Raw genomic sequence first — 44,965 nt, forward strand, 5'->3', positions numbered from 1 at the left:
AACTCAGAAGTGAAACGCCGTAGCGCCGATGGTAGTGTGGGGTCTCCCCATGTGAGAGTAGGGCATTGCCAGGCATCAAATAAGTGAAAAGCCCATCCTGACGGATGGGCTTTTTGCGTTTATGCGGCTGAGAAAATATCCATTTATACCAGACCTGGCAATGACAATTTGCCCATTTGATCTTATCTAAAGGATCGTTTCCCGAGCTTCAGCTGCCGGTATTGCAGTTTAAGCATTGTGGAGCTTACCTTCGGGGAAAAGCAGTGCCGGAGCTCGCTCCGGCACCTGTCATGGCAGAGAAAAGAAAGGAATTAACGAGTCAACGCCACGATGCCGAGCGTCAGGCCAGCGACGGCAGCTGCGCCCCCGGCAATCGCGCCGGCGGTTTCCCAGTTATCCTGGGTCGTTCCTTTCATACAGGTATTGGTGTGCACTAATCTGCCTTCAGAATCATAGACCGGTACACACGGAGAGTCATGTGCACAGCCGGCGAGTAGCGTTGCCAGCAATGCCACTATAATAACTTTATTCATGATATTACCTCTAAATAATCCGCTTCGCTGTATTGGAGAACCCATACCTGCGCGGAACGGTTTATTTTATCATCAGCAATATGGGGTGCCGCTAGAGTAAATAATCTCAATTTATGAGTAACGTAAATATCATGAAGAAAACCAGAGAACTATGGGGAAATAATGTGTATTGGGTACCGCAGAAATAAATATATTTAATATCATCAGGATAGTTATCGAAACGCAGACGAAAAAAAGGCACCTGAAAGGTGCCTTTAGAAAAACATATTTACTCTGCGTGTTTCGTAAAGCGGCGTCTTACCACGACGAAGAAGACAGGAACAAAGAAGATCGCCAGTAATGTTGCCGTCAGCATTCCTCCCATAACGCCGGTACCGACCGCGTTTTGGGCGCCGCTGCCGGCTCCATGGCTAATAACCAGAGGCAGAACCCCGAGGATAAAGGCCAGCGAAGTCATCAGGATAGGGCGTAAACGCATACGCGATGCTTCAAGTGTGGCTTCGATAATTCCTTTGCCTTCTTTATCCATCAGGTCTTTCGCAAACTCCACGATAAGAATCGCGTTTTTCGCAGAGAGGCCGATAGTTGTTAATAAGCCCACCTGGAAATAAACGTCATTATTAAGCCCGCGTAACGATGCTGCCAGTAATGCACCAACTACCCCTAATGGAACGACGAGCATGACGGAGAAGGGAATAGACCAACTTTCATAAAGCGCCGCAAGACACAGAAAGACAACAATAAGTGAAATGGCATAGAGCGCGGGCGCCTGGTTACCGGATAAACGTTCTTGATAGGACATTCCTGTCCAGTCGTAACCAATACCGGCAGGAAGCTTGCTGGCTAACTGCTCCATTAAAATCATCGCATCGCCGGTACTTTTCCCCGGAGCAGCTTCACCCAAAACTTCCATAGAGGGTAAGCCATTATAGCGCTCCAGGCGCGGTGAACCATAAACCCAGCGTGAGGTGACAAAGGCGGAGAACGGAACCATTTCGCCATTCGCGCTGCGGACGTACATATTATTGATATCGCTCGGCAGCATACGGAATTTTGCATCGGCCTGAACGTAGACTTTTTTCACTCGTCCATGGTCAATAAAGTCGTTGACGTAGTAACCCCCTAGCGCCGCGGAAATGGTTTCATTGATATCGGATAGTGAAATACCCAGAGCCTGAGCTTTCTCCTGATCAACATCCAGCTTGAATTGCGGCGTGTCTTCGAGCCCGTTGGGGCGAACGCGTACCAACTGGTCAGGATGCTCTCTCACCATACCCAGAAGTTGATTACGGGCCAGGGTTAACGCGCTATGGCCAAGGTTACCCTGATCGATAAGCTCAAAGTCAAAACCGGTCGCCGTACCCAGTTCGATAATTGCCGGCAGATTGAAAGGAAAGACCATAGCATCTTTAATCTGACTGAAGGCAACGGTCGCACGTTTGATGATTGCCTCAACGCCATTCTCTGCGCCACTGCGTTCTTCCCATGGCTTCAGGCTGACAAACGCCATACCGGAGTTTTGACCCTGACCGCTAAAGCTAAAGCCGTTAACGGTAAAGACGCTTTCAACATTCGCCTTCTCTTTATGCAGATAGTAATCGGTAACCGTATCAAGAACCTTTTGCGTGCGTTCCTGCGTTGCGCCTGAAGGAAGCTGGATCATGGTCATAAATACCCCCTGATCCTCATCCGGCAAGAAGGAGGTGGGCAGGCGCATAAACAGGACGGCCATACCCACAACGATCAGCAAATAGATGATCAGGTAGCGTCCGGTACAGCGCAGAATCCCGCTGACGCTGTTAGTGTAGTGGTTCACGCTACGATCGAATTTCGCATTAAACCAGCCAAAAAATCCTTTTTTCTCATGATGATCGGCTGATGCGGGTTTCAGTAATGTGGCACAAAGCGCGGGGGTCAGGATCAGCGCGACCAGTACGGACAGCGCCATGGCGGAGACGATGGTGATAGAAAATTGCCGATAGATCGCCCCCGTAGAGCCGCCAAAGAAGGCCATCGGGACAAACACTGCCGATAGCACCATGGCAATGCCGACCAGCGCCCCCTGAATTTGCGACATTGATTTTTCCGTCGCTTCTTTGGGCGGAAGCTTCTCTTCTACCATGACGCGTTCGACGTTTTCCACCACCACGATAGCATCGTCGACCAGAAGGCCTATTGCCAGCACCATACCAAACATCGTTAGCGTATTGATGGAGTAACCGAACATTGCCAGTACGGCAAAGGTCCCGAGCAGGACGACCGGAACCGCAATGGTGGGGATCAGCGTGGCCCGGATATTCTGTAAGAACAGATACATCACCAGGAAGACGAGGATAATCGCTTCAAACAGCGTCTTCACAACCTCATGAATAGAGATTTTCACAAACGGCGTAGTGTCGTAGGGATAGACGACCTTCATCCCCTGCGGGAAGTACGGCTGCAGTTCGGCAAGCTTCGCTTTAATCGCGGCGGCGGTATCGAGGGCATTGGCGCCGGTAGCGAGCTTAATTCCCAGTCCTGAAGCCGGTTTTCCATTGATTTTTGCGACAACGTTGTAGTTTTCACCTCCCAGCTCAATACGGGCCACATCTTTCAGGTGCACCACTGAGCCATCCGCGTTCACGCGCAGAGTCACTTTGCCAAACTCTGCCGGATCCTTCAGTCGCGTCTGAGCAATAATGGATGCATTTAGCTGCTGGCCTTTAAGGGCCGGCGTACCGCCAAGCTGGCCTGCTGCAATCTGATCGTTCTGTACCTGCAGTTGGTTAATGACGTCGACAGGCGTGAGGTTGTACTTATTCAGGAGGTTACCGTCCAGCCAGACGCGCATGGCATACTGCGCGCCGAAGAGCTGTACATCGCCGACGCCGTTAAGGCGGCTGATGGTATCTTTGACGTTCGATGCAACGTAGTCGGATATATCATCCTGAGTAGTGCTCGTGTTATCGGAGATGAATCCGGCAACCATCAGGAAACTACTGCTTGATTTCTCGACGCTAATCCCCTGCTGCTGTACTTCCTGAGGAAGAAGCGGCGTCGCCAGCTGCAGTTTATTCTGCACCTGAACTTGCGCAATATCCGGATCCGTACCTGATTTAAAGGTCAGGGTGATGGTAACGCCGCCTGCGGAATCGCTGGTTGAGGACATGTACATCAGATTATCGATACCGTTCATGTTCTGTTCGATAACCTGAGTCACCGTATCCTGAACGGTTTGTGCGTCCGCACCTGGATAGGTTGCGGAGATGGCCACCGCTGGCGGCGCGATAGTCGGGTATTGTGCAATCGGTAGCTGCATAATTGCGAGGCCACCGGCAATCATCATGATGATCGCCAGCACCCAGGCGAAGACCGGTCGATGGATAAAAAACTTAGACATAGGGATTCGTACCTTATTGCGCGACGGACGTCGCGGTATCCTCTTCGGCCTTCACGGTGACGCCGGGACGTACTTTCTGCAGACCGCTGACGATAACCTTTTCACCGGCTTTCAGACCGCTCGTGATTAACCACTTATCGCCAATCGCCTGTGAGGCGGTGACGGCTCGCGTTTCCACCTGGTTTTTGTCATTAACGAGCATCACGCTGGCATCGCCGCGCGGCGTCCGGGTGACTCCCTGCTGAGGAACGAGAATGGCATTCGGTGAAACGCCCTCATCAATGCGGGCGCGAACAAACATCCCTGGCAGCAGAGCGTGCTGTGGGTTGGGGAAGATGGCGCGAAGCGTAATAGAGCCGGTGCTCTCATCTACCGTGACGTCAGAGAACTGCAGCGTGCCCTGAAGCGCATAAGGTTTTCCGTTTTCCATAATCAACTGCACGCTTTTGGTGTCACTGCCGTGCTGCAGGCTTTCCTGTTTCAGGCGCATGAAATCATTACTGGATTCAGTGACATCCACATAAATGGGATCGAGCTGCTGTACCGTCGCCATCGCATCAGCCTGACCATTTGTCACCAGGGCACCTTCGGTCACGCTGGATTTGCCGATGCGGCCGCTGATTGGCGACGTCACTTTTGTGTACGCCAGGTTAATACGCGCGCTTTCCACGGCTGCTTTTGCGGCGATAACGTCGGCATCGGCCTGGCGCGCGGTCGCCACCGCCTGATCGTATTCTTGCTGGCTGATATATTTTGTGCCGAGAAGAGGCGCGTAGCGTTTGACCGTTAAGTGGGCGATAGCCGCCGCGGCTTCTGCTTTTGCTTCATCACCTTTTGTACTGTTGTAAGCCGCCTGATAGGTCGCCGGATCGATTTGATAAAGAGACTGTCCAGCGGTGACATCGCTACCTTCGACAAAGTTACGTTGCAGGATAATCCCGCTGACCTGCGGGCGGACTTCCGCGACGCGGTAGGCAGATGTGCGGCCAGGTAGCTCCGTGGTGACGGACAGCGGCGCGCTGTGTACGACATAAACGGAGACCTGAGGTATCTGCGCATGCGGTTGCCGATCGCCTGAATTATCGCAACCGCTGAGCAGGATGGCCGGGATGATAAGGCTGGATAAAAGTGTAACCCTGACATGAGGTGTCATTGCTGTTCCTTATAGATTATGAGCCAGGCATGGCCACGAATCTGTGCAAGAAATAATGAATTAAAATGCGGTTTGTTATCCTACAAATAAAAAACGATGGATGTAAGACATAGTTATTTTTTAGCCATCAGCAAGGCACGTAAAAACAAAATATCAGGAATAATGTTTTTAGAATGAACTTAAATTAAAATTTGCTTACATTGATATTTAATATATGAATGTATTTATCTTAATTATTCTTGCGGTGTATTTATTGGAGAGCGTTTGAGATTTAACTCATCTGTATTTTTGCTAAACAATATTGATTGTCAGATGTTAGGTTTATAGGTATCCAGCGATTTCCCCACACTCTCAATCTGGCGTTGAGTGGAGCACCGTATGCCCAGAAGAACGAAAGAAGATGCGTTAAAGACGCGGCAGCTTCTGATTGAGTCTGCCATTCAGCAGTTTGCCTTACGTGGCGTGACCAGCACGACCTTAGCCGATATCGCTGATGCTGCTGGCGTGACGCGCGGAGCGGTGTACTGGCACTTTGCAAGCAAAGCTGAGCTATTTAATGAAATGTGGCAACAGCAGCTGCCGCTACGCGACCTGCTTCAGCATGAATTTAACCTTAAAGACGATCAGGATCCGCTCAGCACGCTACGAGAGAAATTTATTATTGGCTTACAATATATCGCTAATAATCCCCGTCAACGTGCCTTAATGCAAATTCTGTATCAGAAGTGTGAGTTTTCCAGCGACATGATGCCGGAAGCTGAGATTCGCAAGAGAATTGGTTTTAGCTATCCGATTATTCGCAGCATTTTGCAGCTCTGTATTCGTAACGGATTATTGCCAGCGGAAACCAATGTTGAAATTTCATTAATTGTATTACACAGCGCATTTACCGGTATTATTAAAAACTGGCTGGTGGAGCCCGGGCAATTCGATCTGTACCGCCAGGCACCCGCCCTGGTTGATAATATTATGTCGATCCTTTGCGGGGCTAACGGGCGGCAGACGATAGCCAGCCATTAAAATTCATGTAATAAAAAAGGCGCTTCCCCATGCCGAAGAGCGCCTTTTATATCAAACATTTAACTGATTAGTATCAGTTCATGCCGTATTTTTTCAATTTTTTACGCAGAGTACCACGGTTGATGCCCATCATCAGGGCAGCACGGGTCTGGTTACCGCGGGTGTATTGCATCACCATGTCCAACAGGGGCTGTTCTACTTCAGCCAGTACCAGCTCATACAGGTCATTAACATCCTGACCGTTCAGTTGAGCAAAATAGTTCTTCAGTGCCTGTTTAACCGAGTCACGCAGGGGCTTTTGAGTCACCTGATCCTGAGAGTTAACGGTAGAAACGGTCAGTACGTCAGAATTTACGCGTTGTTCGAACATAGTTCTGTCAGCTCTTTATTTCTATTACGCAAAATTTTCGAAGTATGCCTCCAACGCCTCCAGCTGTTCGCTGGAATCTTCTATGGCGTTGAATGTGCGCCGAAACTGGTCATCTGGAGCGTGTTCCTGCAGATACCAGGATACGTGTTTGCGTGCGATTCGGTACCCTTTTGCCTGGCCATAAAAGCCATGCAGTTCCCGAACGTGTGCACAAAGCAAGCGCTTAACCTCTGCCAACGGCAGCGGCGGCAGCAGCTCTCCAGTGTCCAGATAGTGCTGGATTTCCCGAAAGATCCAGGGTCTTCCCTGAGCTGCACGGCCTATCATAAGGGCATCTGCCCCCGTATAGTCGAGCACAGCTCTGGCTTTAAGCGGGTCAGTAATGTCACCATTCGCGATAACCGGAATGGAAACTTTCTGCTTAACTGCCCGAATACTGTCGTACTCAGCATCTCCGTTAAACAAACAGGCGCGCGTGCGTCCGTGAATAGTCAGAGCCTGAATGCCACATTCTTCAGCCAGTTGGGCAATTTCTACACAGTTACGGTGTTCCGGTTCCCAACCGGTGCGAATCTTGAGAGTTACGGGAACGTCCACTGCTTTGACGACCGCCGTCAGGATAGACTTCACCTGCTCGGGGTACTGCAAGAGGGCTGAACCTGCAAGCTTTCGATTCACTTTTTTAGCCGGGCACCCCATATTGATATCAATAATTTGGGCGCCGCTTTCCACGTTAATACGGGCGGCTGCAGCCATCTCTTCCGGTACGCTACCGGCGATTTGCACGGTACGAATACCGGGCTCATCAACGTGCACCATCCGTAAGCGTGACTTGTCGCTCTCCCAAACCTGCGGGTTGGAGGACATCATCTCGGATACGGTCAATCCTGCTCCCATCTCGTAACACAACGTGCGGAATGGTCTGTCAGTAATGCCAGCCATAGGCGCTGCGATGAGTCGATTCCTGAGCTGGTAGTGTCCGATGCGCATGAGTTAAGAAATGACCATACTGTGACTGCAAGGCGGCGTATATTACGCATTTTTTGCACGAGATGAAAGGCCAAACTTTGAGCAATCCTCTGCGGTGGATCAAAGAATCGCCTTGCAGGTCAGTGTGCATGAATAATTAGCTATATAAATCATTGCATTAAAAACATGTGATGAATTTATCTACACATATAATTTTGTCTAACTTCTCATTTTTTCTTCCCGACGCAGGGAACGGGCAAGATAATCTGCTGAAGAAATCAGCAAATTACCTTGGCTTTATGTGAGTTGGCTCTCATTTCAGAACATGATCGTGAAGCACAGCTGATGTTTATTCTATGACCACGCGACCATTCAGCGGCTGTACCGGACGATTGTTATCGTGATGCATAGCGTGGCTAAATTTTGCCAGCTGCGCTGATGAAAGTGTCAGGGGATGTTTAAGCACAATCCAGGTTACCCCCTCGGAGCAAGGCGGCGTGGTCAGGGAGCCGCTGAAACGCCAGTATGTCTTGTCTGCGGGAAGAAGGGCGTTGAGATCCATTTGGGTGACGATTTTAGCCGTCTGATCGGCTTTCTCGGGCATGGTGGCCCACAGTTTGTTCAGTTCGCTATTTTCCGCGCCCTGGTCGAACATCACCGCCACGACGGCAACGGCGCCTTGAGCGCTTTTATGTACCAGATGCATCTCCATCGCATAGTGCTTACCGTGAACGGTGTTTTCGCTCGGGGCATGAAAATGGAACTGCTGAAGGGTAAATGGCGTACCGTCAATCGTAACGGTATCCGCTGTTGTGGTCTTTAACCCCGCCTGGATAGTGTGACCATTGTTGATGAGCGTAATGGGGCCATCGATGTAGTGCGTATCCAGCGGTGAAAGGTGTGTCTTAAACGTGGTATCGATGTTGATAGGGGATTGATTCATACCATTTTGACAGGTTTTGTACTCCTCGTTGAGCGCCCCCCAGTGTTCCGGCGAACCTTCGCCTTCATAGCTCCAGTGGGAAGCGAAAACCGTCACGGGCATCATGCTTAACGCCAGTAATGCCGCCTTGCCTAAAGTTGTTTTCATATCATTCGTCCAATGAATAAATTTATGATTTTATTGGTAACTACAATACGTTACCGCATCATCTTATTCTCATTGAGCGAATGATTTTGTGCAGAAAGCGCGAAAAGCGGTGGCCTGCGATGAGGCCACAGGGAGATTACTTTTTATAACCGGTGATCCGGCACCACTCCTCTTTCTCCACGACGGGATCGAGGTTAAAGAGATCGGCGTACGCTTCACAAACGCTTTCCGCCTGGCTGGCAAGGATGCCGGAAAGCCCCAGCAGACCGCCTGTAACCGGCAGCACGCTGATAAGCGGAGCCAGTTCGCGTAATGGGCCGGCCAGAATGTTTGCGACCACCACATCGGCTTTCATCGCCTCTGGCTGATCTTTAGGCAGATACAGTTCCAGGCGTTCAGAAACCCCGTTACGCTCGGCATTATCGCGGCTGGCCTGAATGGCCTGCGGGTCGATATCAATACCGATAGCTTTCGCGGCGCCCAGCTTTAATGCCGCAATGGCCAGAATGCCTGAGCCACAGCCAAAATCGATAATCGTTTTGCCCGCGAGATCGAGGCCATCCAGCCACTGCAGGCACATCGCCGTGGTGGGATGCGTACCGGTACCAAACGCCAGGCCCGGGTCGAGCATCACGTTAACGGCGTTTTCATCCGGCACATCGCGCCAGCTCGGGCAGATCCACAGGCGTTTACCGAAGCACATAGGGTGGAAGTTATCCATCCATTCGCGCTCCCAGTCCTTGTCTTCCAGTTGTTCGATTTTATGCACGAAACCGGCGCCCAGCAGCGGATTCTGCTCCAGCATCGCAATCACTTCTTTCATATCGGTCTCGGCGTCAAACAGGCCGATAACGTCAGTATCGCCCCACAGACGGGTTTCGCCCGGCAGAGGTTCGAATACCGGCGTGTCGTGCGTATCCTGGAAAGTAATGGAAACGGAACCCGCTTCCATTAACGCATCGCTCAGCTCTTCCGCGTTCGCGCCGGTAGTGTTCAGTTTCAGTTGGATCCATGGCATGGCAAAACTCTTTATTTATCAGTAGTCAATACGGCGGCTTGCGGGGCGGAGGTACCGAACCGGTTTCCGACCAGGAAAGCCAATAAGCTTAACAGCAACGCGGGCACTATCGGATGGAAGCCCAGGTACTGCAGATTAAAAGTGGCGAGTATGGCATAGAGTACGCCGCCGACGATCATCGCGCTCAACGCCCCTTTCGCGTTCGCGCGTTCCCAGTACAGGCCCAGCACCAGCGGCCATAAGAACACGGCCTCCAGGCCGCCGAACGCCAGCAGGTTGAGCCAGATAATCATCTCAGGCGGACGCCAGGCTGCCAGCAGCAGTAAAGCGCCCAGCAGCAAGGTGATCGTTGCCGACATCCGCTTCAACCGGGCTTCATTTGTTATCTGCGCGGGGCGCAGATTCAGATACAGATCTTTAATGATCGTAGCGGAACTTTGCAGCAGCTGGGCGTTGATCGTCGACATAATGGCGGCCATCGGCGCGGCGAGGAAGATGCCGGCGGCAAAGGGCGGCAATACTTTCACCATGAGCGTCGGGATGACCAGATCCGGCACCGTTAGATCCGGGATCACCGCCCGGCCTAACGCACCCGCAAGATGCATCCCAAACATCAGGATCGCCACCACGATGGTGCCAATGATAATTCCCCGGTGCACCGCTTTGCTGTCTTTATAGGAGATACAGCGAACGGCGGTGTGCGGGAGGCCAATTACCCCGAAGCAGACCAGCACCCAGAAGGAGGTCATAAAGGTGGGGGAAAGAATGTCATCAGCCCCCTGCGGGGAAACCAGCTTAGGATCGATGGTTTGCAGGGTTTCTACCGCATTATGTAGCCCGCCCGCCGCATGAACGACGCCAACCAGCAGGACGATAGTGCCGACCAGCATCACCATTCCCTGGAGCGTGTCGTTGAGGACGCTGGCACGAAAACCGCCGAACGCGGTATAGAGCGCGATACTCACGCCAAAAATCAGCAGACCGGTTTCGTAGGGAATACCCGCCGCGGTTTCCAGCAACCGCGCCCCGCCGATGAACTGCACCGTCATTGCCCCGACAAACGCCACCAGAAGGCTCAGGCTCGCGAGCCAGACCAGCAGACGGCTTTGGTAGCGGGCAAAGAGCATATCGTTCAGGGTTACGGCATTATAGCGGCGCGCCAGAATGGCGAATTTCTTACCCAAAATCCCCAGAGAAAGCCAGATCGCCGGCAGTTGGATCATCGCCAGCAGCACCCAGCCGAGGCCATATTTATAGGCCGCGCCGGGGCCGCCTATAAACGAACTGGCGCTGATATAGGTAGCGGTAAGCGTCATGGCTAATACAATGCCGCCCATCGAGCGGCTGCCGAGGAAATATTCGTTCAGGAAGGAACCCGTTGTGCGCTTACGCATTGCATAGATGGAGAGAGCAAACACCACCAGCAGGTAGGCGATAAGCGGCAGTATGACTTCAAGCTGCATCGTCATCCTCCAGAGGAATATCGCGATAGATAACTTTTACCATCGCCCAGCACAGCAGAATAAACACCAGCGGTACCAGCAGGCAGGCCATTTCGAACCAGTGCGGCAGGCCGGTTAGGCCAATACCGACGCCCGGCAGATAGGCGGCAGCCAGCCAGGCCGCAAGATAGAGAAGGGTTAGCCACAGCGCCCAGCGCGCCTCTTTATGGGCCTGAACAAAGCGTTTGTCCATTTTTTGTCCCTTGAGGATAAAGAAAGCGGGGATTGTACCGCATGGAAAAGAGGAGAGGAGAGAAAAAGAAAAAAGGCCGGATTATCCGGCCTTTTGCAGCGATGGGAGAATTACTTCTCCTGCAATCCGAGTTTTTTCTCCAGATAGTGGATATTGGTGCCACCATTCTGGAAATGTTCGTCGTTCATGATGCGAATCTGCAGATCAACGTTGGTTTTGATGCCATCGATAATCAGCTCCTGCAGCGCATTTTTCATGCGGGCAATCGCGACATCACGGTTTTCGCCATAGCAGATCAGCTTACCGATCATTGAGTCATAGTACGGAGGCACGGTGTAGCCCGCGTAGATATGAGACTCCCAGCGCACGCCAAAACCGCCCGGCGCGTGGAAGCGGGTAATTTTACCCGGGCTCGGCAGGAAGGTGTTCGGGTCTTCGGCATTGATACGGCATTCCACCGCATGGCCTTTAACCACAACTTCTTCCTGCTTGATGGACAGCGGCTGGCCGGCTGCGATGCGCAGCTGCTCTTTAATCAGGTCGACGCCGGTGATCATTTCGGTTACCGGGTGTTCAACCTGAATACGGGTGTTCATTTCGATGAAATAGAACTCGCCGTTTTCGAACAGGAACTCAAAAGTACCCGCGCCGCGATAGCCGATATCGACGCACGCTTTGGAACAACGCTCGCCGATATAGCGACGCAGTTCCGGCGTAATGCCCGGTGCTGGCGCCTCTTCGACCACTTTCTGGTGACGACGCTGCATGGAGCAGTCGCGCTCAGCCAGATAGATAGCGTTACCCTGACCGTCAGCCAGTACCTGGATCTCGATGTGACGAGGATTCTCCAGGTATTTCTCCATATACACCATGTCGTTGTTAAACGCGGCTTTGGCTTCCGCTTTGGTCATGGAGATGGATTGCGCCAGCTCAGCATCGCTGCGCACAACGCGCATACCGCGACCGCCGCCGCCGCCGGAGGCTTTGATAATCACCGGGTAGCCAATGCGTTTTGCATGGGCGCGGTTAACGTCCATATCTTCGCCCAGCGGGCCATCAGAGCCTGGTACGGTCGGAACGCCCGCTTTCTTCATCGCGGTGATTGCAGACACTTTGTCGCCCATCAGGCGGATTGTGTCAGCTTTCGGACCGATAAAGATAAAGCCGGAACGCTCAACCTGCTCAGCGAAGTTTGCGTTTTCGGACAAAAATCCGTAACCCGGGTGAATAGCCACCGCGCCGGTGATTTCAGCAGCGCTGATAATCGCCGGGATATTGAGGTAGCTTTTTACGGACGGAGCCGGGCCAATACAGACCGTCTCATCCGCTAACAATACGTGTTTTAAATCGCGATCCGCCGTTGAGTGCACAGCAACGGTCTTGATGCCCAGTTCTTTACAGGCACGCAGGATACGCAATGCAATCTCGCCGCGGTTGGCGATAACAATTTTATCCAGCATGTTCGCCTCGTTATTCGATGACGACCAGTGGCTCGTCAAATTCTACCGGTTGACCACTTTCGACCAGAATGGCTTTCACCACGCCGGATTTATCGGCTTCGATCTGGTTCATCATTTTCATGGCTTCAACGATGCACAGGGTATCGCCCGCGTTAACTTTCTGACCGATTTCGATGAAGGCTTTCGCGTCCGGGCTCGGGGTGCGGTAGAAAGTACCAACCATTGGGGAACGTACGATGTGGCCACTGATTTCCGCTGCCGCAGGGGCTTCCATTGCTGGCGTTGCCGCAGAGGCGACTGCGTTAGACAGCGCTGGCTGTTGCTGCATCATCGGTGCGGCGTAAGCCTGTTGCATCACCGGGAAACCTGCGTTTGGCGCGGCACGGCTGATGCGTACAGACTCTTCGCCTTCAGAAATTTCCAGTTCGGAGATGCCTGATTCTTCAACCAGCTCGATCAGTTTTTTAATCTTACGAATATCCATGAGTGGGTTCCGTACTCTTTGTTTAGTGTGATTGTGACAGGCGTGTTAGCACCGTCTGTAAAGCATATGAATTACTGCTGTTGCAAGACGCCGCGCTTCTTCAGAAGCCGACAGGTTAAGCCTCCGATGCTCGAAAGCAAAAAGCGAAACTTATCGGCCAATATGCGGCTATCTTCTGCCATTCTCGGGTAAAAAACAAAATATACCTTCGATGCGCGATTGTCACCTTTTCGGGACTCAAAAAGCCCGTCAGGAAAACCAAAGTCGCACATTATAACGATTTCGTAGCATTTGGCAGCTAAATACTGGTCTTATCAGGGAAGATTATCAACCGCTATCGTGTAAAGAGTGGCGGTTGATAAAAGAACTGCGGGAAACTGCACATATCCGGAATTAGCGCCACCACTGGCGGAACTTCTTGTATCGCCATGCTAAAAGCAGGATCGCCAGCAGCGCATAAATTAGCGGTTGGGGGGATAAAATCTTCACCGACCATAGGTAGTGAATGGGGGCGAGGATCGCGACAACATAGACGAAGTTATGCAATGTTTGCCAGCGACGACCCAATCTTCGCTGCATCACTTGCGTTGACGTCGCCGCCAGCGCCAGCAGAATCAGCCAGCTGATTAACCCCAGCGTCAGATAAGGGCGGGTGAGGACTTCTGTACCCAATAGCGCCAGATTGTTAATCCCAAGTTCGAGCAGCGTATAGCTGGTCAAATGCAGCGTAGCCCAGGCAAAGCACCATAAACCAAGTAAGCGCCGGGTGCGTATCAATAACGGCTGTTTAGCGTAGCGCGCCAGCGGCGAAACAAGCAAGGTAGCCAGCAGGAATTTAAGAGCCATCCTACCGGTAAAGTGCTGGATATCCTTTGCCGGGTCGGCGCTGAAATACCCCTGATGTCCGGCCCAGAAGAGCCAGACAAAAGGCAAAAATCCGGCCAGATGGAGAAGCACTTTCAGCCAGGTAATCTGCTTTACAGTCAGGCGCACTAGTAATTCTCCCGCAAATTCAGGCCCCGGTAGAGCGATGCTACTTCGTCAGCATAGCCGTTAAAGAGCAGTGTTGGCTGGCGTTTGACGTCGAGTACGCCGCCTGCGCCGATAAAGCGTTCAGTTGCCTGCGACCAGCGGGGGTGATCGACATGCGGATTGACGTTGGCGTAGAAGCCATACTCCTCAGGTCCGGCGAGGTTCCAGGTCGTGGGGGGACGTTCACGCGTCAGTTCGATACTGACGATAGACTTAATCCCTTTGAAACCGTACTTCCAGGGCACGGTGAGTCGGACCGGCGCACCGTTTTGCGGAGGCAGCGCTTTGCCATACACGCCTACGCTGAGCAGCGTCAGAGGATGCATGGCCTCGTCGAGCCGCAGCCCTTCGACATAGGGATACGCCAGCCCGCCGCCGATAAAACGGTCTTTTTGGCCCGGCATCTGCTCAGGCGCATAAAGCGTTTTAAACGCGACGTAGCGCGCATTGCTGGTGGGCTCGACCAGCGATAACAATTTATGCAGCGGGAAGCCGACCCAGGGAATCACCATCGACCAGGCTTCGACGCAGCGCATCCGGTAAATTCGCTCTTCCAGCGGAAATCGGCTGGTCAGGTCGTCATGATCGAGCGTAAGGGGTTTTGCCACTTCGCCGCCAATCGTCAGCGTCCAGGGGTCAGTGCGCAGGCTTCCGGCATTGGCCGCCGGATCGGCTTTATCCAGGCCGAACTCATAAAAGTTGTTGTAGCCTGATACCTTATCTTCCGGCGTGAGCGTGAGAGTGTTTTGCCATTGCGCCGGTTTATCGAACGTCAGCGCTTTACCTGCCGGCGCCGGCGGGCGGTCGTTGCCTTTAAACCAATCCAGCAGGTCAGCTTGCGCGGAGGGTGAGAGGGAAAGGGCGGTGGCGCTAATTCCCAACATTTTCAGGATCTGGCGACGCTGCAGCATAAAAACGGATTCTGCCGTTACGTCGGCTTCCGTCAGTTTTTTGGATTTCATGGCATCCTCCGTCGTGCGTTTTTCTTAGCATGACGGAGGCGGAGCGTTATTGCGAATATGTCACGAAAAATTGCAGATTAGGCGATTTTAACCAGCGTGCGCCCCTGAATCTTATTGGTCATGATCTTATCGGCAAATTCAGGGGCTTCGGCGAGGGAGATTTCCGTCGCGCTTTGCGCATAGAAGGATTCCGGCAGATCGCGCACCAGACGCTGCCAGGCCTCGGCCCGGCGCGCGGCTGGCGTCATTACCGAATCAACGCCCTGCAGGCGCACGTTACGCAGAATAAACGGCATCACGGTCGTGGGCAGGGCAAAGCCGCCTGCCAGACCGCAGGCCGCCACGCAGCCGCCGTAGTTCATCTGCGCCAGCACTTTTGCCAGCACCTTATCGCCAACGGTATCAACGGCACCGGCCCACAGCTGTTTTTCCAGCGGGCGGGTTTCGGCGAACTCATCGCGGCTAAGAATGCGCTGCGCGCCGAGGCTTTTAAGATATTCATGGGTGCTTTCGCGCCCGGAAACCGCCGCCACCTTGTACCCGAGATGATGCAGCAAAGCGACCGCGGTGCTGCCGACGCCGCCGCTGGCCCCGGTGACCACGACTTCGCCATCTTCCGGACGAACCCCGGCGTCTTCCAGCGCCATCACGCACAGCATCGCGGTGAAACCAGCGGTCCCAATGACCATGGCTTTACGACCATCCAGGCCTTGCGGCATCGCCACCAGCCAGTCGCCTTTAACGCGAGCGCGCTCCGCCAGTCCGCCCCAGTGGTTTTCCCCCACGCCCCATCCGGTCAGCAGGACTTGCTGGCCGGCGTGGAAACGCGGATCCTCGCTGCTGTGGACAAAACCGGCAAAATCGATGCCAGGAATCATCGGAAAGTTGCGGATAATTTTTCCTTTACCAGTGATGGCCAGCGCATCTTTATAGTTAAGGCTGGACCAGTGGATATCCACTGTCACATCCCCCTGCGGCAGCTGGCTGGCGTCAATGGTTTGCACCGAAGAGAGAGTTTTGCCATCCTGCTGTTCTAAGATTAAAGCCTGCATGCGCCGGTCCTCATAGGTTGGATGATTGGAATAGGTTGGATGATTGGAAAATTTTTTCTGCAGACTATACTCGCTAACGGCATTATTACACCGATGTAACGCAATAAATTGCCAGATGCGCCAGCTTTGATAGTATGCGTCGCTCTTTAGAAAGTTAGTGCTTACTTTAGTTTAGGCGCCAGCACAGGAGCCCGGACGTTTATCGGGTAGTCATTCACACGCGGAGTTAACACAGGGATGCGATTAACGACGAAATTCTCAGCGTTTGTCACGTTACTCACCAGCCTGACGATCTTTGTCACGCTGATTGGCGCTTCGCTGAGTTTTTACAACGGCATTCAGCTAAAAATGACCAACCGCGTTCAGGCGGTGGCGACCATGCTGGATAACCGTCTGGTCTCTATGTCTTTTGACCAGATTGAACCGCAGATGGATGAGCTGATGACGCCGATCGACGCGGCGCGCGTTGACTTTCAGCTGAATGGCAAATCGGTCTATAGCCATTCCCGCACCGATAACTATCGTCCTTTAGGTAGCAGCAATCAGTTTCGCGATATCACGGTACCGTCGCTCAAGCAGCCCGGTATGGCAATCCATCTGGTGTACCTGGATCCGATGGCCAATTACTTCCGTTCACTGCACATCACCGCGCCGCTCTCCATCGCCATTGGTTTTATGGTGCTGATTATCTTTTTTTCCGTGCGCTGGATCCGTCGCCAGCTGGCGGGCCAGGAGCTACTGGAACTCCGCACTGCGCGTATTCTTAATGGCGAACGCGGACCGCAGGTGCGAGGGTCGGTACACGAGTGGCCGGCGAATACCAGTAGCGCGCTGGATATGCTGCTATCCGAACTTCAGTTCGCCAGCGATCAGCGAAGCCGCATGGATACCCTGATCCGTTCCTATGTCGCGCAGGATTCAAAAACCGGGCTGAGTAACCGATTATTTTTTGATAATCAGCTGTCGACGCTGCTTGAAGATCAGGAGAAAGTGGGGTCATACGGCATCGTAATGATGATCCGCCTGCCGGATTTCGACCTGCTGCGCGATAACTGGGGACGCGCAGCGACCGAAGAGCACTACTTTACGCTGATCAACATGCTTTCCACTTTTATTATGCGCTACCCTGGCGCACTGCTGGCTCGCTACCACCGCAGCGATTTTGCCGTTCTGCTTCCGCATCGCACGTTGAAAGAGGCGGACAGCATTGCCGGGTTACTCCTGAAAGCCATGGATGCCCTGCCGCCGACGCGAATTCTCGATCGTGACGATATGATGCATATCGGGATCTGCGCTTTCCGCAGCGGACAAACGGCGGCCCAGGTAATGGAGCATGCGGAAGCGGCCACGCGTAATGCGGTGCTGCAGGGCAGCAACAGCTGGGCCGTCTATGACGATTCTCTGCCGGAGAAAGGGCGTGGCAACGTGCGCTGGCGTACGCTTATCGAGCAAATGCTTAGCCGCGGCGGCCCGCGACTTTACCAGAAACCCGCCGTCACTCGTGATGGTCGCGTACATCATCGTGAGCTAATGTGCCGTCTTTATGATGGTAAGGAAGAGGTGATTGCGGCCGAATATATGCCGATGGTGCTGCAGTTTGGCCTGGCGGAGGAGTATGACCGTTTGCAAATTACGCGATTGCTGCCGTTTTTAGGCTTTTGGCCGGAAGAAAACCTCGCGCTGCAGGTGACGGTCGAGTCCTTGATCCGCCCTCGATTCCAGCGCTGGCTGCGCGATACTTTGATGCAATGCGAAAAATCGCACCGTCGACGTATTATTTTTGAACTTGCAGAGGCGGACGTTTGTCAATATATCGGCCGCCTGCAGCCGGTTATGCGGTTGGTTAACGCTTTAGGTATTCGAATTGCCGTGGTTCAGGCCGGTTTGACGCTGGTTGGAACCAGCTGGATCAAGCAGCTCGATGTTGAAGTAATTAAGCTGCATTCGGGGTTATCGCGCAATATAGAAAAACGCAGTGAAAATCAGCTGCTGGTGCAGAGCCTGGTAGAAGCCTGTAAAGGAATGCCGGTTCAGGTTTTCGCAACCGGCGTGCTCAGCCGAAGCGAGTGGCAGGTGCTGTCTCAATGCGGTGTTACCGGTGGTCAGGGGGAATTTTTTGCCGCCTCACAGCAACTTGACACAAATGTGAAAAAATATTCGCAAAGATACTCTGTTTGATCTGCCGTTTAGCGTGATTTCACGTAGAATAATGCGCGCCATAGTGATGGGGGTGTGCTTGTCTACCTGCCGGATTGTCGCAATGTAAATGCCAGTGAATGACCTTTGACAGGTTGCAGATTCAAGCGCGGAGCGCTGCTGAAGATTTCTGCGTTGGACGGACTCAGTCAAATTTGTAACAAAGGTAACGAACTGCACTAATTTTCACCGCAGCAGATGATTTTTGCGCCTTGTCGCTGCTGCGCGTGGTTGGTAAAGTAAGCGGATTTTGTTTTCCGCCCCAGCTTTCAGGATTATCCCTTAGTATGTTAAAAAAATTTCGTGGCATGTTTTCCAATGACCTGTCCATTGACCTGGGTACCGCGAATACCCTGATTTATGTAAAAGGACAAGGCATCGTATTGAATGAGCCTTCCGTTGTGGCCATTCGTCAGGATCGTGCCGGATCGCCGAAAAGCGTCGCCGCTGTGGGTCATGAAGCGAAGCAGATGCTTGGGCGTACACCGGGCAACATTGCAGCTATTCGCCCAATGAAAGACGGCGTTATCGCCGACTTCTTCGTTACCGAAAAAATGCTCCAGCACTTTATTAAACAGGTGCACAGCAATAGCTTTATGCGTCCGAGCCCGCGCGTGCTGGTCTGCGTGCCGGTTGGTGCGACTCAGGTTGAACGTCGCGCGATTCGTGAGTCCGCACAGGGCGCTGGCGCCCGTGAAGTCTTCCTGATTGAAGAGCCGATGGCGGCTGCGATCGGCGCAGGCCTGCCGGTCTCCGAAGCAACCGGTTCAATGGTTGTGGACATCGGCGGCGGTACTACTGAAGTGGCGGTCATCTCCCTTAACGGCGTGGTTTACTCCTCTTCTGTCCGTATTGGCGGCGACCGTTTTGACGAAGCCGTCATTAATTATGTCCGTCGTAACTATGGCTCCCTGATCGGCGAAGCGACCGCAGAACGCATTAAGCATGAAATCGGCTCCGCTTATCCGGGTGATGAAGTCCGCGAAATCGAAGTTCGCGGGCGTAACCTTGCTGAAGGCGTTCCGCGCGGCTTTACTCTGAACTCCAATGAAATCCTCGAAGCGCTGCAGGAACCGTTGACCGGTATCGTCAGCGCGGTGATGGTCGCGCTGGAACAGTGCCCACCGGAGCTGGCTTCCGATATCTCCGAACGCGGGATGGTTCTGACCGGCGGCGGTGCTCTGCTACGCAACCTTGACCGTCTGTTAATGGAAGAGACAGGAATCCCTGTCGTAGTTGCAGAAGATCCACTGACCTGCGTCGCTCGTGGCGGCGGTAAGGCACTGGAAATGATCGATATGCACGGCGGCGACTTGTTCAGCGAAGAGTAGTCAGCCTGAGATCCGGGTAGCTGGCCTACGGCTGCCCCGATCTTAACTGACACGAGAATACGCATAGCCTATGAAGCCAATTTTTAGCCGTGGCCCGTCGCTACAGATTCGCCTTATTCTGGCGGTTTTGGTGGCGCTTGGCGTGATAATCGCCGACAGCCGCCTGGGTACGTTCAGCCAAATTCGAACGTACATGGATACAGCCGTCAGCCCTTTCTACTTTGTCTCTAATGGTCCCCGGGAACTGCTGGATAGCGTTTCGCAAACGCTGGCCACCCGCGATCAGCTCGAACTGGAAAATCGCGCGCTGCGTCAGGAGTTGCTGCTCAAGAACAGCGACTTACTGATGCTGGGTCAGTACAAACAGGAGAACGCGCGTCTGCGCGAGCTGCTGGGCTCTCCGCTGCGCCAGGACGAGCAAAAAATGGTGACCCAGGTCATCTCAACGGTTAACGACCCCTATAGCGATCAGGTGGTTATCGATAAAGGCAGCGTTAACGGCGTCTATGAAGGCCAGCCGGTTATCAGCGATAAAGGCGTTGTGGGTCAGGTGGTCGCGGTCGCGAAGCTGACCAGCCGCGTGCTGCTGATTTGCGATGCCACGCATGCGTTACCGATTCAGGTACTGCGTAACGATATTCGCGTTATTGCCGCAGGCAACGGTTGTACTGACGATTTACAGCTGGAACATCTGCCGGCCAATACCGATATTCGCGTCGGCGACGTGCTGGTCACTTCGGGTCTCGGCGGCCGCTTCCCTGAAGGGTATCCGGTCGGGGTGGTTTCGTCCGTTAAGCTGGATACGCAGCGTGCGTATACGGTGATTCAGGCGCGTCCGACTGCCGGTCTGCAGCGCTTGCGTTATCTGCTGCTGCTGTGGGGCGCCGATCGCAACGGCGCGAATCCGATGACGCCGGAAGAGGTTCATCGCGTAGCGAATGAACGCCTGATGCAGATGATGCCGCAGGTTCTGCCTGCACCGGATGCGATGGGGCCGCAGATGCCCGCGCCGGCAACCGGTATGCCACAGCAGCCTCTGCCAGCAGGAGGGCAATAGTGGCAAGTTACCGTAGCCAGGGACGCTGGGTTATCTGGCTCTCGTTTCTTATCGCACTATTGCTGCAGATTATGCCCTGGCCGGCGGACATTAGCGTCTACCGGCCAAACTGGGTATTGCTTATCCTGTTGTACTGGATCCTCGCGCTACCCCACCGGGTTAACGTTGGCACAGGCTTTGTGATGGGCGCGATCCTCGATCTCATCAGCGGGTCGACGCTTGGCGTTCGCGCACTATCATTAAGTATTGTGGCTTATCTGGTTGCGCTAAAGTATCAACTGTTCCGTAACCTGGCGCTTTGGCAACAGGCGCTGGTGGTAGTCATGTTATCCCTCTCCGTGGATATCATTGTTTTCTGGGCAGAGTTTTTAGTGATCAACGTCTCTTTCCGTCCGGAAGTGTTCTGGAGTAGTGTAGTAAACGGTGTGCTCTGGCCATGGATTTTTCTGCTGATGCGTAAAGTGCGCCAGCAGTTTGCGGTGCAATAAGGTTGATATGACGACTCTGTATCTTGCTTCAGGTTCTCCGCGTCGGCAGGAACTGCTGACACAGCTTGGCCTCGCTTTTGAGCGCGTGGTTCCCGGTATTGAGGAACAGCGCCGCCCGCAGGAGAGCGCCCAGCAGTATGTGGTCCGGCTGGCGCGCGAAAAGGCCCAGGCTGGCGTCGCGCTGGCACCGCGCGATCTCCCGGTTTTAGGCGCGGATACCATTGTCATCCTTAACGGTGAAGTGCTGGAAAAACCGCGCGATGGCGGGCACGCCGCCGAGATGCTACGCATGCTTTCCGGAAAGACTCATCAGGTGATGACCGCCGTGGCGCTGGCTGATAAGCGGCAGACGCTGGATTGCCTGGTGGTCACGGAGGTCACTTTCCGCGTGCTCTCAGGGCAGGATATCGCCGATTATGTCGCCAGCGGCGAACCTTTAGATAAAGCAGGTGCATACGGTATTCAGGGGTTGGGTGGCTGTTTCGTCAGGAAGATAAATGGCAGCTATCACGCCGTCGTTGGCTTACCGCTGGTGGAAACGTATGAGTTGCTAAGTAACTTTAACTCACTGCGTGAAGAAAAGGGATAAAGATGACTGCTGAATTATTAGTTAACGTAACGCCATCAGAAACGCGCGTCGCTTACATTGATGGCGGTATTCTTCAGGAAATTCATATTGAGCGTGAAGCGCGACGCGGAATAGTAGGCAATATCTACAAGGGTCGTGTCAGTCGGGTGCTGCCGGGAATGCAGGCGGCTTTTGTAGATATTGGCCTGGATAAGGCCGCGTTTCTGCACGCTTCCGATATTATGCCGCACACCGAGTGCGTGGCGGGCGAAGAGCAAAAACAGTTCGCCGTACGCGATATCTCCGAGCTGGTGCGCCAGGGGCAGGATTTAATGGTGCAGGTGGTGAAAGACCCCCTCGGTACCAAAGGCGCCCGCCTGACCACCGATATCACCATTCCCTCTCGCTATCTGGTCTTTATGCCCGGCGCTTCGCACGTCGGCGTCTCTCAGCGTATTGAAAGCGAAGCGGAACGTGAACGCCTGAAAAAAGTGGTCTCTGAATACTGTGACGAGCAGGGCGGATTCATTATCCGTACCGCGGCGGAAGGCGTTCATGAGCAGGAGATGGCTGCTGATGCCGCCTATCTCAAGCGCGTCTGGACGAAAGTGATGGAACGCAAAAAGCGCCAGCAGACCCGATATCAAATGTACGGCGAACTGGCGCTGGCGCAGCGCGTGCTGCGTGATTTCGCCGATGCGCATCTTGACCGGATTCGCGTTGACTCTCGTCTGACTTACGAATCGCTGCTGGAGTTTACCGCCGAATATATTCCGGAGATGACCAGCAAGCTGGAGCACTACAGCGGCCGTCAGCCGATTTTCGATCTCTTTGACGTGGAAAATGAAATCCAGCGCGCTCTGGAACGCAAAGTTGAGCTGAAATCAGGTGGTTATCTGATCATTGACCAAACGGAAGCCATGACCACCGTTGATATCAACACCGGGGCATTCGTTGGTCACCGTAATCTTGACGATACTATCTTTAATACCAATATTGAGGCGACCCAGGCGATTGCCCGCCAGCTGCGGCTGCGCAATCTCGGTGGGATTATCATCATCGATTTCATTGATATGAATAATGAAGATCACCGCCGTCGGGTGCTGCACTCTCTTGAGCAGGCGCTGAGCAAAGACCGGGTTAAAACCAGCATCAACGGCTTCTCCCAGCTTGGGCTGGTAGAGATGACCCGCAAGCGTACTCGCGAAAGCGTGGAGCATGTGCTGTGTAATGAGTGCCCTACCTGCCACGGTCGCGGTACGGTGAAAACGGTGGAAACGGTGTGCTATGAAATCATGCGCGAGATCGTGCGCGTGCATCATGCCTACGATTCCGACCGGTTCCTGGTCTATGCTTCTCCTGCGGTAGCGGAAACGCTGAAAGGGGAAGAGTCGCACGCGCTGGCAGAAGTCGAGATCTTTGTCGGTAAGCAGGTCAAAGTGCAAATTGAACCGCTCTATAATCAAGAGCAGTTTGATGTAGTAATGATGTAATCATCCGTTTTGCTTGCTGATGTCGGGATAAAGAGGCGGGCAAAAGGATGACGCGTAACAGGCTGACAAGGAGAGATGCGTGAGGCGACTGCCCGGGATATTACTGCTCACCGTGGCAACATTGATTGTTGTCGTCGCACTGCTGGTGAGCGGTCTGCGTCTCGTTCTGCCGCAGTTAAACAGCTGGCGTCCGCAGGTGCTGGAAAAAGTCTCCGCGATGGCCGGCGTACCGGTCGATGCTTCAAATATTGTCGCCAGCTGGCAGACTTTTGGCCCGACGCTTGATGTCCGCGATGTTAAGGCCGGCCTGAATGATGGCGGCGAGCTTTCCGCTAAACGCGTCACCCTGGCGCTCGACGTCTGGCAAAGCCTGCTGCATATGCGCTGGCAGTTTCGCGATCTGACCTTCTGGCAGCTGCAGGTTCATACCAATACCCCCATTCAAACGAATAATAGCGGTGAAGGGCTGAAAACCGACCGTATCAGCGATCTTTTCCTCCGCCAGTTCGATCACTTTATTCTTCGCGATAGCCATCTGAGCTTTCTGACCATCTCCGGCCAGCGTGCGGAGCTCGCCATTCCGCAGCTTACCTGGCTGAACGGTAAAAATCGCCATCGCGCGGAGGGGCAGCTTAGCCTCAGCAGCCTGACCGGCCAGCACGGCGTGATGCAGGTGCGAATGGACCTGCGCGATGAAGACGGCCTGCTCAATAAGGGGCGCGTCTGGCTTCAGGCGGATGATATCGACGTTAAGCCGTGGCTTGGGCGCTGGATGCAGGACAACATCGCCCTGCAGAGCGCGCGGTTTAGCCTGGAAGGCTGGATGACTATCGACAAGGGCGATGTCGCCAGCGGCGATGTATGGTTGAAAAAAGGCGGCGCTAGCTGGCAGGGCGATAAAGAGAAGCACCATCTGTCGGTTGATAATCTGACGGCGCACATCTATCGCGATAATCAAAGCTGGGGCTTTCGCATCCCTGATACGCGCATCTCAATGGATGACAAACCCTGGCCGCGCGGCGCGCTGTCGATGGCGTGGATCCCGGCTCAGGATGTGGGCGGAAAAAATGGTCAACGCAGCGATGAGCTGCGCATTCGCGCCAGCAACCTTAACCTTAGCGGTCTGACCGGGCTGCAGCCGATGGCGGATAAACTGGCTCCGTCGCTGGGCGAAATCTGGCGTACGACGCAGCCGGACGGCAAAATCAATCTTCTGGCGCTGGATATTCCGCTGCAAATGGCGGAAAAAACGCGCTTCCGGGCGGACTGGAGCGACATGTCCTGGAAGCAGTGGAAGCTGCTGCCAGGGGCTGAGCATTTCTCCGGCAACATTGCCGGGAGCGTAGAAAACGGTACTCTGCATGCCAGCATGACGCAGGCGAAAATGCCCTACGAAACGGTCTTTCGCGCGCCGCTGGAGATCGCCAAAGGCGATGCGACCCTCAGTTGGGTGAAGAATGACAAGGGTTTTATGCTCGATGGTCGCGATATTGATGTACAGGCTACCGGCGTTCGCGCTCGCGGTGGGTTCCGCTATCTGCAGCCGCAGGGCGACGAACCCTGGCTCGGTATTCTGGCCGGTATCAGTACCAACGATGGCGGACAGGCCTGGCGCTACTTCCCGGAAAATCTGATGGGCAAAGCGCTGGTGGATTACCTCAGCGGAGCCATTAAAGGCGGTCAGGCCACCGATGCGACGCTGGCTTATGGCGGTAACCCGCATCTTTTCCCGTACAAGCATAATGAGGGGCAATTCCAGGTCACGGTGCCGCTCAAGAACGCCACCTTTGCCTTTCAGCCTGACTGGCCCGCGCTTACCGGGCTTAATATCGACCTTAACTTTATCAATGATGGGCTATGGATGAAGGCCGATAAGGCGATGCTCGGCAACGTGACCGCCAGCAATCTCGATGCGGTGATTCCCGACTATTCGCGAGAAAAGCTGCTGATTGATGCCGACGTTAACGGCCCGGGTAAAGAGGTTGGCCCTTATTTTAACGAGACGCCGCTGAAAGAGACGCTGGGCGCGGCGCTGGATGAGCTCCAGCTGGACGGTAATGTTAGCGCTCGCTTACATCTTGATATCCCCCTGGATGGCGAGATGACCACCGCTAAAGGTGATGTCCGGCTGAACAATAACAGATTGTTTATCAAGCCTATCGATACCACATTGCAGAACCTGAGCGGTAAATTCAGCTTTGTAAACGGCGACCTGAAAAGCGAACCGATGAGCGCGAGCTGGTTTAATCAGCCGCTGAATCTTGATTTCTCGACCACCGAAGGCGCGAAAGCATTTCTCGTGAACGTCGGGATGAACGCCAGCTGGCAGCCTGCGCGTACCGGTTTATTGCCGAAATCCCTGGACGGCACCCTGAGCGGCAGCGTGCCCTGGGACGGAAAAGTCGCGATTGAGCTTCCGTATCGCGGTAGCGCGGCCTATAAGGTTGACCTCAACGCTGACCTGAAGAGTGTAAGTAGTCACTTACCTGCGCCGTTAGATAAGCAGGCCGGGGAGCCGTTGCCCGTAAAAATCAAGGTCGATGGCGGCTTAAGCAGTTTTAAACTGGCCGGCTCCATGGGGGCGAAGAATCATATTAATAGCCGCTGGCTGCTGGGTCATAAGCTGACCCTGGACCGCGCTATTTTAACCACGGACAGTAAAGCCGTTTCTCCGCTTCCCGAGCAGCCAGGCGTGGAGTTGAATATGCCGCCGATGGATGGCGCGCAGTGGCTGGCGCTGTTCCAGGGCGGAGCGGCGAATGACGTCAGCAGTAATCTCGTCTTCCCGGAGCAGGTCACGCTGCGAACGCCGGCGTTAACGATGGCGGGCCAGAGCTGGAATAACGTTAGCCTTGTCTCCCGGCCCGATGCCGGGGGAACGAAGATTGAAGCCCAGGGGCGTGAAGTCAACGCAACCCTGACGATGCGGAAGAACGCCCCGTGGCTGGCGGCCATTCGCTATCTCTACTACAACCCAACGGCGGCGAAAAGCCGCGGGACAGAAAAAAGCAGCGCCCCGCTGGCCGATACCAACATTGATTTCCACGGCTGGCCGGACCTTCAGCTTCGCTGCGCCGAGTGCTGGCTGTGGGGGCAAAAATATGGCCGTATCGAAGGGGATTTTGATATTCGCGGCGATACCCTGACGCTGGCGAACGGACTGGTCGATACCGGTTTTGGCCGTCTGACGACCGATGGCGTATGGGTGAGCGCGCCGGCGGGCGTACGAACCTCTTTGAAAGGTAAGCTGCACGGCAATAAAACCGACGATTTCGTGAACTTCTTCGGCGTCTCCACGCCGGTAAAAGGTTCGTCGTTTGATATCGATTATGACCTGCACTGGCGTGCGCCGCCGTGGCAGCCCGACGTTGCCTCGCTTAATGGGATCCTCAAAAGCCGTCTTGGAAAAGGCGAATTTACCGACCTCAGCACCGGTCATGCCGGCCAGCTTCTGCGTTTGTTGAGCGTTGACGCGCTGCTGCGCAAGCTGCGCTTCGACTTTAGCGATACGTTCAGCGAAGGGTTCTACTTTGATTCCATTCGCAGTACGGCGTGGATTAAAGACGGCGTTCTGCATACCGACGATACGCTGGTCGATGGTCTGGAAGCGGATATCGCCATGAAGGGGTCGGTGGATCTCGTGCGTCGTCAGCTGGATATGCAGGCCGTGGTCGCGCCGGAGATTTCTGCGACCGTGGGCGTCGCCGCGGCCTTTGCCGTTAACCCGATTATCGGCGCCGCGGTCTTTGCTGCCAGTAAGGTACTGGGGCCGCTGTGGAACAAGGTCTCTATTTTGCGCTATCGCATCACCGGTCCTATCGATCAGCCGCAAATTAACGAAGTGCTGCGCCAGGCGCGGAGCGACAAAAAGCAATGATTTGACGATTGTGCGTAATTGCCGCACTCTCAATAGATAGCCTTTTTTATTTCCGCCCCTGAGGCGGCAACAAACGAGTAGCAAAACGATGAGTCTGAACCTGGTAAGTGAACAATTACTGTCGGCAAACGGCCTGAATCATCAGGATCTGTTTACCATTCTTGGCCAGCTGGCCGAGCGCCGTCTGGATTACGGCGATCTCTATTTTCAGTCGAGCTATCACGAGTCCTGGGTTCTTGAAGACAGCATCATTAAAGATGGTTCGTACAATATCGACCAGGGCGTTGGCGTCCGCGCGGTGAGCGGGGAAAAAACCGGCTTTGCCTATGCTGACCAGATTAGTCGACTGGCGCTGGAACAGAGCGCACAGGCGGCCCGCACCATTGTACGCGACCATGGGGATGGTAAAGTGCATACCCTTGGCGGGGTGGAACATCGTTCCCTCTATACCAGCATCGATCCGCTGCAAAGTATGAGCCGGGAAGAGAAGCTGGATATTCTGCGCCGGGTGGATAAAACCGCCCGCGCGGCCGATAAGCGGGTGCAGGAAGTTTCCGCCAGCCTGACCGGCGTCTACGAGTTAATTCTTGTCGCCGCCACCGACGGCACGCTGGCGGCGGACGTTCGCCCGCTGGTTCGCCTTTCCGTCAGCGTGCTGGTGGAAGAGGATGGCAAACGCGAGCGCGGCGCCAGCGGCGGCGGCGGCCGCTTTGGCTACGACTATTTCCTGGACTCGCAGGATGGCGACGTTCGCGCGGATGTTTGGGCGAGAGAAGCCGTGCGTATGGCGCTGGTCAACCTGACCGCCGTCGCGGCGCCTGCCGGGATGCTGCCGGTTGTGCTGGGCGCGGGCTGGCCTGGCGTCCTGCTGCATGAAGCCGTCGGTCACGGCCTGGAAGGTGACTTTAACCGTCGCGGGACGTCGGTATTCAGCGGCCATATGGGCGAACTGGTGGCCTCTGAGCTGTGCACCGTAGTGGATGATGGCACCATTGCTCACCGTCGCGGCTCCCTTGCCATTGATGATGAAGGCACGCCGGGCCAGTATAACGTTTTGATCGAAAACGGCATTCTCAAAGGCTATATGCAGGACAAGCTCAACGCCAGGCTGATGGGCGTGGCGCCAACCGGTAACGGTCGTCGCGAATCCTACGCGCACCTGCCTATGCCGCGTATGACCAACACCTACATGCTGGCGGGGAAATCTACGCCGCAGGAGATTATCGAATCGGTCGATTACGGCATCTACGCGCCGAACTTCGGCGGCGGTCAGGTGGATATCACCTCCGGGAAATTTGTCTTCTCCACGTCTGAAGCCTACCTGATTGAAAAAGGTAAAGTGACCAAAGCGGTGAAGGGCGCGACGCTTATCGGTTCAGGTATCGAAGCGATGCAGCAGATTTCGATGGTGGGGAACGATCTGAAGCTGGACAGCGGCGTCGGCGTTTGCGGCAAAGAGGGCCAGAGCGTACCGGTTGGCGTCGGTCAGCCTACGCTCAAAGTGGATAAACTCACCGTCGGCGGTACCGCCTGATACTTCTCAATGCGCTTTCGCCCGCGGCGAAAGCGCAAATCACCTCCGCGGAGTCGCGATGAAAGCCGCGCGTCAGCAGCAGATAGTCGAACTACTCAACCAGCATCACACCTTAACCACCGAAGCGTTGTCCCATCTGCTGCAGGTCAGTATCGAGACCATTCGTCGCGATTTGAGCGAGCTGCAGAAGCGGGGGCGTATTCAGCGTAGCCACGGGCAGGCGCGCGTTCTCCAGCGTAACAATCACAACGGCGAGCAGCCTTTTCAGCGCCGCGTGAAAAGCCATTATGCCCATAAATCTGATATCGCGCGTACGGCGCTGGCGTGGATTGATGAAGGGATGACGATCGCGCTGGATGCCAGCTCAACCTGCTGGTTTCTGGCGCGTCAGCTACCGAATATGACCCTGACGGTGTTTACCAATAGCCATCCGGTCTGCGTAGAGCTGGGCCGCCGTGAGCGGATCCAGCTGATCAGCGCCGGGGGGCAGCTCCTGCGTCAGTATGGCTATTACGTTAATCCGGCGCTGTTCTCTCAGGTCAAATCGCTGGAGATCGATCTGTTTATTTTTTCCTGCGAGGGGATCGATAACGATGGCGTACTCTGGGATTCCAGCGCCAATAATGCCGCCTACAAATCGCTGCTTCTGAAACGTGCGGCACAGTCGCTATTATTAATCGACAAAAGCAAATTTGATCGTTCCGGCGAGGTGCGTATCGGCAATCTCCGCGACGTAACGCAGATTATTTCCGATGCCGGGCCCGATAATCTGTTCTTACCCTCTGTGGCGGGCTCGGGCCGCTAGCGGGCAATCCCCCGGCCGTGCATCCCCTGGTAAATCTTCGCCACCCCGACGAAATACTCAGTCAGGTAATTAATGCATACCTGTACCTTCAGCGGTAGCTTATCTTTCTCGGTATACAGCGCGTATACCGGTCGCGGATCGGACTGGTAGCTCGGCAGCAGGATCTCCAGTTCGCCGCGGTTGATCTCTTCGATCGCCCACATCAGCGGAACGTAAGCCACGCCGACGCCTGCCGTCAGCCAGCGCACCAGCGTCATCGGATCGTTGGTGACGAATCTGCCCTGAGGGATCAGCTTGGTTGAAATCCCTTCCGGAGCGATGATTTCAAATTCGTTATCCGGCCGGACGCTGTATTCCAGCCACGAGTGGCTGGCGAGATCCGCCGGTTTTTCTGGACATCCGGCGTGCTGAAGGTAGCTTTTTGCCGCGCAGAGCACCATCGGCATGGAGCCCAGGCGGCGGGAAAAGAGGCTGGAATCCTGCAGCGCTCCCACGCGAATAACCACATCCAGGCCGTCCGCAATCAGGTCCGGCGCGGGAATGCCTGTGACCAGATTGATTGAGAGACCCGGGTGCTCTTTGAGCATATCGGCGGTTATGCGAGCCAGGACATTCTGTGCCATAGTTGAAGAACAGCCGATGCGCAGCGTACCGATGGGCGTATTGTTAAACGCGTACAGCTGTTCATGGACATCCTGGACTTCGAACAGCATTCGCCGACAGCCTTGATAATATATTTTTCCCGCTTCTGTTAAGCCAAGGCTGCGCGTACTGCGGTTGAGCAGCTTAACCTGCAGTTCATCTTCCAGTTTGGCTACCGTCTGGCTGATGGAAGAAACGCTCATCTGGAGCTGGCGGGCCGCGGCGGTGAATGAACCTAATTCGACCACTCTGGCAAAAACGGACATGCGTTTTAATCGTTCCATTATTCACTCTGGCTTAAAAGTGATTTAGATCACACATTATAGATAAGACCGCAATTGTTACGTTACTATATAGTTAGCTTAATAATAAACGCATCGCGCATATCACCTGTACGCTTCTTATCAAGGTCATCATGAGTCTGTTTCCTGTCATTGTGATTTTCGGCTTGTCGTTTCCGCCGATCTTCTTTGAATTGCTATTGTCGCTAGCCATCTTCTGGCTGGTGCACCGCCTGCTGGTTCCAACGGGCATCTATGATTTTGTCTGGCACCCGGCACTGTTTAATACCGCGCTATATTGCTGCCTGTTTTATCTGATATCACGTTTGTTCGTTTGAGGTTGATGTGAAAACACTAACAAGAAATATCCTCCGTACCGCAATCACTGTGATACTGGTTATCCTTGCATTTATGGCGATTTTTCGCGCATGGGTGTATTACACCGCCTCGCCCTGGACGCGCGATGCGCGTTTTAGTGCGGATATTGTGGCCATCGCTCCCGATGTCTCCGGCCTGATTTCGCAGGTGAATATCAAGGATAACCAACTGGTTAAGAAAGACCAGGTTTTGTTCGTCATTGACCAGCCGCGTTACCAGAAGGCGTTAGCCGAGGCTGAAGCCGATGTCTCCTACTATCAGACTCTGGCGCAGGAGAAACGCGTCGAAGCCGGCCGTCGTAACCGCCTTGGCGTCCAGGCCATGTCCCGGGAAGAGATAGACCAGGCGAATAACGTTCTGCAAACCGTTGAGCATCAATTAGCCAAAGCGACGGCAAGTCGCGACCTGGCGAAGCTTGACCTTGAACGTACGGTGATTCGCGCCCCGGCTGACGGCTGGGTGACCAACCTGAACGTTTACCGCGGCGAGTTTATCACCCGAGGCTCCACCGCGGTTGCGCTGGTGAAGCAGAATACCTTCTATGTTATGGCCTATCTTGAAGAGACCAAGCTTGAGGGCGTGCGCCCCGGTTTTCGTGCTGAAATTACCCCGCTGGGAAGCGTACACACCCTCAGGGGCACCGTCGACAGCATTGCTGCAGGCGTCACCAATGCCAGCAGCAGCAGCGATTCAAAAGGGCTGGCCTCTATTGATTCTAACCTTGAATGGGTACGTCTGGCACAGCGGGTGCCGGTACGTATTCGCCTCGATCAACAGCAGGGCAATCTCTGGCCTGCGGGTACCACCGCGACGGTGGTGATTACCGGTAAAGAGGATCGCGATACTCGCCAGGCAAACTTCTTCCAGAAACTGGCGATGCGCCTGCGTGAGTTCGGTTAATCGCCATGGGGATCTTCACCATCGAACTCCGGCATCTCCGCTTCGCCGTTAAGTTAGCCTGCGCGGTGGTGCTGGCGTTATTCGTCGGTTTTCATTTTCAGCTGGAAACGCCGCGCTGGGCGGTGCTTACCGCCGCCATCGTTGCTGCCGGCCCGGCGTTTGCCGCAGGCGGGGAGCCTTACTCCGGGGCGATCCGCTATCGCGGGATGCTGCGTATCGCCGGCACCTTTATCGGCTGTATCGCCGCGCTGGCGATCATCATCCTGATGATCCGCGCCCCGCTGCTGATGGTGCTGGTATGCTGCCTGTGGGCCGGATTCTGCACCTGGATCTCCTCGCTGGTGCGGGTTGAGAACTCCTATGCCTGGGGCCTGGCGGGCTATACCGCGCTTATCATTATTATCACTATTCATGAAGAGCCGATGCTGGCGCCGCAGTTCGCCGTTGAGCGATGCAGTGAGATTGTCATCGGTATCGTCAGCGCCATTGTGGCCGACCTGCTGTTTTCTCCGCGTTCGATTAAAAAAGAGATCGACCTTGAACTGGATAATCTGCTGATCGATCACTATCGCCTGATGCAGCTTTGCGTGGCGCATGGTGATAAAGATGACGTCGATAAGGCCTGGAGCGCGCTGGTGCGTCGTACCAACGGGCTGGAAGGGATGCGCGGCAACTTGATCATGGAGTCCTCGCGCTGGGCAAAAGTGAATCAGCGGCTGAAGGCGATCAATACCCTCTCTCTGACCTTAATTACTCAGGCCTGTGAAACCTATTTGATTCAGAATACCCGGCCTGAGATGGTGACGGATGATTACCGCGAGCTGTTTGCTGAACCGGTCGAGACCGTGCAGGACGTGCACCGCCAGCTAAAGCGGATGCGCCGCTTCTTGACCTGGAAGGGAGAGCACAATACGCCGGTAACAATCTACAGCTGGGTAGGCGCTGCGACGCGCTATCTGCTTTTGAAGCGGGGCGTGGTCGGCAATACCAAAATCAGCCGTATTGAAGAGGAAGTGCTGCAAGGCGAAGTGGTGGTGAAGGCGGAATCCGCCGAGCGGCACCATGCGATGGTCAACTTTTGGCGTACGTCTATCTCCTGTATCCTCGGTACGCTGTTCTGGCTGTGGACCGGCTGGACTTCAGGAAGTGGGGCGATGGTCATGATTGCGGTTGTCACGGCCTTAGCGATGCGTTTACCTAATCCGCGGATGGTGGCTATCGATTTCCTCTACGGCACGCTGGCGGCGTTACCGCTGGGGGCGCTGTTTTTCCTCGTGATTATGCCCGCGACGCAGCAAAGTATGCTGCTGCTGTGTATCAGCCTGGCGGTGATGGCCTTTTTTATCGGTATTGAAGTGCAAAAGCGGCGGCTCGGTTCGCTGGGGGCGCTGGCCAGCACCATTAATATTCTGGTGCTCGACAATCCGATGAAGTTTGAATTCAACCAGTTTCTTGATAGTGCCCTGGGCCAGATCGTCGGATGCTTCCTTGCGCTGATGGTGATCCTGCTGGTGCGTGATAATTCGCAGGCCCGTACCGGCCGCGTGCTGCTCAACCAGTTTGTCTCGGCGGCGGTATCATCGCTGACCACCAATATGGCGCGACGTAAAGAGAACCACTTGCCGGCCCTGTATCGTCAGCTCTTTTTGTTGCTGAATAAATTCCCTGGCGATATCGCCCGCTTTCGTCTGGCGCTGACCCTGATTATCGCGCATCAGCGTCTGCGCGATGCGCCGGTACCGATAAATGACGATCTGTCGGCCTTTCACCGGCAGCTGCGCCGTACCGCGGATCGCGTCATTTCAGCCAGTAGTGATGATAAGCGCCGCTACTATTTTGCCCGCTTGCTTGATGAACTGGATATCTACCAGCAAAAATTACAGCATTGGGAAGCCTCTCCGCAGGTGACCGAGCCGGTACGCAGGCTGGTGGAGATGCTGCATAAGTACCAGCATGTGTTAACCAACAGCTAACCGCCAGAACCGACGCCGAAGCGTCGGTTTTTTTATCGCTATACTTAACGCTCAGAGTATGAATTCCGCCGTCAGAGTGGAACTACACGCCGGGATGACCGGGCTATGAAAAGTTGCAGGTGTGGACGGGATGCGGGCAATGACTACCTATACCTTTGATTTTGATGAAATAGCTGAGCAGCAGGATTTTTATCGTGAGTTTTCTCGTACCTTTGCTTTAGCGCGTGAGAAAGTGAATAACCTGGATTCTCTGTGGGAGGCCGTGACCGCCGGGCTGTTACCCTTACCGCTGGAGATTGAGTTTATTCATTTAAGCGATAATCAGCGCCGGCGTTTCGGCGCGTTAATTCTGCTCTTTGATGAGGCGGAAGAGGAGCTGGAAGGGGAGCTGCGTTTTAATGTGCGGCAGTCATAAAAAAGCCCCCGACGGAGCGGGGGCAAGTCGTCGGATAAGACGACGAGGGTTTATTTGTACAGCTCAGCCGTAGCGTGCCAGTTATCGCCGGTACGGGCTTCAATAATACGGTAGCTGCTGGCGCCTTCTTTCTCAGCTTTAGCCGCCAGTTCCTGACGCATATCCATCGGCGCGCTGCCTACCTGAGAAACGGAAACGGTGCCCATGGACTGCAGATTTTGCGCCTGTTCGGCGTTCACTTGATTAACGGCGGCGTTTGCGCCGAAAGAGAGAACGGAAGCCAGACCCAGGGATGCGATGATAATTGCGCTTTTCATAATTTTTTCTCCAACCTTCATATTTGCAGCGGCGGGAGGCTTAATGAACCTGGGGCCGCTGGAGAGATTCTGTTTCAGTTAATGACCGACAATCGTTAAATCTTATTTATAAAGTTCAGCCGTTGCGTGCCAGTGGTCACCGGTACGTGCTTCAATAATGCGGTAGGAAGAAGCACCTTCTTCTTGTGCTTTTTTGTTCAGCATTTCGTGCATATCCATCGGGGAAGAACTTACCGCGCCGACGGAAACGGTGCCGATTGCCTGACGGCCTTGAGCCTGTTCGCTGTTGATAGAGTCAGCGGCGAAGGCGCCAAAAGACAGAACGGAAAGGATGCTTAATGCTGCTACAGTGGTTTTGATTTTCATGATGTTCACCTCGTCGAATCTTTTTGTTGGGGCCTTTGTTTCGTGACCCTCATCACAAAATCAAGTATACACTAATCACCGAAAAAATTAATACCTTGCTAATTGTTTTTCATGTAAATAATTACAAAGAAATGTCTTTTTTATAACATATAAGAATTAGAAATGTCTTTTCTTCGCCATGTGTGGTCATTATGGCTAATAAAATCATAAGGATAGGTGAATTTGATCTTTTGTGCGCTTAAGCCGGTTTCATCACGTAAATGAATGTATAGAAGCGGAAAAACACACAAAATGTTAAAGAAATGATAATTTTTTGAAGGGATACCCTCTGGCGCTAACCAGAGGGAAGGGCATCAGAGTTCCTGCTCAAACAGGACGAGAATGGCGTCATGCAGCTCTTTAACGGTAAAACCTCTGGCCGGGGTGGTAAAGATAGTGTCATCACCCGCAATGCTGCCGAGAATCCCTTCGGCTTTGCCAAGGGAGTCCAGAAGCCGGGCGATCAGCTGCGCTGCGCCTGGGCTGGTATGAATAACCACGACCGAATCGTTATAATCGATATCCAGCACCAGGTTTTTTAGCGGGCTGGAGGTCGTCGGGACGCCAAGCTCGGCGGGCAGGCAGTAAACCATTTCCATTTTGGCGTTACGCGTGCGTACGGCGCCAAACTTGGTGAGCATACGTGAGACTTTCGATTGGTTGATATTATCGAAGCCTTCCTCTTGCAGGGCCTGAACGATTTCACCTTGAGAGCTGAATTTCTCTTCTTTAAGCAGCGCTTTAAACGCTTTAACCAGTTCTTCTTGTTTTGCCGAACTACGCATAAGTCACCCAATTATGGTGGTAAAAACAACATCATTATGCATAAACATGCATTTTTATGCAAATAATCCGCAGGGGAGAAGCGTAAATAATGTTATGAAGGGCGCATATTTTAGCAAAAAACCCTAATAAGGAACATGCTTTCGTCACGGCGCGCAAATTGCCACAAAAGTAAATGAAATGTTATTAAATGATGTTGTTCTGCTCAATGCGCTGGGTGTATTGTAACCAACAGTCGATCCGGTACTACGCTTTGCTGGATGGTCAGTCTCAGGGAGGAAAATGCGAAGCTGCTGCATCGCTGCGCACGACCACGCAATCTTCAGCCATAATTATTGTAATTGTTCATCTTGTGAATTAAGGTCCAGGCGACGGAGTAACGAAAGACTATTTTAACCATAATAAGGAGTTTAGGATGAAAGTTGCAGTCCTCGGCGCCGCTGGTGGAATTGGCCAGGCGCTTGCCCTACTACTTAAGACCCAACTGCCTTCAGGTTCAGAACTCTCGTTGTACGACATTGCTCCGGTAACCCCGGGCGTGGCGGTTGATCTAAGCCATATCCCTACCGATGTAAAAATCAAAGGTTTTTCCGGCGAAGACGCCACCCCTGCGCTGGAAGGCGCTGATGTGGTGCTGATATCCGCGGGCGTAGCGCGTAAGCCCGGCATGGATCGCTCCGATTTATTCAATGTTAATGCCGGTATTGTGAAAAATCTGGTACAGCAAATCGCCAAAACCTGTCCGCAGGCCTGCGTCGGGGTGATTACCAACCCGGTGAACACCACCGTGGCGATTGCCGCAGAAGTGCTGAAAAAAGCCGGTGTTTACGATAAGAACAAGCTCTTTGGCGTTACAACGCTGGATATTATCCGCTCGAATACCTTTGTTGCCGAACTGAAAGGCAAATCTTCATCAGAGGTTGAGGTTCCGGTGATTGGCGGCCACTCAGGCGTGACTATCCTTCCTTTATTGTCACAAATTCCGGGCGTCAGCTTCAGCGAGCAGGAAGTGGCCGATTTGACTAAGCGCATTCAAAATGCCGGTACTGAAGTTGTGGAAGCAAAAGCCGGTGGCGGCTCAGCAACGCTCTCGATGGGACAGGCCGCCGCGCGATTCGGTCTCTCCTTAGTTCGCGCCATGCAGGGAGAGAAAGGGGTAGTGGAATGCGCCTACGTTGAAGGTGATGGTCAATATGCCCGTTTCTTCTCACAGCCGCTGCTGTTAGGCAAAAATGGCGTAGAGCAGCGTCAGTCTATCGGCACGCTGAGCGCGTTTGAGCAGCAGGCGCTGGAGGGGATGCTGGATACGCTGAAGAAAGATATCGCCCTTGGCGAAGACTTTGTGAATAAATAACGTTTCATGAAAAGAAAAGCCGGAGCCTGGGTTCCGGCTTTTTTATGGCTTTCTCCCACCCCTGAATGACTCAACCTGCTGGTAAATCTGCTAAACTCCCCGCGTCTTGAGCGGTAATAAACGAGGACGTTGTGAAAAAAATCGAAAGAAAGCAGACCAGGGACCACATTACGCAAATGCTCCGTTACGAGATCCTTTCCGGTAGCATGAAACCGGGGGATGAACTCGCGCAGGAGAGTATTGCGGAACAGCTGGGGCTTTCTCGTATGCCGGTTCGGGAAGCGCTACAGGCCCTTGAGCAGGAAGGGTTTCTGGTGCGTTTGCCAAACCGCCATATGCAGGTCGCCAGGCTGGCGCCTGACCACGTCAGCCATATTTTCCGGGCCATTGCGGTGATGGCAACGGAGCTTTTTTCATTGGTACCCGCAGCGGCGGGCGAATCGCTGGCGGCCAGCGCGCGCGCGCTGGGGCATCCCGGTGAGCGAGCGCGAGAGCTGGCGTTCCACGAGACGCTCATTTCTTATATTGATAATCGCTATCTGGAAAAAATTTATCAGCAGTTTTTGGATGGTTATATCGGTTATGTCATTCTGTATCTGAAAGAGGATAATCAGGAGTCGGCGCAAATACTCAGCTCTCTGATGGAGGCTATTCGTCAGGGCGATCGCGCCGAGATCGCGCAGGAAACGCAGCGTTATTTCCTCTCTCTGGCAGAAATAATGCGTCAACACATGAAGGATTGGGAAAGTGCAGAAGCCTCGATTAGGGAAAATTAAGCTTCTTTCAGCGAAAGAGCAGGTCGCGGCAGTATTACGTAAAGCTATACTGTCGCGAGATTTAGTTGAAGGGCAAGAAATTACCCTTGAAGGGATCGCCACCATGGTCGGCGTGTCCAGTATGCCCGTGCGTGAAGCGTTTCAGATACTGGCTGCGGATGGGCTGATTAAAGTCCGGCCCAATAAAGGGGCGGTCGTGCTGGGAATTAATGAACAAACGATCCGCGAGCATTATGAGATTCGCGCGCTGCTGGAGAGTGAAGCAGTCGCTAAAGCGTGCCGTCCCGGGACGGACATTTCGCGCATTGCCGAAGTGCATTACTCTGCGGAAAAAGCGCTGGCGGAAAATAACTCAGCTGAATATTCAGACCTGAACCAGGCGTTTCATATGGAGATATGGAACGCGGCGGGAAATGGCAAAATGAAGCTGCTGCTCAGCAATATGTGGAACGGGCTTTCGATGGGGCATAAGGTCACTGAGGAAGAGTACGCGATCATTTCCATCCGCGAGCACAAGGGGATTTTACAGGCCCTGGAGCAGCATAATGAAGCGCTGGCGCGCCAGCGAATGCGCGAGCATATCATCCGTTCGATGGAGAATATGCTAACGCGCTACGTCGAAGAACCCTCCGCTTGATCGCATCGCCTGTAGGATCGCTGCAGGCGTCTTATTTATTCATTTCATAAATAAGTTTCGATAAGTGACTGCTTTCGCGAGATTTTGATAAAGATCTCAATCCTGAAGCTTTCGAAAAAAACGCGTTGACTTACTCTTTGTATGGGAATAATTTCCCTCCCGTCAATATTGGATACAATATCATATATCATTGATGGGATAACTATAAATATGGAACCGATTACCATTACCCTATGTTTGCTGGTGTTTGCTATCGCCATGTTCGTGTGGGAAAAAATCCCCCTTGCGGTCACGTCTATGGTGGTTTGCGTCGCGCTGGTGCTCACCGGCGTGCTCAATCTCAAGCAGGCTTTCGCCGGTTTTATCGACACCAACGTTATTCTCTTCGTCGCCATGTTTATCGTCGGCGGGGCGCTATTTGAAACCGGGATGGCGAATAAGGTGGGGGGCGTGATTACGCGCTTCGCGAAAACGGAAAAACAGCTGATTTTTACCATTATGGTCGTGGTTGGCGTGATGTCCGGTTTTCTCTCCAATACCGGTACCGCAGCCGTACTGATCCCGGTCGTTATCGGCGTGGCGGCGAAATCAGGCTTTGCCCGTTCCCGGTTGCTGATGCCGCTGGTTTTTGCCGCCGCGCTCGGCGGTAACCTGTCGTTGATTGGCGCGCCGGGCAACCTGATTGCGCAGTCAGCTTTGCAGAATATTGGCAGCGGTTTTGGCTTTTTTGAATATGCCAAAGTCGGTTTACCGATGCTGATTTGCGGCGTTATTTACTTCCTGACCATCGGCTATAAATTCCTGCCCAATCACCCGAACAGCGGTGCAGTTGGCAGCATCGGTGAACAGCGCGATTACAGCCACGTTCCGCGCTGGAAGCAAATCCTCTCTTTGGTTGTTCTGATCGCCACGATCCTCGGCATGATTTTCGAAAAGCAGACCGGTGTGAGTCTGGCGGTAGCGGGCTGTATCGGCGCGCTGGTGCTGGTGGTTACCGGCGTACTTACAGAAAAGCAGGCCTATAAAGCCATTGATTCTCAGACCATTTTTATCTTCGGCGGCACGCTGGCGCTGGCGAAAGCGCTGGAAATGACCGGGGCGGGAAAACTGGTGGCGGATCACGTGATTGGCATGCTGGGACAAAACTCTTCGCCGTTTATGCTGCTGGTGGTGGTCTTTGCGCTGTCCATCATTATGACTAATTTCATGTCCAACACCGCGACCGTCGCGCTGTTAGTACCGGTGAGCCTGTCGATTGCCGCGGGCATGGGCGCCGATCCTCGTGCGGTGCTAATGGCGACGGTTATTGGCAGTTCTTGCGCCTACGCTACGCCAATCGGTATGCCTGCCAACATGATGGTGCTGTCGGCAGGTGGCTATAAGTTTGTCGACTACGCCAAATCCGGCATCCCTCTGATTATCGTTTCCACCATTGTCAGCCTGATTCTGCTGCCAATCCTTTTCCCTTTTCATCCGTAATGAACGGAAGCTGTCCTGACTAAGGAGCCTGTATGAGCAAAAGTGAACAGATATCCCATATGACCAATGTGATGGCCAAATTTGTGGGGTATACCGGCAAAGTCTTACCTGATGACGTCACTGCAAAACTGGAAGATTTGCATAAGAAAGAGACCAGTAAACTGGCTGACGTTATCTTTACGACCATGATTGAGAACCAGCGTCTGGCAAAGGAGCTGGATCGCCCTTCCTGCCAGGATACCGGCGTGATTCAGTTTCTGGTGGAGTGCGGGGCTAACTTCCCGCTGATCGGCGAGCTGGAAGCGCTGCTGCGTGAAGCGGTGATTAAAGCGACCGTGGATTCCCCGCTGCGCCACAACAGCGTTGAGACTTTTGATGAATACAATACCGGCAAAAACGTGGGTAAAGGCACGCCGACGGTGTTCTGGGAGATTGTCCCCAATTCTGACCAGTGCAGCATTTATACCTATATGGCTGGCGGCGGCTGTTCCCTGCCGGGGAAAGCGATGGTGCTGATGCCGGGCGCGGGTTATGAAGGCGTTACCCGCTTTGTTCTCGACGTGATGACCAGCTACGGTTTGAACGCGTGTCCGCCGCTGCTGGTCGGCGTGGGCGTGGCGACCTCCGTTGAAACGGCGGCGCTGCTGTCGAAAAAAGCGCTGATGCGTCCGATCGGTTCGCATAATGAAAATGAACGTGCGGCCTCGCTGGAAAAAATGCTGGAAGACGGTATTAACAAAATTGGCCTTGGGCCGCAGGGGATGTCCGGTAATACCTCCGTTATGGGCGTGAATATTGAAAACACCGCGCGTCATCCTTCCACCATTGGGGTGGCGGTGAACGTGGGCTGCTGGTCGCACCGGAAAGGGCATATCGTTTTTGATAAAGACTTGAACTACACCATTATGTCTCACAGCGGAGTGAATTTCTGATGACGAAAAAAATCCTTACTACGCCAATTAAAGATGAAGATTTAGCCGATATTAAAGCTGGCGATATTATTTATCTCAATGGCCATATTGTTACCTGCCGTGATGTGGCGCACCGTCGCTTAATTGAAGGTGGCCGTGAATTACCCGTTGATGTTAGCGGCGGCGCTATTTTACACGCCGGGCCTATTGTCCGTCCGATTAAAGGCGAAGACGATAAGTTTGAAATGGTCTCCGTCGGACCAACGACCAGCATGCGCATGGAAAAATTCGAAAAAGAATTTATTGCAAAGACCGGCGTGAAATTAATTGTTGGTAAAGGCGGTATGGGGAAGGGCACTGAAGAGGGCTGCGCGGAGCATAAAGCGCTGCACTGCGTATTCCCGGCCGGCTGCGCGGTAGTAGCCGCGGTGTGCGTCGAAGAAATTGAAGATGCGCAGTGGCGCGATCTGGGGATGCCGGAAACGCTGTGGGTATGTCGGGTGAAAGAGTTTGGCCCGTTAATTGTTTCTATTGATACTCATGGTAATAACCTGTTTGAACAGAACAAAGTTATTTTCAATCAGCGTAAAGAGATTGTCGCTGATGAAATATGCCAGAACGTAAGTTTCATCAAATAAACCTGATTACGTAAATTGCACGGTAATGGTGGTAATACATTATGACGATAATAATAACCAAGGGTTCTGGCCGGGGGCGGCTCAGGGAAATCCACCCTTGTTATTTCTTCGTCATAAATAGCACCATTATCGTGCCTCCTGCCTGAAGGCTATTTTATGACTGATGCAGCACTGCTATTAGGTGAAGGCTTCACCCTGATGTTTCTCGGCATGGGGTTCGTGCTGGCGTTTCTGTTTCTGCTGATTTTCGCCATCCGCGGCATGTCCGCCGCCGTCAACCGCTTCTTCCCGGAACCGGCTCCCGCGCCGAAGGCCGCACCCGCCGCCGTAGCGCCCGCTGACGACTTCGCCCGCCTGGCGCCGGTGATTGCCGCCGCTATCCACCACCATCGCCGCTTAACCCTTAATTCACGGAGGAATCCATGACCGTTGCCATTACCGATGTCGTCCTGCGCGACGCCCACCAGTCCCTTTTCGCCACCCGCCTGCGCCTCGACGATATGCTCCCCGTTGCGGCCGCCCTCGATGACGCGGGCTACTGGTCCCTTGAATGCTGGGGCGGCGCCACCTTTGACGCCTGCATCCGCTTCCTCGGCGAGGACCCCTGGGTCCGCCTGCGCGAGCTCAAAAAGGCCATGCCGAAGACCCCGCTGCAGATGCTGCTCCGCGGCCAGAACCTGCTCGGCTACCGCCACTACGCCGATGACGTGGTGCAGCGCTTCGTTGAGCGCGCCGTCAAAAACGGCATGGACGTGTTCCGCGTCTTCGACGCCATGAACGACCCGCGCAATATGCAGGCCGCCCTGCAGGCGGTGCGCAGCCACGGCGCCCACGCCCAGGGCACGCTCTCCTACACCACCAGTCCGGCCCACACCCTGCAGACCTGGCTCGACCTGACCGAACAGCTGCTGGAGACCGGCGTCGATTCCATCGCGATTAAGGATATGTCCGGCATTCTCACCCCGATGGCGGCCTTCGAGCTGGTGAGCGAAATCAAAAAACGCTATGACGTCAGGCTGCACCTGCATGCTCATGCCACCACCGGGATGGCGGAGATGGCCCTGCTGAAGGCCATCGAGGCCGGCGTCGACGGCGTCGATACCGCCATCTCTTCCATGAGCGCCACCTACGGCCACCCGGCCACCGAGGCGCTGGTGGCGACGCTGGCAGGCACAAAACACGACACCGGGCTGGATATCCTGAAGCTTGAGAGCATTGCGGCGTACTTCCGCGAGGTGCGCAGGAAATACCACGCCTTTGAAGGCCAGCTGAAGGGCACCGACAGCCGTATCCTCGTGGCCCAGGTGCCGGGCGGGATGCTCACCAACCTCGAGGGCCAGCTGAAGCAGCAGAACGCCGCCCACCGTCTGGATGAGGTGCTGGCGGAAATCCCCCGCGTGCGCGAGGACCTCGGCTTTATCCCGCTGGTCACCCCGACCTCGCAGATTGTCGGCACCCAGGCGGTGCTTAACGTGCTGACCGGCGAACGCTACAGAACCATCGCGAAGGAGACCGCCGGGATACTGAAGGGCGAGTACGGCCACCCCCCGGTGCCGGTGAACGCGGCATTACAGGCGCGCGTGCTGGACGGAGCAGAGGCCATCACCTGCCGTCCGGCGGACCTGCTGAAGCCGGAGCTGGCGCAGCTGGAAGCCGACGTGAAGCGCCAGGCGCAGGAGAAGAATATTCAGCTTGCCGACAACGCCATCGACGACGTGCTCACCGTGGCCCTGTTCCCGCAGGTCGGCCTGAAGTTCCTTGAGAACCGCCACAACCCGGCGGCGTTCGAGCCGCTGCCGCAGGCTGAAGAGGTCAAACCGGCGGTGAAAGCAGAGAAACCGGCCGCCTCCGGCGTCTACACCGTGGAAGTGGAAGGTAAGGCCTTTGTGGTGAAGGTCAGCGACGGCGGCGATATCAGCCCGCTGACGGCAGCGGCCCCCGTTCAGGCCACGGCCCCCGCAGCCGCCCCGGCAGGTGCCGGCACCCCGGTGACCGCGCCGCTGGCGGGCACCATCTGGAAGGTCATTGCCACGGAAGGCCAGACGGTGGCCGAGGGCGACGTGCTGCTGATTCTGGAAGCCATGAAGATGGAAACCGAAATCCGCGCCGCGCAGGCCGGGACCGTGCGCGGTATCGCGGTGAAATCCGGGGACGCGGTGGCTGTGGGCGACACCCTGCTGAGCCTGGCGTAAGGAAGAGGAACGGAAATGGAAAGTCTGAACGCCCTGATTCAGGGCATGGGGCTGATGCACCTCGGCGCCGGCCAGGCCGTCATGCTGCTGGTGAGCCTGCTGCTGCTGTGGCTGGCCATCGCGAGGAAGTTCGAGCCGCTGCTGCTGCTGCCGATTGGCTTCGGCGGTCTGCTGTCGAATATCCCGGAGGCCGGGCTGGCGCTGACCGCCCTGGAGAGCCTGCTGGCGCACCACGACGCCGGACAGCTGGCGGTGATTGCCGTGAAGCTCCACTGTACGCCGGATGTCCACGCCATCAGGGAGGCGCTGGCGCTGGCCCTGCCGTCGGTGCAGGGGCAGATGGAGGAGCTCGCCGTGGATATGGGCTACTCCGCCGGGGTGCTGGCCATCTTCTATAAGGTCGCCATCGGCTCGGGTATCGCCCCGCTGGTGATTTTTATGGGCGTCGGGGCGATGACCGACTTCGGCCCGCTGCTGGCCAACCCGCGCACCCTGCTGCTGGGGGCGGCGGCGCAGTTCGGCATCTTCGCCACGGTGCTGGGGGCGCTGACGCTGAACTACTTCGGCATCATCAGCTTCACCCTGCCGCAGGCGGCGGCCATCGGCATCATCGGCGGCGCGGACGGGCCGACGGCGATTTATCTGTCGGGCAAGCTGGCGCCGGAATTACTCGGGGCCATCGCGGTGGCGGCGTACTCGTATATGGCGCTGGTGCCGTTAATCCAGCCGCCGATTATGAAGGCGCTGACCAGCGAGAAGGAGCGGAAAATCCGCATGGTGCAGCTGCGCACGGTGAGTAAGCGGGAAAAAATCCTCTTTCCGGCGGTGCTGCTGCTGCTGGTGGCGCTGCTGCTGCCGGACGCGGCGCCGCTGCTGGGGATGTTCTGCTTCGGCAACCTGATGCGCGAGAGCGGGGTGGTGGAGCGCCTGAGCGACACGGTGCAGAACGGGCTGATAAATATCGTGACCATTTTCCTCGGGCTGTCGGTGGGGGCCAAGCTGGTGGCGGACAAGTTCCTGCAGCCGCAGACGCTGGGGATACTGGTGCTGGGGGTGATTGCGTTCTGCGTGGGGACGGCGGCGGGGGTGCTGATGGCGAAGCTGCTGAACCTGTGCAGCCGGAACAAAATCAACCCGCTGATTGGCTCGGCCGGGGTGTCGGCGGTGCCGATGGCGGCCAGGGTATCGAACAAAGTGGGTCTGGAGTCGGACGCGCAGAACTTCCTGCTGATGCACGCGATGGGCCCGAACGTGGCGGGGGTGATTGGCTCGGCGATTGCCGCCGGGGTGATGCTCAAGTACGTGCTGGCGATGTAAA

41 protein-coding genes are annotated in these 44,965 nt (G+C 54.5%); 23 read left to right on the forward strand and 18 right to left on the reverse strand.

Annotated features, from left to right (window positions below; translation table 11 throughout):
* Positions 1-311: 311 nt before the first annotated feature.
* The 3 genes from F8562_RS05065 to F8562_RS05075 form a co-directional block, all read right to left on the reverse strand.
* The gene (locus F8562_RS05065) at positions 312-533 is read right to left on the reverse strand and encodes a hypothetical protein (RefSeq protein WP_004854727.1); all 222 of its coding nucleotides are present in this window, start codon (positions 531-533) and stop codon (positions 312-314) included.
* A gap of 268 nt (positions 534-801) precedes the next feature.
* Positions 802-3,912: an efflux RND transporter permease subunit gene (locus tag F8562_RS05070; protein WP_014227025.1), complete on the reverse strand. Its 3,111-nt coding sequence runs from the start codon at positions 3,910-3,912 to the stop codon at positions 802-804.
* 13 nt (positions 3,913-3,925) lie between these two features.
* Entirely contained in the window at positions 3,926-5,065 is a 1,140-nt protein-coding gene (locus F8562_RS05075) for an efflux RND transporter periplasmic adaptor subunit (RefSeq protein WP_014839656.1), read from the reverse strand.
* A 378-nt stretch (positions 5,066-5,443) separates the two neighbouring features.
* Here F8562_RS05075 and envR point away from each other — a divergent pair, with 378 nt between their 5' ends.
* Complete coding sequence (gene envR, locus F8562_RS05080; RefSeq protein WP_004854718.1) at positions 5,444-6,085, forward strand: acrEF/envCD operon transcriptional regulator; 642 nt, start codon at positions 5,444-5,446, stop codon at positions 6,083-6,085.
* Between the two features lie 73 nt (positions 6,086-6,158).
* Here envR and fis read toward each other — a convergent pair whose 3' ends face one another.
* The 11 genes from fis to F8562_RS05135 form a co-directional block, all read right to left on the reverse strand.
* Positions 6,159-6,455, reverse strand: coding sequence for a DNA-binding transcriptional regulator Fis (gene fis, locus F8562_RS05085; protein ID WP_000462905.1), 297 nt, complete (start codon positions 6,453-6,455; stop codon positions 6,159-6,161).
* A 24-nt stretch (positions 6,456-6,479) separates the two neighbouring features.
* On the reverse strand, positions 6,480-7,445 hold the full coding sequence (dusB, locus tag F8562_RS05090) for a tRNA dihydrouridine synthase DusB (RefSeq protein ID WP_014227023.1): 966 nt from the start codon (positions 7,443-7,445) through the stop codon (positions 6,480-6,482).
* Between the two features lie 328 nt (positions 7,446-7,773).
* Entirely contained in the window at positions 7,774-8,514 is a 741-nt protein-coding gene (locus tag F8562_RS05095) for a carbonic anhydrase (RefSeq protein ID WP_014227022.1), read from the reverse strand.
* 136 nt (positions 8,515-8,650) lie between these two features.
* Positions 8,651-9,532, reverse strand: a complete 882-nt coding sequence (prmA, locus tag F8562_RS05100; RefSeq protein ID WP_014227021.1) for a 50S ribosomal protein L11 methyltransferase — start codon at positions 9,530-9,532, stop codon at positions 8,651-8,653.
* A gap of 11 nt (positions 9,533-9,543) precedes the next feature.
* Positions 9,544-10,995: a sodium/pantothenate symporter gene (panF, locus tag F8562_RS05105; RefSeq protein ID WP_014227020.1), complete on the reverse strand. Its 1,452-nt coding sequence runs from the start codon at positions 10,993-10,995 to the stop codon at positions 9,544-9,546.
* Positions 10,985-11,227, reverse strand: coding sequence for a YhdT family protein (locus F8562_RS05110; protein WP_004125848.1), 243 nt, complete (start codon positions 11,225-11,227; stop codon positions 10,985-10,987). The genes panF and F8562_RS05110 overlap by 11 nt, the downstream gene beginning before the upstream one ends.
* Before the next feature lie 110 nt (positions 11,228-11,337).
* Positions 11,338-12,687, reverse strand: a complete 1,350-nt coding sequence (gene accC / locus F8562_RS05115) for an acetyl-CoA carboxylase biotin carboxylase subunit (RefSeq protein WP_004125846.1) — start codon at positions 12,685-12,687, stop codon at positions 11,338-11,340.
* A gap of 10 nt (positions 12,688-12,697) precedes the next feature.
* Entirely contained in the window at positions 12,698-13,171 is a 474-nt protein-coding gene (gene accB / locus F8562_RS05120) for an acetyl-CoA carboxylase biotin carboxyl carrier protein (protein WP_004125844.1), read from the reverse strand.
* A gap of 393 nt (positions 13,172-13,564) precedes the next feature.
* On the reverse strand, positions 13,565-14,164 hold the full coding sequence (gene msrQ / locus F8562_RS05125) for a protein-methionine-sulfoxide reductase heme-binding subunit MsrQ (protein WP_014839655.1): 600 nt from the start codon (positions 14,162-14,164) through the stop codon (positions 13,565-13,567).
* Entirely contained in the window at positions 14,164-15,165 is a 1,002-nt protein-coding gene (gene msrP, locus F8562_RS05130; RefSeq protein WP_014227018.1) for a protein-methionine-sulfoxide reductase catalytic subunit MsrP, read from the reverse strand. The genes msrQ and msrP overlap by 1 nt, the downstream gene beginning before the upstream one ends.
* Before the next feature lie 77 nt (positions 15,166-15,242).
* Entirely contained in the window at positions 15,243-16,217 is a 975-nt protein-coding gene (locus F8562_RS05135) for an MDR family oxidoreductase (RefSeq protein WP_014227017.1), read from the reverse strand.
* Between the two features lie 237 nt (positions 16,218-16,454).
* Between F8562_RS05135 and csrD the strand changes: the two genes are divergently transcribed.
* The 9 genes from csrD (at position 16,455) to fucR (ending at position 29,566) form a co-directional block, all read left to right on the forward strand.
* Entirely contained in the window at positions 16,455-18,395 is a 1,941-nt protein-coding gene (csrD, locus tag F8562_RS05140; protein WP_014839654.1) for an RNase E specificity factor CsrD, read from the forward strand.
* Positions 18,396-18,700: 305 nt separating this feature from the next.
* The gene (mreB, locus tag F8562_RS05145; protein WP_002918653.1) at positions 18,701-19,744 is read left to right on the forward strand and encodes a rod shape-determining protein MreB; all 1,044 of its coding nucleotides are present in this window, start codon (positions 18,701-18,703) and stop codon (positions 19,742-19,744) included.
* Between the two features lie 70 nt (positions 19,745-19,814).
* Complete coding sequence (gene mreC, locus F8562_RS05150) at positions 19,815-20,801, forward strand: rod shape-determining protein MreC (RefSeq protein ID WP_004106252.1); 987 nt, start codon at positions 19,815-19,817, stop codon at positions 20,799-20,801.
* Positions 20,801-21,289: a rod shape-determining protein MreD gene (mreD, locus tag F8562_RS05155; protein ID WP_004125830.1), complete on the forward strand. Its 489-nt coding sequence runs from the start codon at positions 20,801-20,803 to the stop codon at positions 21,287-21,289. The genes mreC and mreD overlap by 1 nt, the downstream gene beginning before the upstream one ends.
* A gap of 7 nt (positions 21,290-21,296) precedes the next feature.
* Positions 21,297-21,878: a Maf family protein gene (locus tag F8562_RS05160; protein ID WP_014839653.1), complete on the forward strand. Its 582-nt coding sequence runs from the start codon at positions 21,297-21,299 to the stop codon at positions 21,876-21,878.
* A 2-nt stretch (positions 21,879-21,880) separates the two neighbouring features.
* The gene (gene rng, locus F8562_RS05165; RefSeq protein WP_004125826.1) at positions 21,881-23,350 is read left to right on the forward strand and encodes a ribonuclease G; all 1,470 of its coding nucleotides are present in this window, start codon (positions 21,881-21,883) and stop codon (positions 23,348-23,350) included.
* Positions 23,351-23,429: 79 nt separating this feature from the next.
* A complete protein-coding gene (gene yhdP, locus F8562_RS05170) occupies positions 23,430-27,227 on the forward strand; it encodes an AsmA2 domain-containing protein YhdP (RefSeq protein ID WP_014839652.1) in 3,798 nt (1,265 codons plus the stop codon).
* A gap of 88 nt (positions 27,228-27,315) precedes the next feature.
* Complete coding sequence (gene tldD, locus F8562_RS05175; RefSeq protein ID WP_004854666.1) at positions 27,316-28,761, forward strand: metalloprotease TldD; 1,446 nt, start codon at positions 27,316-27,318, stop codon at positions 28,759-28,761.
* A 58-nt stretch (positions 28,762-28,819) separates the two neighbouring features.
* Positions 28,820-29,566 carry an L-fucose operon activator gene (fucR, locus tag F8562_RS05180; protein ID WP_014839651.1) on the forward strand — a complete coding sequence of 249 codons (747 nt, stop codon included), beginning with the start codon at positions 28,820-28,822 and terminating at the stop codon, positions 29,564-29,566.
* Here fucR and aaeR read toward each other — a convergent pair.
* On the reverse strand, positions 29,563-30,492 hold the full coding sequence (gene aaeR, locus F8562_RS05185; protein ID WP_004854659.1) for an HTH-type transcriptional activator AaeR: 930 nt from the start codon (positions 30,490-30,492) through the stop codon (positions 29,563-29,565). The genes fucR and aaeR overlap by 4 nt on opposite strands.
* Before the next feature lie 131 nt (positions 30,493-30,623).
* Here aaeR and aaeX point away from each other — a divergent pair, with 131 nt between their 5' ends.
* The 4 genes from aaeX to F8562_RS05205 all read left to right on the forward strand — a co-directional run bounded on the left by aaeX (position 30,624) and on the right by F8562_RS05205 (position 34,155).
* Complete coding sequence (aaeX, locus tag F8562_RS05190; RefSeq protein ID WP_002918640.1) at positions 30,624-30,827, forward strand: p-hydroxybenzoic acid efflux pump operon protein AaeX; 204 nt, start codon at positions 30,624-30,626, stop codon at positions 30,825-30,827.
* A 7-nt stretch (positions 30,828-30,834) separates the two neighbouring features.
* Positions 30,835-31,767: a p-hydroxybenzoic acid efflux pump subunit AaeA gene (gene aaeA, locus F8562_RS05195; protein WP_004854657.1), complete on the forward strand. Its 933-nt coding sequence runs from the start codon at positions 30,835-30,837 to the stop codon at positions 31,765-31,767.
* Between the two features lie 5 nt (positions 31,768-31,772).
* Complete coding sequence (aaeB, locus tag F8562_RS05200; RefSeq protein WP_014227012.1) at positions 31,773-33,740, forward strand: p-hydroxybenzoic acid efflux pump subunit AaeB; 1,968 nt, start codon at positions 31,773-31,775, stop codon at positions 33,738-33,740.
* 139 nt (positions 33,741-33,879) lie between these two features.
* Positions 33,880-34,155, forward strand: a complete 276-nt coding sequence (locus F8562_RS05205; protein WP_004854654.1) for a barstar family protein — start codon at positions 33,880-33,882, stop codon at positions 34,153-34,155.
* A gap of 50 nt (positions 34,156-34,205) precedes the next feature.
* Here the strand turns inward: F8562_RS05205 and yhcN-B are convergent, their stop codons facing one another.
* The 3 genes from yhcN-B to argR all read right to left on the reverse strand — a co-directional run bounded on the left by yhcN-B (position 34,206) and on the right by argR (position 35,662).
* A complete protein-coding gene (gene yhcN-B / locus F8562_RS05210) occupies positions 34,206-34,472 on the reverse strand; it encodes a DUF1471 family stress response protein YhcN-B (RefSeq protein WP_004106229.1) in 267 nt (88 codons plus the stop codon).
* Between the two features lie 102 nt (positions 34,473-34,574).
* On the reverse strand, positions 34,575-34,838 hold the full coding sequence (yhcN, locus tag F8562_RS05215) for a peroxide/acid stress response protein YhcN (RefSeq protein ID WP_004106226.1): 264 nt from the start codon (positions 34,836-34,838) through the stop codon (positions 34,575-34,577).
* Between the two features lie 353 nt (positions 34,839-35,191).
* Entirely contained in the window at positions 35,192-35,662 is a 471-nt protein-coding gene (gene argR / locus F8562_RS05220; RefSeq protein WP_004106225.1) for a transcriptional regulator ArgR, read from the reverse strand.
* Positions 35,663-36,075: 413 nt separating this feature from the next.
* Between argR and mdh the strand changes: the two genes are divergently transcribed.
* The 9 genes from mdh (at position 36,076) to F8562_RS05265 (ending at position 44,964) form a co-directional block, all read left to right on the forward strand.
* Entirely contained in the window at positions 36,076-37,014 is a 939-nt protein-coding gene (gene mdh / locus F8562_RS05225; RefSeq protein WP_014227011.1) for a malate dehydrogenase, read from the forward strand.
* Positions 37,015-37,145: 131 nt separating this feature from the next.
* A complete protein-coding gene (locus tag F8562_RS05230) occupies positions 37,146-37,790 on the forward strand; it encodes a GntR family transcriptional regulator (RefSeq protein ID WP_025108483.1) in 645 nt (214 codons plus the stop codon).
* Positions 37,762-38,427 carry a GntR family transcriptional regulator gene (locus F8562_RS05235; RefSeq protein WP_014227009.1) on the forward strand — a complete coding sequence of 222 codons (666 nt, stop codon included), beginning with the start codon at positions 37,762-37,764 and terminating at the stop codon, positions 38,425-38,427. The genes F8562_RS05230 and F8562_RS05235 overlap by 29 nt, the downstream gene beginning before the upstream one ends.
* A 210-nt stretch (positions 38,428-38,637) precedes the next feature.
* The gene (locus F8562_RS05240; protein ID WP_014839648.1) at positions 38,638-39,906 is read left to right on the forward strand and encodes an SLC13 family permease; all 1,269 of its coding nucleotides are present in this window, start codon (positions 38,638-38,640) and stop codon (positions 39,904-39,906) included.
* A gap of 32 nt (positions 39,907-39,938) precedes the next feature.
* Entirely contained in the window at positions 39,939-40,838 is a 900-nt protein-coding gene (gene ttdA / locus F8562_RS05245; protein WP_014227007.1) for a L(+)-tartrate dehydratase subunit alpha, read from the forward strand.
* A complete protein-coding gene (gene ttdB / locus F8562_RS05250; protein ID WP_014227006.1) occupies positions 40,838-41,455 on the forward strand; it encodes a L(+)-tartrate dehydratase subunit beta in 618 nt (205 codons plus the stop codon). Before ttdA ends, ttdB begins: the two co-directional genes overlap by 1 nt.
* 156 nt (positions 41,456-41,611) lie before the next feature.
* On the forward strand, positions 41,612-41,881 hold the full coding sequence (locus F8562_RS05255) for an oxaloacetate decarboxylase subunit gamma (RefSeq protein WP_014839647.1): 270 nt from the start codon (positions 41,612-41,614) through the stop codon (positions 41,879-41,881).
* A complete protein-coding gene (oadA, locus tag F8562_RS05260; RefSeq protein ID WP_151891890.1) occupies positions 41,878-43,647 on the forward strand; it encodes a sodium-extruding oxaloacetate decarboxylase subunit alpha in 1,770 nt (589 codons plus the stop codon). The genes F8562_RS05255 and oadA overlap by 4 nt, the downstream gene beginning before the upstream one ends.
* A 15-nt stretch (positions 43,648-43,662) precedes the next feature.
* Positions 43,663-44,964, forward strand: coding sequence for an oxaloacetate decarboxylase subunit beta (locus F8562_RS05265; protein ID WP_151891891.1), 1,302 nt, complete (start codon positions 43,663-43,665; stop codon positions 44,962-44,964).
* Position 44,965 lies beyond the last annotated feature (1 nt).

It is taken from the genome of Klebsiella sp. RCJ4 (genome assembly GCF_009025755.1).
Taxonomy (GTDB): domain Bacteria; phylum Pseudomonadota; class Gammaproteobacteria; order Enterobacterales; family Enterobacteriaceae; genus Klebsiella; species Klebsiella michiganensis.

Coding starts and splice junctions, on each gene's coding strand:
- oadA (WP_151891890.1), top strand. CDS start 41,878: ATGACCGTTGCCATTACCGATGTCGTCCTGCGCGACGCCCACCAGTCC.
- tldD (WP_004854666.1), top strand. CDS start 27,316: ATGAGTCTGAACCTGGTAAGTGAACAATTACTGTCGGCAAACGGCCTG.
- yhcN (WP_004106226.1), bottom strand. CDS start 34,838: ATGAAAATCAAAACCACTGTAGCAGCATTAAGCATCCTTTCCGTTCTG.
- mreB (WP_002918653.1), top strand. CDS start 18,701: ATGTTAAAAAAATTTCGTGGCATGTTTTCCAATGACCTGTCCATTGAC.
- F8562_RS05110 (WP_004125848.1), bottom strand. CDS start 11,227: ATGGACAAACGCTTTGTTCAGGCCCATAAAGAGGCGCGCTGGGCGCTG.
- F8562_RS05135 (WP_014227017.1), bottom strand. CDS start 16,217: ATGCAGGCTTTAATCTTAGAACAGCAGGATGGCAAAACTCTCTCTTCG.
- accC (WP_004125846.1), bottom strand. CDS start 12,687: ATGCTGGATAAAATTGTTATCGCCAACCGCGGCGAGATTGCATTGCGT.
- rng (WP_004125826.1), top strand. CDS start 21,881: ATGACTGCTGAATTATTAGTTAACGTAACGCCATCAGAAACGCGCGTC.
- aaeB (WP_014227012.1), top strand. CDS start 31,773: ATGGGGATCTTCACCATCGAACTCCGGCATCTCCGCTTCGCCGTTAAG.
- F8562_RS05070 (WP_014227025.1), bottom strand. CDS start 3,912: ATGTCTAAGTTTTTTATCCATCGACCGGTCTTCGCCTGGGTGCTGGCG.
- F8562_RS05265 (WP_151891891.1), top strand. CDS start 43,663: ATGGAAAGTCTGAACGCCCTGATTCAGGGCATGGGGCTGATGCACCTC.
- prmA (WP_014227021.1), bottom strand. CDS start 9,532: ATGCCATGGATCCAACTGAAACTGAACACTACCGGCGCGAACGCGGAA.
- F8562_RS05095 (WP_014227022.1), bottom strand. CDS start 8,514: ATGAAAACAACTTTAGGCAAGGCGGCATTACTGGCGTTAAGCATGATG.
- fis (WP_000462905.1), bottom strand. CDS start 6,455: ATGTTCGAACAACGCGTAAATTCTGACGTACTGACCGTTTCTACCGTT.
- mreC (WP_004106252.1), top strand. CDS start 19,815: ATGAAGCCAATTTTTAGCCGTGGCCCGTCGCTACAGATTCGCCTTATT.
- F8562_RS05075 (WP_014839656.1), bottom strand. CDS start 5,065: ATGACACCTCATGTCAGGGTTACACTTTTATCCAGCCTTATCATCCCG.
- ttdA (WP_014227007.1), top strand. CDS start 39,939: ATGAGCAAAAGTGAACAGATATCCCATATGACCAATGTGATGGCCAAA.
- F8562_RS05160 (WP_014839653.1), top strand. CDS start 21,297: ATGACGACTCTGTATCTTGCTTCAGGTTCTCCGCGTCGGCAGGAACTG.
- F8562_RS05240 (WP_014839648.1), top strand. CDS start 38,638: ATGGAACCGATTACCATTACCCTATGTTTGCTGGTGTTTGCTATCGCC.
- F8562_RS05205 (WP_004854654.1), top strand. CDS start 33,880: ATGACTACCTATACCTTTGATTTTGATGAAATAGCTGAGCAGCAGGAT.
- msrP (WP_014227018.1), bottom strand. CDS start 15,165: ATGAAATCCAAAAAACTGACGGAAGCCGACGTAACGGCAGAATCCGTT.
- fucR (WP_014839651.1), top strand. CDS start 28,820: ATGAAAGCCGCGCGTCAGCAGCAGATAGTCGAACTACTCAACCAGCAT.
- ttdB (WP_014227006.1), top strand. CDS start 40,838: ATGACGAAAAAAATCCTTACTACGCCAATTAAAGATGAAGATTTAGCC.
- yhcN-B (WP_004106229.1), bottom strand. CDS start 34,472: ATGAAAAGCGCAATTATCATCGCATCCCTGGGTCTGGCTTCCGTTCTC.
- aaeX (WP_002918640.1), top strand. CDS start 30,624: ATGAGTCTGTTTCCTGTCATTGTGATTTTCGGCTTGTCGTTTCCGCCG.
- F8562_RS05255 (WP_014839647.1), top strand. CDS start 41,612: ATGACTGATGCAGCACTGCTATTAGGTGAAGGCTTCACCCTGATGTTT.
- envR (WP_004854718.1), top strand. CDS start 5,444: ATGCCCAGAAGAACGAAAGAAGATGCGTTAAAGACGCGGCAGCTTCTG.
- argR (WP_004106225.1), bottom strand. CDS start 35,662: ATGCGTAGTTCGGCAAAACAAGAAGAACTGGTTAAAGCGTTTAAAGCG.
- mdh (WP_014227011.1), top strand. CDS start 36,076: ATGAAAGTTGCAGTCCTCGGCGCCGCTGGTGGAATTGGCCAGGCGCTT.
- dusB (WP_014227023.1), bottom strand. CDS start 7,445: ATGCGCATCGGACACTACCAGCTCAGGAATCGACTCATCGCAGCGCCT.
- F8562_RS05065 (WP_004854727.1), bottom strand. CDS start 533: ATGAATAAAGTTATTATAGTGGCATTGCTGGCAACGCTACTCGCCGGC.
- aaeR (WP_004854659.1), bottom strand. CDS start 30,492: ATGGAACGATTAAAACGCATGTCCGTTTTTGCCAGAGTGGTCGAATTA.
- accB (WP_004125844.1), bottom strand. CDS start 13,171: ATGGATATTCGTAAGATTAAAAAACTGATCGAGCTGGTTGAAGAATCA.
- panF (WP_014227020.1), bottom strand. CDS start 10,995: ATGCAGCTTGAAGTCATACTGCCGCTTATCGCCTACCTGCTGGTGGTG.
- csrD (WP_014839654.1), top strand. CDS start 16,455: ATGCGATTAACGACGAAATTCTCAGCGTTTGTCACGTTACTCACCAGC.